We start from the raw sequence: 57,671 nt of genomic DNA on the forward strand, positions 1-57,671 counted from the left end.
TAGCTAATCTCACCTGGGCTAATCTTGACGCGAGAGGTCCGAAGATCCCCCTCTTTGGTCCGAAGACATTATGCGGTATTAGCTATCGTTTCCAATAGTTATCCCCCACATCAAGGCATATTCCCAGGCATTACTCACCCGTCCGCCGCTCGTCAGCGAATTAGCAAGCTAATTCCTGTTACCGCTCGACTTGCATGTGTTAGGCCTGCCGCCAGCGTTCAATCTGAGCCATGATCAAACTCTTCAATTAAAGTTTTTGACTCAATGATTAATACTGATTTCTTACATAAATATATTTGTGTAGTCACTCAGTTCATTGATAGTTGCTCACTTATAAATAAGTTAAGCTATTTTGACTATCAATCCATAAGTGCCCACACAAATTGCTAAGGTCTAATTATTAAAGAGCTCAAAACTAGGCTTTCGCTTTGCTTTGCTTTGCTTGAAGTGTCATTTAAATTACTAAAAGTAAGTTGCAAGCAACTTTTGAAAACTCGGTTCGCGTCAATGTTTCACTTCTTGCTATTACTGCTAGCCCTTACTAATAAAGGTTTGCTGTGACAACGGAAGCGAAGTATAGAGATTTAATTATGAGTTGCAAGCCATTTTTAAACATAAAAAACCAAGCGCTTAAAAAACAAACAAAACGTGAGTAAAACGCTCAAACTTGAACTAATTTTAAGCCTCCCACTCCTTTTTCATCCTTTTTATTACATTTTCAGGGACATTATGAGTACTTTTAAATCTTCCCTTGCACACATCTACCTCTAATACAGCATCATACTTTTGAGCGATTTTCCTGTATGCATCCATTTCCCACTGTTTTACAAAAGTATTAGCGACGACAACACTTCTACCATGATATAAGTGAAATTCACATTGTAACTGACACCATTGATGAGCAGAGCTTAAAAGAGTACCGTCAAAACAGTAAGTTCCCTCTTCATTCACAAAAAACTGATCCGCTTCAAGATGTATCAAGTCCAAGCTTTGTGCCAAGGTCGATTTACCACTTCCCGGCAAGCCTCTCAATAATCGTAACTCTAACTTCTTAATCATTTACTCTGCTCTTTCATTAAATTCTCTTTTACAAATTCAGTAAAAACTTTTAAACGAGAAGGCATATATTTATTCTGAGCGTATTGCATAGCGATAACACCATGATAATTCCCTTTTATCTGCCAATCAGAAAGAACAGGAACAACCTCGTTATTATCTAAAGCCTCTTTTATGACAAAATCAGGGAAAATCCCAATACCAAAACCATCCTTAACCCCATTTAATCTCATTTGCGAATGATTGACAGCGTAACGACCAGTCACGGCTATAACATGGCTTTCTTCAACTTTTACAAATTCCCAAATATGATCTGTTGTCGTTTCTCCTAAATAAAGACAGTCATGATGAGTAAGATCATGTGGGTTGATTGGCAACCCTCTGTCTTCTATATAAGAGGGACTAGCGCATAAGCTGAGATTAACCTTTCCTATTTCTTTCATGATCAAACCTTCTGTTGGTTTATCGGTTAAACGAAAAACCACATCAATCCCTTGAGCTATCATATCGATATCACCATCCGATGCTCTTAGCTTTAATTGGATTTTAGGATACTTAATCAAAAACGGTGTAATCAGCGGTTGAAGTACTATTGTTAAGAATGCTTTTGGAGCTGCAACCGTCAAGCTTCCAGACGGCACAATATGCTCAGAGCTCGAAATATCAATAGCCTGCTGAGCCGCCTCAACCATAATAACGGATTGCTGATATATCTTCTTACCCGATTCAGTAATCAATAAACTGCGTGTTGTTCGCTCAAAGAGCTTAACAGAAAGTGCTTTTTCTAACCGAGTAATCAATTTACTCAATGCAGAAGGTGTAACACCCAATTTCTTAGCTGCTGCTGTAAAACTACCTTCATTAACAACAACGATATATGTTGCTAAGTCTGGTAATAAAGTAATAAGTTTATTTGTGACCATGATTCACTAATGCTTTTCCATTTTTAGGGATAATAGTCGTAATTGATTTGAATTAGAATCTATTTATCGGATTTTGATTATACTTTTTACGAGCAACAATTATAACTAAAAAAAGGGAACACAATGTCTTCTGCATTCTACACTCAGATCCAAAATCAAATTGAAGAAGTAAAGAGCGAAGGTTTATACAAATCTGAACGCATCATTACTTCAGCTCAAAAAGCGTCTGTTTCTATTTCTACAGGCCAAGAAGTTCTAAACTTCTGTGCTAACAACTACTTAGGTTTAGCTAACCACCCTGCACTTATCCAAGCCGCTAAAAATGGTATGGATGAGCACGGCTTTGGCATGGCTTCTGTACGTTTTATTTGTGGTACTCAAGACTCCCATAAAGTACTAGAAGAAAAACTATCTACTTTCTTAGGTAAAGAAGACACTATTCTTTACACATCATGTTTTGATGCAAACGCTGGTTTATTTGAAACAATTTTAGGTAAAGAAGATGCGATCATCTCTGACGCCCTAAACCACGCATCAATCATTGATGGTGTTCGTCTTTGTAAAGCAATGCGTTTCCGTTATGCAAACAACAACATGACTGAATTAGAAGAACAACTAATTGCAGCGAAAGAAGCTGGCGCTCGTCATACTCTTATCGTTACTGACGGTGTGTTCTCAATGGACGGCGTAGTTGCTAATCTTCCTGCTATCTGTGATTTAGCTGATAAATACAATGCACTAGTTATGGTTGATGACTCTCATGCTGTTGGCTTTATGGGCGACAACGGTGCAGGTACTCATGAACATCACAATGTTATCGACCGTATTGATATCATCACAGGTACGCTAGGCAAAGCAATGGGTGGCGCATCAGGCGGCTACACTTCTGGTAAAAAAGAAGTAATCGATTGGTTACGTCAACGCTCTCGTCCGTACCTATTCTCAAACTCTGTTGCTCCTGCAATCGTTTCTGCGTCTATTCGTGTTCTTGATTTGCTGGCTGAGTCTGGTGATTTACGCACAAGCTTATGGGAAAACTCTGCTCATTTCCGTACTCGTATGGAAGCCGCTGGTTTCACTATGGGTGGTGCTGATCACGCTATCATCCCAATTATGTTAGGCGATGCTAAATTAGCCGCTGAATTCGCAGAGCGTGCGTTAGAAAAAGGCATCTATGTTGTTGCTTTCTCTTTCCCAGTAGTGCCTAAAGGCCAAGCTCGTATTCGTACACAAATGTCTGCTGCTCATTCTCGTGAGCAACTAGATCGCGCAATTGATGCCTTTATCGCTGTTGGTAAAGACATGGAGATCATCAAATAATGAAAATTAAAGCACTTTCAAAACTAAAACCTGAAGAAGGCATTTGGATGACCGAGGTTGAAAAACCTGAAATGGGTCATAACGATCTTCTTATCCGTATTAAGAAGACCGCAATTTGTGGTACTGATGTACATATCTATAACTGGGATGAGTGGTCACAAAAAACGATTCCTGTTCCTATGGTTGTAGGTCACGAATACGTGGGCGAAGTTGTTGGTATTGGCCAAGAAGTTCGTGGCTTTGAGATTGGCGATCGTGTTTCTGGCGAAGGTCACATTACTTGTGGTCACTGTCGTAACTGTCGTGGCGGCCGTACTCACCTTTGTCGTAATACAACAGGTGTTGGTGTTAACCGCACTGGTGCATTCTCTGAATTCTTAGTTATTCCTGCATTTAATGCGTTTAAGATCCCTGCTGAGATTTCTGATGATCTTGCATCAATCTTTGACCCATTTGGTAATGCGGTTCACACTGCCCTATCATTTGACTTAGTAGGTGAAGATGTTCTTATCACTGGTGCTGGTCCAATTGGCATCATGGCAGCTGCTGTTGCAAAGCACGTTGGTGCTCGTCACGTTGTAATTACTGATGTAAACGAATACCGCTTAGATCTTGCTAAAAAAATGGGCGTAACACGTGCTGTAAATGTAATGAGCGAAAAGCTTGAAGACGTAATGTCTGATTTGGGTATGACTGAAGGCTTTGACGTTGGTCTTGAAATGTCTGGTAACCCATCCGCATTCAATAGCATGCTAACTAACATGAACCATGGCGGTAAGATCTCTCTTCTAGGTATTCCACCATCAGATATGGCGGTAGATTGGAACCAAGTAATTTTTAAAGGCTTAGTTATTAAAGGTATCTACGGCCGTGAAATGTTTGAAACTTGGTATAAGATGGCAAGCTTGATCCAATCTGGTTTAGATCTAACACCTATCATTACTCACCACTACAAAATCGACGACTTCCAAGCGGGCTTCGATATGATGCGTTCTGGTATGTCAGGTAAAGTAATTCTAGATTGGGAATAAGTATTCTCATTTCACAATGAATTAAATACAGGCTAAACTTCGGTTTAGCCTTTTTTGTACCATTTTTAGAGCATCATATGTCCCAGTTAGAAATTCATGGTTATCACGTTCATATTTATTTCGATGAAAACAGTATTGATTTAGCTGTTGATTTAACAGAAGAATTATATGAAAGGTTTGGATATGAGTTAGGAAATATAAATAAAAAACCAGTAGGTCCACATCCAATCTGGAGCCGTCAAGTTTCTTTTAAACATAATGATTATGATACGGTTATATCATGGCTTAAAGTGAATAGAGAAGATCTTTCAATACTTATACATCCACTCACTGATGATGAATATATTGATCATACAACATCAGCTATATGGTTAGGGCAACCAATAAAATTAGATCTCAGTATTTTTATAGCAAACAATTAAATGGAATTTATCTATACTCCTTATGACTTCATTAAGGCATAAGGAGTAAGAAAAAATATTAAATGAATACTATTTAGATTGGTAGACGGAGAACTCTTTACTCAACTTATAATCGGACCATTTATTCTCTTCCATCGCCTCTAAAAACGCTTTTTTAGCTTCAATAAAAGCCATTTTTTCACTCATTTTTTTAGTTGAGAAGATTTTGAACTTATAACTACTACGAGGAGTTTGACCAGTAATCCCTTTAAAGATAACCTCATCTTCCATCACTTTGGCGACGACGCCCACTACATTGGATGATGGATGGGCAGTCATAAAGTACTTCCCTTTAGCAGATTCAGCTTTACGTTCTGTTTTATAATTCGCCCAGTTATAATTTGCCTTCATTAAAGCGACTTTTCGTAACACATGTGTTGGGTGTGTACAGGCTGTAAACTTCTTAAGATGAATTGTAGAACCGGTTTTAACGAATTCTTTTCTAACAATGAAATGAGATTTATCATCAGCTTCAATCATTAATATTTGTTTTGGTTTACGTTTAAACTCAAACCATGTTTTCTCAAATTCAGCTTGGCAACCATCCATCGCCTTTTGAACCAGTTGATCACAAATTTCACGCATCTCGAATTTAGATAATGGGGTTGTCGTTAACGTTTTACTTGGCTTAAATTCTTTTATATCCGCATCTTTGGTTTTTAAATAAGTATCCAACACCCCACCGATTGCATTTAATTCTGCTAAAAAATTCCCAAGATCATTAAAATCAATATTGTATAAACTACGAGAGAAATTATGAGATCGGTAACAGGATTTACTTTCATGTCGTTCAAAATGGCTATTAACATAAGGCGTGCCATTTATCATTGATAGTTTTAATTGAATATTAGGGTGCAAACCTTTATAAGCCGACTTCGCTGTAAATGTCTTGGTTTTTCTTGCAGCATCTGCGGTTTCATACTCGTCTTGTTCAACAAGTTCAGCAATCGACCATGCCGCTTCAATAATTGCCTCTGAACGCGCATCTATGTCGTTTTCTTCATTATCAAAATCAGCATAATATGCTTTACTATAATAAGGCTGCCCTTTACGAGCAAAGCGCACTTGCGCAAATTCCATTCTACGACGCTTAGTCGATTGGCCATCATTCCAATTAATACCAATCGGGATCCAATATTCAGTTCCTGATATATCAACCTGCTTTACGCGTAACAATAGATTTTCTTCAATATACGTTTTCTTTCCACGCACAATTTGAAATGTACTGAAATCGAGTCGTGGCGATAAAGGGTGGTACATATAAAACCTCTGAACACATAGAGTGAAACAAACTACAAAGAAAGAAACTCTTGGAGAAAGAGCCTTTTATTTTATTGTTATCTGTTGGTGATTATATCACCGTTTACCATATTAATTCAATTCTCTTCATAACAATATAAAAAAAGGCATAGAATTGATCCTATACCTTTTATAAAAGAAGAATTAACTAATTAATTTTGAACGTATTATATTATATATGCCATTACCACTTTCAAGTTCAACAGAAAGTCCGGTAAATAATTCAATAGCCTCACTCACATGCTTTACTGGCCAAATAGTAAATGAGCCCTTTTCTATCGCTTGAGTGATTTCAGTGTTTAACATCAAATTTTGAACGTTAGATTGAGGGATAATAACACCTTGTGTTGGCTGTAATCCCTTAATCTTACATACTTGATAAAAACCTTCTATTTTCTCATTGACTCCACCGATAGGTTGAGCTTCACCGAATTGATTCATTGAACCTGTAATTGCAATATCTTGGCGAATAGGCATACCTGAAAAAGCTGAAATAATAGAACAAAACTCAGCCATGGACGCACTATCTCCATCAACACCACCATAAGATTGTTCAAATGCTAAACATGTTTTTAGTGGTATTGTTTTCTCACTACCAAATAGAGATGCTAAGTAGGCACTAAGAATGAACACTCCTTTTGAATGAATACTTCCACCTAACTCAACTTTTCTTTCAATATCAAAAACTTCACCTTTACCAAAAGATGTAGTAGCCGTAATTCTATTTGGCATACCGAATTGATGATTTGATGTTGATAGCACCGATAACGCATTGACTTGCCCAACGACTCCCCCCTCTGTTTCTAATAAGGTTGTACCGTTAAAAAAGCTTTGCATTACGCCATCTTGTACTCGATTGACTCGGTGTTCTTTATTAGCCAATCCCTGCTCTACGTGCTTTAAACGTATCATATTGGAATTCGCCGCTCTGGCAATGTAATTCGTTTCTTTCAACAAATTAGAAATATCAGCCGAATGCAGAGACAATCGATTTTGATCACCGGCCTGACGAGAACTGTATTCTATAATTCGTTCAATCGCTCTTTTATCACACTGTAACATATTACCGTCTTGAACAATGCTTGAGATAAACTGCGCATAATGAAACTCTGACGCGTCTGTTCGTGGCATGTCATCTTCAAAATCAGCCGTTACTTTAAACAACTCACCAAACTCTGCATCATAATGTTGTAATAATTGGTACGTTTGGTAGTCACCAAACAAGATAATTTTGACATTCAATGGAATAGGTTCTGGCTCTAAAGAAACGGTACCAGAAAGCGTCACTTCTTTTTCTAATGAACTTAAATTTAAGTTTTGGGAGCGTAATGCTCGCTTTAAGCCATCCCAAACATATGGGCGTTCTAATACTTTCACCGCGTCCATCAATAAAACACCACCATTTGCTTTATGTAAGCTTCCTGGTCGAATTAAAGAAAAATCAGTAAATACAGTGCCTTTGAACGTTGCATTTTCTATATAACCAAATAGATTATGGTAACTTGGGCTTTCTTCTACGATAAGTGGAAAATGCTCATCTTTCTGACTAACAATCAAATTAATTTGATAACGACGTGGGAGTTTCTTATCTAATGATGCATAAGCAAGCTCTGCATCTTCATTCCCTTCTTGAATGAAAACATCAAAATTTTCTAAGATGTCCTTTTCCATTTCTTTTAAATGTTGGGTTACTACTTTTGATTCTTGATACTTAGTTTTGATCGCTTCAAAGTTAACAGTTAAAACTTGAGACACCACTTCTTCATTTAACTTTTCGATTTTATCAGAATATTTATCTTCCCATTCAGTTAATTGTCTAACCAAGCTACGTAACTTTATTTCTAATTCATCAATAATAGATTCAAGTTGGCGCTGTTCTTGTCTATCCAGAGCCTCAAAGCTATCTTCTGTATGCAGTTCTTCACCGTTCATTGCGATAAATTGATAATCACCTTGAGTGGTTACAGCTAAGCTAATACCTTTAGTTTTTGCCTCTTTGGTTAATGAGCCAAGTAAAGACTCTTGCTTATCTACTAATTGATTCTTTAATGTGCCTGTTCGTGTGTAATAAAGTTCATTATCAAACGCAAGAGGAATAGCCTTTGCGAGTTTTAGAGTTATCTTTTCAATTTCTTTTTTGAAGCTTAGGCCGCTACCGACAGGCAACATTAATACTTTTGGTGTTCGTGTATCGTCAAAGTTAGTAACGTAGCACCAATCACATAACCCATTACCTATGGGTTTGTGCCGCTTTAAATAACGCAACACCATGGTTCTCTTACCGAGACCATTCTGGCCTACGGCATATATGTTATAACCACGATCAGGAATAGACATCGCAAACTCAACAGCTTGTTGTGCTCTATCTTGTCCAACGATTTCATCAATGGGAGTAATATACTTAGTTGATTTACAGGTGTTCTCATCTAGGCTAGCGGAACGGTAAACTTGCTTATGCGTGAGAGGTAAAGTAGACATAAGGCGACCTCTTTAATTATATGATTTTTATCAGTATAGATTGAAAAAATACAAAATTAAGTGACCTACGTTTAACTATTTGAAAAATTTAAGTTTTCCAAATTAACTGTTACATACAGAAAATATTACCCTATTAGCGTACTATCAACAGTTATGTTTCGTTAAAAAATATTTAATTATATAAGTATATCCAGTCTTTTATAAATCCATGACAATCCAATATAGAAAACACCAATAAGTTTACATTCCGCAAGAAAATAACCTATTAAATAAAAAGCAACCCAAGCCCCATCTAACTAAATTCAATGTTGCCGTTCATTTTTGGAAAATAAAATTACACTAAAACCTAAGGTAGAGGTAAACAACAGGTTGACTTAAAGTAAATCCAAGAGTGTTTTTATAAAAATTAGCGCCAAAAACTTGACTCCATAACATACCCAACAAAAAAAACCAACAATAAAAATAGAAGTAATATCACACTTTTGATATTTTAAGATATCCTTAAAATTTCTTCTGGTTAAAATGCACGAAAATTCAGCCTCGCTATCAATTTAATAGTGATATGTGAATTTTGTATGGATCGATTGAAGGTTTTCATCTACTTACTGTGATTCAGAAACTAACCTTTATTTAACACAAATAATAAAACAATCTATCCATCGTACACTTTTAATAATTAATAAATTTATCTAGATTAAGATAAATAAAAAGAAGAAAAAGCAGTGATAAAAATAAATAAAATAACAGCCGCTATTACTAGCGTTATGTTCAGTGGGTATCTATACGCCGCTGATGTAAATTTAACGTCTAACATTGTTACTTTTGTTCCAGGTGAGACAAAAGTTCAAAACGGCGATATGGTTTCTTTCAACGGTGACTGCTTTGTTGCTAAAAATAACCCAGGCGTGTGGGAGTCTCCAACTTCAGACTCATGGTTTTGGGATACAGCAGTTTGTTCTGGTGAACCAAATCCTGACCCAGGTCCAAATCCGGGACCGAATCCAGATCCAGACTTGGGTAACATTATTCCTTTTATTCCAGGTAAAACTCAGGTTAAAAATGGCGACGTTGTTTCATACGAAAATCAATGTTTTATTGCTCAAAACAATCCAGGTGTTTGGGAAGCTCCGAGTGCAAGCTCATGGTTCTGGTCACTAACAGAATGTTCTGACGAGCCTGTTAATCCTGAGCCTGAACCAGAAGAAACTGAACTGTCTATTCTTGCACCAACAGCTGGTCAAGTTATTCAGGCAAATGAAACGATTGCTATCAGTGCACATGTTGATGGTAACCAAGCTGCTAAAGTTGAGTTTTGGGTAAACAACACAAAACTAGCTGAAAAAGCAGTTAACGAGAACAACACTCAGTACTCTCACGCTTGGACTCCGGTTGAAGCTGGTAATGCGGTAGTTAACGTATTTGTATTCGATAAAAATAACCAAAAAATCGAACAAAAATCAGTATCTGTTGTTGTAGAAGCAGAAGTAACTGAAGATTTCGTTGCACCTGTTGTTAAATTTGTTACGCCAACTAATGGCTCTGCAATCAACGTAACTGAAAGCGTTGCTATCTCTGTTAATGCAACAGATGCAGATAACGATTTAACGACACTGGTTGTTACCGCAAACAACAAAGAAATCTGTTCATTTGACGCGGCTAATACCAACACGTTTGCGTGTGATTTTCAGCCGACTCAAGCAGGTAACGTAACACTGAAAGCTATCGCTACTGACGCTCAAGATCTGTCATCTACAACAAGTGTGAAAATTACTGTTGAAGAAGATGTGGTTGAGCCGCCAGTTGAGCCGCCAGTTGAGCCACCAGTAACAGGTGACTTATGTAAAGACTTTAATGTTTACCCAGACTGGACACGTGGTGATCACGCAACTGGTGGCGACATTATGGTTAACAAGAACATCGCATACTCTGCGATCTACTGGACTAAATCTGTTCCTGGTAGCGATGATTCATGGGCACTTCACCTGAATTGTGATGGTACAGAACCAGGTACAGCACCGCTTCTTTCTCTACCAAACCCAATGGACCCAGTTCGTCTAGAAGTTGCTGGTTGGCCAAACACGTTAGTTGTTGCTAGCCCATCGTCTGCGGCACCAGCAATGCTAACTATTGACGCTAGCAACAGCGCTGATTTAGCTGATTTTGATAAGCTAACAAGTACGTTTGTATCTATCATTAATAAAGCGGCACAAGCTGGCTCTGCATCAATTATCATCAACACTGATGTTCTTGATCAAGCAACGCAAGATAAAGCATTATCTTCAAACAGCATTGCGGTTAAAGAAGCGCTAACTAAAGCGATGGACATCACTGGCAACAAGATTGACATTGATGACATCAACGCGCTTAGCAATGACTTGAAAGGCTGGGCTAATGCGCACCACCTAATCATCTCTACGCTAGCACCAGAAGCAAACTACGGTTGGTCTCTAAGCATTGGTGATTTCGCGTTTGATACTCACTCTGGCAGACAATCTGTTTGGGATGAAGCTTCTAACTACAGCGCTGATCTACTAGACAAACTAGAGTTGTTCAAAGCAGATGTTGCAACTAAAGCGGATTTCATTGCGTTCACTAAGTCAAGCTCAACGGCCGCTCTAACTAGCGACCAATGGCACAATGCACTAGAGTACGTTAAGCAAGTTTCTGATTTTGTTAAAACGCCTGTAATGCTAAACAATATCCCTACAGATCAAGCTTCTGCTTATTTTATGGGTGATAATGCAAGCAAACCACAAGTGCGTAAAGCAGCGTTCAGCAACGTATTTGCTATCGTATTTGATAAAGATACAGCAAACTTAACGACTGAAATCGAAGAATACAAAAAAGCTAAAATGCCATTGTACTACGTTGGTGAATCAACAGAAAATGGCCAATTAACTATTATTGACGCGTTAAACCGTGAATTGGCTGACGCTGAAGATACAATGAACAACACAGCATTTTTGTACGAAACACCTCAATCACAATGGGTTCCGTCTACTGTTTATAAGTGGACTGACTTCATGACAGGTCTGAATGCAATGCATAATGTTGGTGTTGCGGGTAACAAGTTCTGGCTGCTAGATGAAAACGTTGATGATGCAACAAACATCAAATACGCTAAAGTAGCGATTGCTGCATTCTTAGCACAAAGTATGCAAGAAACGATTCGTTACAACGCATGTGATGAGAACAACTGGGCTGAAATTAGATACGGTGCTGCAACAGATTACCCAATGTCAGCGAGCTGTGGTCAACTTGGTCAAAAATATGCAGATTACGGTGTAAACCCTGTTTCTGGTTTGGATCACGCTTATTCTTGTCCTCGTGATAACAAAATGGAAGTAAGCGCACTAACTCACGCTAAATGGTACGGCGCACCAGCTCCAGTATTTGCTGCTCCAAATGCGGTACTTGAAGAGCGCGGTCTGCTTGTTAACGGTAGCGTTGGTCGTTGGACTAACAGTGGTCACTGTAACGACGTACCTACTTCTGTAGATACATCTAAGCAAGTATGGGAACGTGATACATGTAAAACATACGTAGACCAAAAAGCAGGTAGCTTTATTTGGGATGGTAGCAGCCAAGCTGACGTTGAAGGTTGTGGTTGGTGGGGCCGTGGTGTAATCCAAACTACTGGTCGTCAAAACTTCGGTACACTTAACCACTACTTAGGTCGTTCACATGTAGACCCTGAGGCAATTGGTAAAACAATTGATGGTGTTGTTGTTGAAGCGCCACCAGAAAACCCGCTATACGCTCAACTAGATTTCTGTTCAAATCCTGGTTTAATTTGTAGCTCTGAAGAGAACAAGGAAATCAAGTGGATTGCAGGTCTATTCTACTGGGTTACTTCAGTACAAGCATATCCTGACGAGTCTGGTCAGTACGGCAACTGGAACTACCACAACGAACTTAAGAAGTATGTTGATAGCGGTATGAAAGGCACTGACTTTATCGATGATGTATCAGGTATCGTAAACCGTGGTTGTCCTGATTTAGTGTGTTCTACTGGTGAAGTTCATAACGTGAAAGAGCGTCGTGCTAACTTTAAACTGGTTCTAGAGCAATTAGGTCTTAACCCTCAATAATTTAGTTAAGTACCTAGATAAAATCAGTTAATAACTTTAACTAAAACAATAAGCCCTTTGCTTTTCGAAGCTAGGGCTTTTTTATAAGCTATGTTAAAACGAACAATAAGATGCCTTATTTATTAAGTCTATCAAGGCAAGTAGCTGATCTGATAATTACGTAGGGATTGATTAGAACAAACAAGAATAAAGAAATATAAATTTGGATTTTGACAAACGCCAGATACAACGAAATACGCCACTAAGCGCTTAATTTTCAATAAATTGGAATTTTAAAACAGGAACAATCTCTTGAGGAGGGTGAAAAGAGATTGGAGCGTACAGCGGGAATCGAACCCGCATCATCAGCTTGGAAGGCTGAGGTAATAGCCATTATACGATGTACGCACATCGTCGAACGAGATAGATAATGCCACACTTAGCGCAGAGGTAAAGATCTTTTTTCATTTCAACAAGTTAAACGGTGGATATTTGTTCAATTAGCAATAAAAACTGAACTTAGATCACAAAAAAGCCTATTCAAAAACTTACGCGGCTTTTGAATAGGGTTCTTTAAACCCTTTGTGTTTTTCTTTTCTTAAAAAACTCCCCTTTCCTTTTTTCGCCTTCATTACTCTGGTAGAAAATAATGAACTCGTTACAACTGCTTTTAATGCGTTGTCTTTAATCACGCCTCGGCCATGATCAAACTCAGAAGTTGCTTTAACTTCTTTTTTGCTCTTCTTCATAAATACTTACTCTGTCTGTATAAAAACTGAACGCATTGTCTTTTCTTTTACCTTTTAAGTCAAATTTGTTACTAATTTTGACTTAATCCTATTCGTTCTATTCATTTTGCTTTAGAATCCTTTCGCCTAAGCAAACGATTAACTCGATAACGCTTAGGCTCTTATTTCTTTTTCTGGTGGGAGCAGCAAATGACAACTTTAACAATTATTCGTCCTGATGATTGGCATTTACATCTACGTGATGGTGACGTATTAACTGACACTGTACGTGATTCTGGCCGTTATAATGGCCGCGCATTAATTATGCCAAACCTAGTTCCTCCAGTAATAACCACAGAACAAGCGCTTAGCTACCGTGAACGCATCCAAGCCGTAAATTCATCTGATACCTTTGCTCCAATCATGTCTCTATACTTAACAGAAAAGACAACATCAGATGAGATCCGTAAAGCGAAAGCAACAGGTCATATTGTTGCTGCTAAACTTTATCCTGCTGGTGCAACAACCAATTCAGATTCTGGCGTAAGTGACGTTAGCAAAGTTTACCCAGTATTAAAAACGATGCAGGAAGAAGACATGCTATTGCTTATTCATGGCGAAGTAACAACCCACGATGTGGATATCTTCGACCGTGAAAAAACCTTCCTTGATACTGTTCTTGCTCCTATCGTTAATGATTTCCCAGAACTAAAAATCGTTCTAGAACATATCACTACCAAAGACGCGGCTGATTTTGTTAAAAATGCAGGTCCAAACGTTGCTGCAACGATTACGGCACACCATTTATTGTTCAACCGTAATCACATGTTAGTTGGTGGCATTAAGCCCCACTTCTACTGCCTACCAATCTTAAAACGTAACACGCATCAGCAAGCTTTAGTTGAAGCAGCAACAAGCGGTAACCCTAAGTTCTTTATTGGTACTGATTCAGCACCACACGCGAAAGACAAAAAAGAAGCAGCTTGTGGTTGTGCAGGTTCTTATACTGCTCATGCATCAATCGAACTGTATGCCGAAGTATTTGAGAACGAAGGTAAATTAGAAAACCTTGAAGCATTTGCAAGTTTCAACGGCCCTGACTTTTACAACCTTCCTCGTAACACAGATACAATTACATTAGTAAAAGAAGCATGGATAGCACCTGAAACAATGACATTTGGTAATGATTTTGTTGTTCCAATTCGTGCTGGTGAAGCAATCGAATGGTTAGTTAAATAATCACGATACTATTTTAATAGAGCTAAATAAAAATGGGATGCCACTTGGTATCCCATTTTTGTATCTTAGCTATTCTGATTTTGTGTTTCTATGGCACACCGTGACCTTTTGACTCAACCCACACTCGATACCATTGCTCACGAGTCAGTTTGATATCCATTGCATCAACAGCCGCTTGCACGCGCTCAATTTTACCTGACCCTATAATTGGTAATGGATTTGATGGTAACTTACGCACCCAAGCATAAATCACTTGCTCAATACTCTTAGCACCAACCTCTTCTTTTAGCTCTTCAAGCACTTTACGAACACGAATCGCTTGCTCTGATTGACCAGAGAATATCTCCCCCCCCGCTAAACACGACCATGCCATTGGTTTAATACGCTTCATTTGCAGTTGGTCAAGAGTGCCATCGTGTGCAACATCAAAATTCAATGGATTAATTTCAACTTGATTCGTTACTAACAGCTTATCAAGTCGAGACTGCAGTAAATCAAAATGACTTGGCGTAAAGTTAGATACACCAAAATGCTTCACTTTACCCTCTTTTTGTAACTGATTAAACGTATCGGCAACTTCATCAGCATTCATTAATGCATCTAAACGGTGGAGCAATAACACATCAATTTCAGAAATATTAAGACGAGTAAGTGAGTTATTTACAGAGCTAATAATGTGCTCTTTTGATGTATCGTAATGATTAATTTTTCGGTTCGGAAATTCTGGTGTGCATAGGTTTATATCGCACTTAGTAATAATTTCTATTTGGTCACGGACTGAAGGTTCTAACGCTAGAGCCTCTCCAAATAAACGCTCACATTGATAACCGCCATAAATATCAGCGTGATCAACGGTTGTAATACCTAATTCAATGTGCTGCTTTAAGAAGTTTAATCGTTGTGCTGGTGTCATTTCCCATTCAGAGAGTCTCCAATACCCTTGAATTAACTCTGACAATTCAGGACCTTGCGCTGCAATCGTTGTTTTCTTAATCATTATATTCTCCGTTGTGTGATCTTATAGTAGATTTCTACCCTAAGAGTTACAGTGATACAGATCGGAAAATCAACATAATGAGTAAGTAATTGTATTTAATAATCTCCATATCTTTACGCATCAAGCTCATAAATAAAGTAATTACTCAAAGACAAAATACATTTATTTTCTTATAATCTCCAAGCTCAATATATTGTAAAAGTAAAAACAAAAAGACAATTAAACATAAGGTCCATAACATTATGATAAAAAAGCACTTTTATGCCTTATCATTCGCATTTCTTTCATTTAATTCTCTGGCTGATATTATCGCCACACCTGAAAATGAAGATATTTGCAAACAGAAGTATGTAAAGGAAGTGTTTGATCAACAAGTTCAATACAGCAATTCTCAGAATACAGCTCAAGTACGAAGAACCGCTGAGCGCCATATTGATCGATCGCGTGAAGTTTATAATGAAACAAATAGCTTTTGTTCTGCGCTAAGTTATTTGCGCAATGAGGCATCAGAAGATGAACTCCTTGATGATTTCAAGCGAGCTAAAGTTGGTGAGTCTCAATTCAAATAAATAGATATAGAGCACGAATGACAAACATTTATGCTCTATGGTTAATTTATCGTTTATATTTTAAAGGTCGAATGACTTCATCTAAACCTTCAATTTTCATTGCTAAGCATAATGCCATTAACTCCCCTAGCTCCCCTTTTGGAAAACCATCTTTTCGTTCAAACCATAAAAGATATTCTTCAGGAAGATCGATAAGCACACGACCTGCGTACTTACCAAACGGCATTTTCATTTGAGTCAGCTTAAGTATTTGTTCTTTACTGAACATGCAGCCGCTCTTTTACAATAAGGTGAAGCAAAAAGGTTTCACGCTCTATACTCATGCCTTTTTTCTCACTATGAGTAATAATGTTTTCATTATGAGCTATCGCTTCATGGATATTAATCCAAACAGGTTTCATACCATTACGAATTTCATAGCTTTCATAATTAGTATCGCCTAATTCCTTGTCTGCATCGCAAGTATAACAATATGAAATCATGTGCAATACATTACATTCATGTTTATACCAAGGACGAAACTCTTCATAGATACCAAATGGTTCTATATTTGAAATATTCTTAGCACCGGTTTCTTCTTCTATTTCTCGAACTAGTCCTGCAATGACGTCTTCACCATCATCTATTCCACCACCAGGTAAAGAATAATCATGGTAACGCTCTGTATATAAAAGAAGAATGTCTTCACCTTTCAATATAATAGCGCGAGTTGCATTACGTTGGAGAATTTTTTGATTATCTAAACGATCTAGATCTGGATGCGTTGTAATATTTAAAATGCGCATAAAAACGAACAAGCCTACTTATAAAAATAACCATCTTATTATACGCACTTTGTTTTTTGATGCAGCCATCAAATTATCCATCTTTTTTGTGCGGCTTTGCACAAAGTGTAAAGAATGTGTAAATGTTGTGATACTTAACTACTTCTTTTAACGATCATTTCATATAATAAAGGCTTAAAATAATTACAATTCAAGGAAGTCTCAATATGAAAAAAATTCAAGCAATGGTCATCGCTTCTACTCTTTTTGCTACAACATCTGTTTTAGCACACACTTTTGATGAACCAAACAAAGCCATTAAATACCGCCAAGCTGCTTTTACTATGATTGCAGGTAATGTCAGTGAAATGGGTGATATGGTCAAAGGTAAAACAGAATGGAGCGACGTGATTTTTGCTAAGCGAGCGAATCAATTATCTCAGCTAACACTAATGCCACTAGATGCATTTTATGTTGAAGGCTCAGATAAAGGTAAAACAAACGCATTACCAGAAGTATGGAAAAACTTCCCTGATTTTGAAGCTCGTTTAGCTCAATTTCAAGAAGATGCCGCAGCACTAGCCAGTATTTCAGGTAAAGGAGATAAAGCTGCAATCCGTAAAGCATTTGGCAAAACAGTGAAAAACTGTAAAGCCTGCCATACTGATTACAAAGCAAAGTAACGACAAAGGAAATTCATGAAAATCTGGGATAGTTTTATCCGAGTTTATCATTGGAGCCAAGTAGCATTACTTGGCTCACTTTGGTATACCGCGGAAGAAGGTTTGATGGAATGGCATTTTACGCTTGCTTACCTTCTAATGGCTTTATTAGGAACAAGAATTGTTTGGGGAGTTATTGGCAGCGATACCGCTAAGTTCTCACATTTTGTCACTTCACCTAAAAAAGCAATTAATTACTTATCAATAGAGAAAAAAGGAAAGTTATCTCATTCTATTGGACATAATCCTGCCGGTGGCTACATGGTACTAGGGCTATTCTTCCTACTATCGTTGCAATTAGTCACAGGGTTATTCAGTAATGATGATATTCTTTCTGAAGGTCCCCTTGCCTCATTAGTTAGCTATGATATGAGCGGCTTTTTAACTCAAATACACCATCAAAATTTTGATGTTCTTCTTGGGTTTATTGGTTTGCACATTGCTGCTGTGTTCTTTTATAGACTCAAAGGCATCAATTTAATCAAGCCAATGCTAACGGGAAACGCAGAACTTTCTGGAAATAGTCCAAAAATGAAGCATTCTATTTTTGCATGGCTTATTTTTGCGATGATATTTCTGATTATCTACTTTTTTTGGGCAACCGAAGTGATAAGCTATCTTTTTTAAATAAAAGAGAACTATCAATGACTCGCTTCCTTGATTGGTGGAATACCCTATTAGAATTTAAAGATCACGATTGGGCACAAAACATAATCGTGATCTCTTTATTCAGTGCTTTTCTTTGGCTATCTTGGCGCATTATTGTTCAGCGCCTGCATCGTATAGCAATAAAAACTCAACTCCCTTGGGATGATGCTGTCATTACAGCCATCTCTTCACCTATTACACTCATTATTTGGTTGTGGCCTGCTACCGCTTCATTAAAGATTCTACTTACTGTCCATACCCGCTTCAGCACGACTTGGTTGCCTGAATTACAAGTGTTCATTCTGGTTTGGAGTTTCATTTGGTCTGCATTAAGATTAACTTCGTTAATAGAGAAGCAAGTTTTATTAAATCCTAAACACGATGAAACAACCGTACTTGCTTTAGGGAAAGTCAGTCGCCTTATATTTATCTCATTAGGCCTTCTATCGTTAATGCAAGGCATGGGATTAAGCTTATCCGGTTTGCTAACCTTTGGTGGTGTGGGTGGCTTAGTTGTCGGTCTAGCTGCAAAAGACTTATTATCTAACTTCTTTGGTGGCATGATGATCTATTTCGATCGTCCATTTAAAGTTGGGGATTGGATCCGTTCTCCTGACCGTTCTTTAGAAGGAACTGTTGAGCGTATTGGTTGGCGTATGACAGTGATCAGAACATTTGATAAACGCCCCCTCTATGTACCTAATTCAGTATTTAGTAATATCGTAGTAGAAAACCCATCAAGAATGCTGAATCGCCGTATAAAAGAAGACATTGGTATTCGCTATAACGACCTTAAAAATATAGAGCTCATTGTAAATGATGTAAAAACGATGCTGATTGAACATAGTGATATTGATTCAAATCAAACACTCATCGTCAATTTTAATGGATTTGGCCCATCGTCATTGGATTTACTGGTATATACCTTTACCAAAACAGTTAATTGGATTGAGTACCATAATGTAAAACAAGATGTCTTAATTAAAATTGGGGATATTATCGCACGACACGATGCTGAAATCGCCTTCCCTACTCAAACGCTTAAAATAGAGCAGCTACCCGTAGAGTAGAATCATCCAATATAAAAAGGGCATCACATTATGTGGATGCCCTTTTCTATTAGCATTATGCTTTAGAATTAACCCGTTAATACATTCTCTTCAGGGTATTTCACGCGCGATGTCTCTGGTCTTGCAAGCATATAGGCTAAGGTTAACGGCCCTATACGGCCAATAACCATCACAATAACCATGATAAACTTACCAGGCTCTGAAAGTTCAGCGGTTAAACCTGCCGTTAAACCCACGGTCGCAAAGGCTGAAATAACTTCAAACATCACCTTATCAAATCCCGTATTCTCAGTAAGCATTAATGAAAACATAGCAATTGAAAGCAGCGACCCACTCACCACAATAATAGCCAACGATTTAGTCACAATCGGCCAACTCACGGTTCTTTTAAACATCACCACATGCTTTTTCTGACGTAAAAAAGTCCATGTTGCAACTGCAGCTACGGTAATGGTCGACACTTTTAGTCCGCCACCGGTAGAGGTTGACCCTGCACCAATGAGCATCAATATAATCATAATAAACAGCGCAGGTTGCGTGAAGTGGGTTAAATCTACACTGTTAAAACCCGCAGTACGCGCACTTGCTGATTGGAAAAATGCCGCTAACCATTTATCACCTGTTGATAATGACGCTAATGTGCTTGGATTATTATATTCAAGTACATAGAAAAATAAGGTGCCGACAACTAACAGCGTTGGCGTTGCAATAATCATTATTTTGGTATGCAATTGAAGACGGCTAAAGCCTTTTGAGCTGTTCTTAACTAAATCGACGATAACCGTAAAGCCTAAACCACCACCAATAAACAAACACGATAAAGTAAAAATCACCAACGGATCATCCACATAGCCCATTAAGCTATCTGAGAATAAGGAGAAACCTGCATTATTAAATGCCGAAATTGAGTGAAACGCGGCATAGAATAAGCCTTTGGCTAAACCGAGATCAGGGACCCAACGAAAAGAAAGAATGATCATCCCTATCAGCTCTGCAATTAGAGCAAAACAAATAATACTTTTTATCAACTTACGTAGATTCACTTTCTTTTCTTGACCTAATGCCTCTTTTGCCAATGCTTGTTGACGAAGACTTAAACGTAGGCCAAATACATAAAGTAAAACCGCAGATAAAGTCATTTGACCAAGGCCACCAATTTGCATCAAAAACATTAAAACGATTTTACCACTTATCGTAAAATGAGACCCGGTATCAACGACACCAAGACCTGTCACACTGATTGCAGAAGTCGCTGTAAATAATGCATCCATGAAACTTAAACCTGTGACTGAAAACACAGGTAATGTCAGTAATACCGCAGACGGCAATAAAATAGCTAAAAACGAAAAAAGAATGATCCTCGGTTCAGACCATTCCTTTGCTTTTCGGCTATTCTTTATTGGAAATAAACCACGTTTAGGTAAATAACTCATAAGCTTCTAATTTTTTTAGCTAGTTTATCTTCAGGGCCAACAATAATAAGAATATCTCCTATCTCTAGTACCTTGCTATACTCTGGTGCAGTCTCTATTTCAGGACCACGTTTAAGAGCTAAAATTTTCACATCAGACATTTGACAAAAATCTAACTGACCGAGTGATTTGCCCATATTCTTACCACCAACCACAATTTCAGTCATTGCAAGACCACTACCCAGTTGATGAAACTCAAATACTCTCCTATCTAGCATTTTTCTTGCAACACGTATTCCCATGTCTCTTTCTGGCAAGATAATATGATCAGCTCCAATTTTAGTTAAAATCTTCGCGTGAAACTTATCGTTCGCTTTTACCCATACTGTTTTAACACCAGCTTCTTTCAATACTAACGTCGTTAATATGCTCGCGTTAATATCAGAACCAATGGCAACCATTACCATGTCATATTCATCAAGCTTTAGCTCTGAAATAGTTTCTTCATTCGCGCAATTAGCCACAATCGCGGTAGACACAAAGTCAGTCGCCTTTTTCACTCGCTCTTCATTAATATCAATCGCGAGCACTTGTGAACCGTATTGATGCAACTCTTCACACACGGTTAAACCAAAACGACCTAAGCCGATTACTGCGTATTGTTTATTCTTTGCTTCCATCGAATTCACTCACTTATTTCACTATGATAAAAATAACCTCAGACATCATCCTCCGAGAAGGTAATAAGTTCAATCTAATTGAGAATTAAGAATAATAAAACTCAAACTCAAACTCAAACTATGTATTAAAGCTAAGACCCGCGCAAAAGGTTACGATTGCTCAAACACTTTCAACATTTTTAGTTATCAATATTGAAAATAATGTAGAATCAACAAGAAAATGTGACTTCAATCTCATGACACCTTAAAATATAGGCCTAAAATAGTCACATATCGAGCAAGAACGTTCAACATTTTTAGTTACACTGAATTTAATTTCAATATTTAGACTGGAGACCTTATTATGGCTACCCCACACATTAATGCACAAGTTGGTGATTTCGCAGAAACAGTTTTAATGCCAGGAGATCCATTGCGCGCAAAATTCATTGCTGAAAACTTCTTAGAAGACGTAACGCAAGTATGTGATGTACGTAATATGTTTGGTTACACGGGTACTTACAAAGGTAAAAAAGTATCGGTCATGGGTCACGGTATGGGTATCCCATCATGCTGTATCTATGTTCATGAATTAATTGCTGAATTCGGTGTTAAAAACGTGATTCGCGTTGGTAGCTGTGGCGCTGTACATGATGACGTTAAATTAATGGACGTTGTCATTGGTATGGGCGCATCTACGGATTCAAAAGTAAACCGCATTCGCTTCAATAATCATGACTTCGCAGCAATTGCTGATTTCGGCTTACTAGAAACAGCGGTTGGTCAAGCTCGCGAATTAAATGTTCCAGTAAAAGTTGGTAATGTATTCTCAGCAGACCTTTTCTACTCTCCAGAAGCTGATCTGTTCGACAAAATGGAAAAATTAGGCATCCTTGGTGTTGATATGGAAGCTGCAGGCATTTATGGTGTAGCCGCTGATTTAGGAGCAAAAGCCCTAACAATTCTAACGGTTTCAGACCATATCAAACGTGGTGAAAAACTAAGTTCTGAAGATCGTCAAAAGTCATTCAATGACATGATGACTGTAGCACTAGAAACAGCGATTAAATTATAATCATGTTTGCGCCAGTATTGAAAACTGGCGCTTAAAATCTATAAGGGGTGTCTAGTGCCGACTGAAAAACTGCCGTTGGCTGCTAAAGGGTTACAACTCAATTTTTGTAAAACATTGGCGTGTGACAATTTTGGTGATAGCGATGAACAACACTATTTAGTTCAACGCACGAACCCTAAGCGACCTGCATTAGTTTGCCGGAAATGTGGCGCTTTTCCTCCCTTAATCAATAACAATGAAGTATTGAATGAACTTGCACGCCAACGTACTGTACAATCCCATTCATTACCTTCTTGTAATAACCCTACCTGCGACCATCTTGGTCTTGATGTATTGACTCATCGTGAACTTTACCACGCATTTGGTTACAGTGGTGATCGTCAACGGTATCGTTGTAAATCTTGTGCATCAACTTTTGTCGATAAATGGTCAGGAGAAAATCAAAAAAACCTTATTCAACAAAAGATTTTAGGTTTTTTATTTACTGGTTACTCGGTTCGTGAAATTTGCCGACGATTACATATAAATCCTAAGACCTTTTACGATCATATAAATCAAATAGCTAATCGTTGTCGCCGTCATATGTCTCTGTTTGATACGAGGTTGCAACACGACAGAACAGAAATACAGCTGGCATCAAATGCTACCCCACTACAACCATTAAGTAACAATGGAGTTTTTTGGTATACGACAGCCGAAATGAATTCAGGCTACGTTATCGCTCAACATATTAATTATTCAGAATGCGATACCCCAGGAACTCAACTTGATCACGAGCCTTTTAATGATGAAGCACAGTTTTTACCTAATACGTTTATCGGTGAAGCAAACTCGCAGCCAACGTTAACTTCGAATTCAATTTTTAAACGTGTTGATAATAAATACCAAGAAATTTTAGCCAGAGCTAATGTGGAAGACCCACTAGGTAATTATGTTTCACTTAATTACCCATCAAAAGGAGCGCTAATTCGTCCTCCTTATACTTCGTACGCACATTTTTTAGAAATACAGCAAGGGTTTTCACATTGTAATTCTATTGAAATTTATATGCCTCAAGAACCTATGCTGCGCTCAGCAGCCATGTCTGTTTTTTTAAAACGCATTAAAGAAAATAGAATCGATTTATTATACGTAACTCAAGATCCTGCCTTTCCTCTTGAAGAAAGTGGGGAAAAAATTGATATCCATTTAGTTGGTTGGTGGCGTGATCGTTGGGCATTTACTGAAATTAATGGCCAACATAAAGGGATTTGTCACCTTAATGGGGCAGAGAACAATGAGATCTATTGGTTAAAGCGAGCTTCTGCGACAACCGCAAAAGACTATCAAGACCGCTTCTATACTCAATTTACAAGCTTAGTTGATGAACCAAGACGGAAATTACGCCCTGCGAGTTTACTTCCACTACTCGATATATTCAGAGCGTGGCATAATCTCTGCCATCAAGATAAACTTGGCATCACGCCAGCACAAAAGCTAGGGCTGATTTCTAAACCAATCACTCTTGCAGAATTATTAAGTTAGGACAAGCTATGACCCTATTGCCTTCTCAAGATCAAACCGAAAATACCGATATGCTCACTGAAATCGCAATCCTTTACTATCAAGAAGGAGCAACTCAGGAAGAGATATCAAAGAAATTTGGGTTATCTCGAGCCAAGGTTGGTCGTATGCTAAGAAAAGCTCGAGAAGAAGGTATTGTTGAAATAACTGTAAAATTCCACCCAGTTTACAGTGCTCAACTAGAACAAAAATTGGTCGAGAAATTTAACTTAAAACGAGCATTAATTACCTTAGATCAACCAAATACAAATGAACAACGCAAACAAGTTGCCGCATTAGTCAGCTCGTATTTAAACAACAACTTACAAGATGATATGGCCGTCGCTGTTGGCCAGGGCCAAAATGTTGCCGCAGTTGCAGACCATGCTGGAATTGTTTCACATCGTAACGCTCGTTTTGTTTCTGCGATTGGTGGCACTCACCGCAGTGGAGACATTATTAATGCCGATCATATTTGCCGTCGCTTAGCTAAAAAATACGGTGGCAGCAGTGAAACTTTATATGCGCCTGCTTATGTCAATGATCCAAAATTACGCTCGGCATTTATGGAACATGCCACAATAAAAGAAACCTTAAACCAAGCTCGAAAAGCAGAATTTGCTCTTGTAGGCATTGGTGATATGGATGAAAACAGCCATATGGTTAAATTAGGCTTTTTTACCCCAAAAGAGTTTGTTGAAGCCCGTTTAAATGATGGCATTGTAGGAGACATTGGCGGTTTTGACTTCTTTAAGTTAGATGGTACAAACGCAGATACACTGATGCGCGGACGAGTTATCGGACTTGAGATGGAAGATCTACGTCAAATATCTAATGTTATTGCAATGGCAAGTGAAAGTCGTAAAGCACTCTCTATCATGGGCGCATTACGAACTGGTGTGATTGATGTGCTTGCTACTAGCGTAAGCTGTGCAATGGCATTACTTAATCTTGCTGAAAACGAATAATGACCCTTTACATAATAATTAACTCTTCTCTTATTAACTAGATCTCACATCTAGAAAATAGTTCGTGACATCAATAGATTAGCCATATTATATTGACATCACTAACAAGGAAGAGTCGTAGTGAAACAATCGAAAGATAAAGTCATCTCCCAACTCAAAGCATTAGAGTTAATCATTGAAGATGATACAGAAAAAGTCAAACAAGATGCCGAGCAGCTACTGTTGCTTTCAGAAACAATTCATTTCAAATATGGTATTGCATACTCAAAATTAATCATTTCAACTGCCCAGTGGCACTTAATGCAATATAATGCTGGTTTTAAAGTCGCTAAAGAATTATTGCAGCTTCATCAAGAGCTTGAAAATGACGATTTACTCCCAACAATTTTACACACGTTAGCCCTTCATTCGTGGGGACAAGCAAAACTATTTTCTGCCCAACAATTTTGGATAAGAGCATTAGAGCAAGCATCCTTACTCGGCGATAACGAGATTGAAATTGAGTCTCTTATTGGCCTTGGTAATATTTGGAGAATGACAAATCGTTTAAAAGATGCCGATTCAACTCATAGCATTGCAGCACAAAGAGCGAATTATTATCGGATCCCTCATTTAGAAGCTAAAGCCTATATTTTGCAGTCATGGGATAATTATCTATTGCATGACTTTCAAAAGATGTTGCCTATTTTATTAAAAGCAGAACAACTGCTCACCCACAATACGAATCTTACTTGGAAAGCAGAAATTTATGATTTTAGAGGACTCGCCTTCCTTGGTTTAAATGATCTTAACTCAGCTCAACAATGCTGTAGCTTTGCTCATCAGCTTTCATTACAACATAATCTTATATGGATGAAAGCGCATTCAGCGATTAGTTTAGCTAGAATTGCTTCCGCACAATCACATTTTGATCATGCTTATGATTTATTAACCGAAGCAGAAGTTATTGCGCAACAATTTGACAAGGGAGAGCTTCGCTCTCAAATATGCCTTGAGCAATCGCGAATTGCTGAGTTAACAAAAGATTACGAGCATGCTTTGTATTCCTACAAGCGCTATCGTCAATACGAAATCACCCTATTACAAGAACAATCAAATTGTCTTGGTAAAGATAAAACAAGCAGCTCTAAAGAACAGTTAGATATGCGTTCAAAAAAATTAATCAATCGCATTAAAGTTCAATTAGAGTTTAATAGTATCTCTTCTCTTACCTATTTATTGCCTCTAGATAAATGGCAACGCAATATTAAATCTATCTTATCCAACACTTTAAATGATGATTACCATCTTATAACTATCGTAGATCCATCCGAAGATAAGATAAATAATCTTATACTATTGGGACATCATTACTGTAAACATGGCGACAGTATCACTCGCTTGAGCAATACTGAAATTGTCCTATTAATTAATGAAAATAAAAAAAGGGCAAAAGACATTGCACACTCTTTGTCTTCGTTATTTGCTTCTTATCCATGGTATCGATATTCATTAAACTCATCCGTACCTACAATTCATGACTTTAGTTTACATGAAATCTCAACTCACCCTATTTTATCTCACATGCATATAGAAGACCTTTATGGATAGCCTTTTAACTCGCATTGCAGAGCAAAACATAAATTTAGTCTCATTAAATTCCCAGCAGTCCTTAGCGCTTTGGGGATTCATTGCTGAGAATTTTACAGAATCAGACAATGAAAAAGCCTATGCCCTATTAATGTGCTCAGAATTTGAAGTGCAATCTAATCAAACCCAAAATAGTATTGAGCATCTACAACGCGCATTATTGCTTCTATCTCTACCTCAAGATATTGATTTGGTGTTACAAATCTATTCTTCACTTAGTTATCGATATACTGTAGTGGCGAATACCAAAATGCCTTAGATCATTTATATACGCTATCAAAGCTGGCTGTAGAACATGGTGACAATGAATTTTATATTCAATCAATACTGGGCATTGGTAATTTATGTTCTATTTATGGTGATCACCTTAAGGCCTTACGTTATTACCAAAAATTAGAGACACTTAGCTCCAGTATTAAAAGTAATAACCTCTCTTTACGTTATAGACTCTATACCATCGCCTGCTTATTGGATTTAAACCGCTTATCAAAAGCGAAGAAGCTCCTAGAAGAATGTCAGATTATTCAATATGTTTCAGATGATGCTCAACTTGTTGCTCAAGTTCAATTATATTCAGCGAAGCTATTGAGGCTAAAACACTCCCCCCAAGCGGCACTTGAACAATTAATTACATTTAAAAGAAAGTATCCAAGCGTTTACTCCTTTCCATGGCTGAATAAACTGTTTTCGATTGAAACCGCGTATTGCTTAATCCAACTACAGCGTGGGGAGTTGGCTGATGTCATTATTTCTCACCAATTAAAGCAGACTAAAAAATATTCGCAAGGTTACTATATTCGCCAATTACTCGATGTAAAAAGCGATGCTCTCGCTAGTTATCAAAGCTTTTCAGAAGCATTACTTTGTGAAAAAGAAGCACATAGTCTAACGGTAGATATAGTCAGAAACTTCCCAATTAACGAACTTGGTAGTCATTCATTAAGACGCTTAACTCGATTAGAACTTCAGTTACGCTTAAATATTTCTGAATCTGAAAATATTAAACTCAAGAAAGTCTCCGATCAGCAAAAAGACACAGTAGCTAGACTTCAGCAAGATGTATTTCATGACAGTTTAACTAAATTATTTAATCGACGTTGGTTCGAAAGTACTTTTGTAAATGAAATTAAGCCGTCACTGGAAGGCTATCAGCTATTGGTTATTGATATTGATAACTTCAAATCAATAAATGATGAGTACTCACACCTTACTGGCGATGTTATTTTGAAAATAGTAGGGAGAATATTGCAAGATAGTATTGGTTCATCACACTATGCAGCTCGCTATGGTGGTGAAGAGTTTATTCTTATTATCACATCAAATAATACTAAAGATGGCGAAAATATTGCTGAAACTTGTAGAATCGCGATTGCAAATTTCGATTGGCGAGAAACACTAAATGAACGAACCATCACAGTCAGTATTGGCCTAACTAAAAACGTTAAAGGCGAAGATTATAAAGCCACATTTTTACGCGCAGATAAGGCATTATACCAAGCCAAACGTTCAGGAAAGAATAAAGTTTGTATATATTAATTTCCATACAAGTCTTTGATATTAAGCTTACTATAAGATATCCAGCAATAAAAAAGCCAGCACGAATGCTGGCTTTTTTTATTTTAAGAACACCTAACGATACAGACCTAAATCTCTTTGTAAATGTTCAGATAATTCTGAAGTGTAATATGTAGATGTTACTTGGCCTTTACCAAATAAAACATCAACAAAATGAGCAATCAGTCCTTTGATAGTTACTGAGTAGGCCTTCTTTTCCAAAGAAGAAGTAGCGATGTTATTAATATTCATTGCTGCCTGTGCCATGATTGCCTCACTTAAAAAGTCATATAATGTTTGATGCACAGATAATAAAACTAAATTTATTGCTCAAAAAATGACTTTTTCTGTAAACTAATATTAGTTTTTCTAATGTAAAAGTTACATTACACTTAAATCAAATAAAATGACTAAATAGTCAAAAATAAGCGACAAAAAAGAATAAAAAACCACTTAACATATATTTAACACCAAGCCTATGCAGCAATTTTTTAAATTTAGTGTACTGATAATAAAAGTGAGATAAGTTTTACTATTGTTTAAATCCGCTAAATACAAAAAAGCTCCCTAAATTATATTTAGAGAGCCCTTTATTATCCAGAAAACTGAACAAAGTATGCGATAACAGCCCAAGCAAAAAACCAACCTACGACCAAAAGCTTATCTGACCAGTCACTACCCATAATCTACCTATTTAACTCTATTAATAACTCATCTCAGAGATAACAAAGCAAAGGTCGTGCCATTTATAAAATTACTGACTCATTTCTATAATATTGATTAAGACACTCTATGGGTTTAGCTAAATTAGGGTAATGCGCTAAATAATCAATAAAACAATCAGCCATAGAAAAAGGCGTTGTTATCAGCATATCTTCACGATTAATTAAAGGTAAATATCCCTCCTTTCCTTTAATAGTATAAGCAGTTGATGTGCCAAAGTATATTTGCTCATCAATAACAGGTAGCCATCCCATAATTGAGCTATAAATACTAAATTCAATAATACGTTGACCGCTTGGTTTCGCTGCATCATAACAATAACGCAACTGAGATACATATGGAAAGCTGCCAGAACCGCTGCCAATAACCCCATTATCTGTTGCGTTATCAATCGCTCCTTCTATAGCCGCTTTTAAATACTTTCCTTTAAGGCTATAAATGACAATTGGGATAGCAAATGGCAATACCTTTCCGGCAATATCCGCATAAGTAATCTCGCCTTGATTAAGTCCAGCCCTTACTCCCCCTGCATTATGCATAGCAAATTGTACTCGGTTATCAATTTGATGAGCTTTAGAATAAAACGCTTCTACAACCCAAGGGGCAATGTCACTTTGACCTTTCTCATTAGGGATACGGCGATGTGATAAATCCTCAACACACTGTCCAATAACTTGCTGTGATAAGCGTTCAACTTCTTTTCTATATTTAGCAATAAGTAATGCTTCTACATTAGGATCTTTCTGACAAAAAACAGCATACTCAAAAGAACTTAACTCTTGAATAATACGTAAGAGATCCTTTTGCTCAACTTGCTGACTACACGCTTTATCTTTATATGCAATATTATCTAAAAGTAAGGTATTTTTTCCATTAAAATTCAGTAACTCACCATCATTGCTATATTCTAAATCACAATAGCCTAACGCAAGTGCATGGCATCCAGCTTGGACAATGTACGTATCATTTATTTTCTCACCATAAGCTGCCCGTGCTTCTAATCCAATGTCAGTAAAGTCCCCTTGAAGAACGTGGCTATGCCCTCCAACTATAAGATCAATACCAGAAACAGATTTTGCTAATTGTTTATCTGCTTCATAACCTAAATGACTAATAACAATAGCGTTATTTATTCCTTGATTAGACAGGTGCTGCATTGTATTTTTTGCAGTTTCTATTGCATTAATAAATGGCGTATCAGGATCTGGATTGGCAAGTATTTCCATTTGGTCAATCGTCAACCCCAAAATAGCCACCTCGATTGAACCGACTTGCTTGATCATATACTTAGCGATGTGTAAATCAGCATCAAAATCTAAAATACGATCTTGATGTTTTAATCTATGCCCTTTAGATTGATCTTCTTGGCTTAAATCCCAGTTTCCCATTAGAATTGGAAACTGTGTATTAGCAATGAATTCACTGACTAATTCATTACCTAAATCAAATTCATGATTGCCTAAAACCATACCATCAAAAGGAAGTTGATTTAATAAATCAGCATTGGCCTTACCTTTATATAAAGAAAAGTATAAAGTACCTTGAAAACAGTCCCCAGCATGAAATAACGCGACCTCACCCTCTTGCTGTTTTTGTTCTTTAGAGAGAATCGAAATTTGATGAGATAAACGAGAAAAGCCACCACATTTAATATAAAACTTATCCAACCCGTCGCAATTTAGCGCGATAACAGACTCATCAAAATAAGAATGCGTGTCATTGATGTGCATCACTCTCAATATATTGCTCTTTTGGTCTTTCATTGTCTCTTTCCTTTCCAGAGCAAACAAATGTAACATGAAAAAGATATCAGCAAACCGCCTCTAAAACCACACCAAACCACTAATGAAAAGATACTTCTGATTTATTTACCTTCCGTTATCTTATTAAGACCGTTGGATTTAACGACGTAGTTACATTTATAACAACTTGTTTTTATATCAAAATCATTGATAAATGTGACTCCTATAATGCTCTACTCTATTTAATTGCTATATAGTTATTCATATAAGTGTCTCTAATGAGGAAGTATTATGCTCTTAGAACGAATAGAAGTATCAGGCTTTAGAGGTATTAAGCGCTTATCCCTTTCATTTGAACAATTAACAACGTTGATTGGTGAAAATACTTGGGGTAAATCATCCCTGCTTGATGCTTTATCAATTGCTCTCCCTGTTTCTGGAGAACTTCATCAGTTTACGTTAAAAGATTTCCATCAAGACCACTCTATTTCTTATACCCAAGATCAGCATATTCAGATAATTATTAGCTGGAAAACTACAGAGAAAAATGAACATAGAGCAGGTCGCTATAGAAAACTCTCTAGCCTATGGCAAAGTAGCACTAGTGATCATTACCAACGAATTTATTACCGTATTAGTGCGACAAATAATGAAGGCAAAATCACCTCATCAAGCTCATTCTTAAATAGTGACGGAGAAATCCTTCGTTATCATAAGATTGAATATCTCATCACTGAATTAATGCGCCTTCATCCCGTTATCCGTATACGCGATTCACGACGACTCAACCTTGAAGAAGTGGCTGAATCAATTCCTAACGATAGAATAGAACGTCGAATAAATAATACTTGTCGCCGTTTAATGACAGCACCAGGGCAAGTAAATAGCGGCGAAATAAAAAGTGCTCTTCACTCTATGCAGTCATTGGTAGAGCATTACTTCGCTTTTAAAAATCATAAAAGAAATACCCCACATAGAATTCATGATGACCTATTTTTTGGCCAAAAAACAGAAGGCGTTTCTTTATCTCAATTCATTAACCAAAACAAAAATAAACAAACAAAACTACTTTTACTTGGGCTCTTAAACACCTATTTAAGAGCAAAAGGCCCTAACACATTAAAAAAATCAGCAAGACCATTAATGATTATTGAGGATCCGGAAGGCCGCTTACACCCAACACAATTGATACAAGCGTGGTCTTTGCTTAACCATATTCCGATGCAAAAAATACTCACGACAAACAGCAGTGAATTACTTAGTGCTGTTCCTTTATGTTCTATTCGTCGTCTAGTTAGAGAATCTGATTCTACGTCCAGTTATTCCGTATCACCAACCAACTTATCGCGTGATGATTTACGTCGAATTACTTTTCATATTCGCTTTCAAAGGACCAATGCATTATTTGCGCGTTGTTGGTTATTAGTTGAAGGAGAAACAGAAGTTTGGTTATTTAATGAAATGGCTCGAATTTTGGGTTATAACCTTGCGGCAGAAGGTGTCCAAATCATTGAGTTTGCTCAATCTGGCTTAAAATCACTGATAAAAATAGCAAAAGCACTTCATATTGAATGGCACGTGGTGACAGATGGCGATCCTGCAGGAAAGAAATACGCCTTTGCAGTGAAGAGTCAATTAGATAACGAGCATGAGCGTCATAGATTGACGGAATTACCCCACAAAGATATCGAACACTATTTGTATCATAATGGATTTGAAGATCTATTTAGAACACTGGCCAATATAACCAAAGATCAACCAGTACCTCCGAAAAAAATCATAATTAAAACGTTAAAAAAATTCGCAAAACCCGATCTTGCATTGGCAATAGTACAACACAGTGAAGAGTTAGGACCTGACAGCATCCCACTACTATTACGTTGGACACTCAAACGAACGGTTACAATGGCAAAAGGGCAAGGATAAACAATCTAGAAAAAACAAAAACGCCAGTCACTTTATGTCACTGGCGTTTTTATATTTAAAAAATACTACTTATTGCGACGAGCGCTCACTGCATCTGCTAATTGACGAAGTACTGTTTCAGTATCATCCCAACCAATACATGCATCAGTAATTGATTGGCCGTAATTTTCAGCTTTACCATCAACAAGGTCTTGACGACCTTCAACTAGATGGCTCTCAATCATCACACCAAATACGGCATCTTCACCACCCGAAATTTGACCACATACGTCATTAGAAACAATCATCTGACGTTTAAAGTCTTTTGAACTATTTGCGTGGCTAAAATCAATCATCACTTTTTCAGGTAAACCAGAAGCGGAAAGTTGCTCTTTCACTGGTTTAACGTGCTCAGCACTGTAGTTTGGCTCTTTACCACCACGAAGGATGATATGACAATCAGGATTGCCTGCCGTTTCAATAATTGCAGAGTGACCATACTTAGTAACAGACAAGAAATGGTGAGAAGAACCCGCCGAACGGATTGCATCAGTAGCGATCTTAATATTACCATCTGTTCCATTCTTAAATCCTACAGGACAAGATAAACCTGAAGATAATTCACGGTGTACTTGTGATTCTGTAGTACGAGCACCAATAGCGCCCCAACTGATTAGATCGCCCATGTATTGCGGTGTGATCATATCTAGGAATTCACCAGCAGTAGGTAAGCCCATATCAGTAAGATCAAGCAGTAACTTACGCCCCATACGAAGGCCATCATTTAATTTATATGAATCATCCATGTACGGGTCATTAATCAGACCTTTCCAACCCACTGTTGTACGTGGTTTTTCAAAATACACACGCATAACCACTTCAAGACGATCACCTAACTCATTACGTAATGTATTAAGTTTAGCGCCGTACTCTAACGCGGCTTTAGTATCATGAATTGAACATGGTCCAATAATAACAAGAAGACGATCATCGTCACCTTGTAAAATATTATGGATAGCTTGGCGAGATTGAAATACCGTTTTTGCGGCGACTTCAGTCGCAGGGAATTTCTCTAACACAGCAACAGGCGGTAATAATTCTTTTACTTTATTAATTCGTACATCATCAGTTTGATACATCTTTATGCTTCCATCTATTTATGCAGTATATACTCTGTATGCTGCATGTTTATTCTCCATACTGGTAACGTAACGTGTCTTGTGATGTTGTGCAATGGTTAATTTAATATAAATTCTACCTCAGCCTATATTTGACCTTAACCACACATAAGCATTAATTTCGGTTAAAAATAAATCAACTAATGAATTATCACTTTTCTAGCTTTATGAATATGTTACAGTAAGTTTAGTAACTAAGTGCTAGGATGAATTGTGACTAATAATAATACAAAGAGACCCAATATCATTAGCTTTGAAACGGTTGATAAATACTACGGCCAATTTCACGCATTAAAAAACATCAACCTCACGATTAGCGAAGGGGAGAAAGTGGTTATTTGTGGTCCATCAGGCTCAGGTAAATCTACCTTAATCCGCTGTATCAATGCGTTGGAATCAATTCAAGGTGGTACTCTTACCCTCTTTAATCACCCTCTTTCTTCTAAACAATTAATGAAGGGGGAAGTTGGCATGGTTTTTCAGCATTTCAATTTATTTCCACACCTTACGGTATTAGAAAATCTTACCCTTGCACCGATGAAGACCTTAAAACTGTCAAAACAAGAAGCACACCAGCGTGCATTGACCTATTTACAGCGAGTCAACATCGCAGAACAAGCAGATAAGTACCCATCTCAACTCTCTGGTGGACAACAACAACGCGTAGCTATTGCTCGTTCACTTTGTATGAAACCTCAGGTTTTGCTTTTTGATGAACCAACATCCGCACTTGACCCTGAAATGATCAGTGAAGTGTTAGATGTTATGTCGGATTTAGCAAAAGATGGAATGACAATGGTCTGCGTTACTCATGAAATGGGCTTTGCTAAAAAAGTGGCTGATCGAGTCGTATTTATGGATGAAGGAGAAATCGTTGAAATCGCAAAACCTCAACAATTCTTTGAAAACCCACAGCATCAACGAACTCAACATTTTTTAAATCAAATTTTAAGCTATTAATATTATGCGCCGTTTGATGACTATTTTATCCCCTATTTTTTCAGCACTGTTGCAAATCACTTTATTGGGCATTGCTCTTTATTGGATATTAGACAGTGGTGCACAAGCCATAAACTATCAATGGCAATGGGACCGCGTTCCTGATTATCTGTTTTTCTATGAAGATGGCGAATGGTTTCCTGCCGAACTTATCGAAGGCTTATTAGTCACTCTTAATATCTCAGCGATTAGTGCCATTGCGACTCTTTTAATTGCGCTAGTTACTGCCCTATTACGCTTATCTGATTCGATTGTAGGACGAAGCCTCGCGACCTTCTATATTGAAATAATAAGAAATACCCCTCTATTAGTACAAATCTACTTATTGTATTTTGTCTTTGGCCCTTTTTTAGGTCTAGAGAGAACAACAACCGCCGTTCTCGCATTAGCACTATTTCAAGGGGCCTATACCGCTGAGATCTTACGTTCCGGCTTGGTTAATTTACCTAAAGGACAATTAGAAGCATGTAAAACCTTAGGTTTATCCTCATTTAATAGCTATCGCTACGTAGTATTACCTCAAGTGATCAGAAATACACTTCCTTCTTTAACTAACGAATTAGTTTCTTTAGTGAAAAACTCTTCTATAGTCAGTGTGATGGCTATTTTTGATTTAACCACTGAGGGGCGTAATATTGTCTCAGATACCGCAATGCCATTTGAAATTTGGTTCAGTGTCGCTGCCATTTATTTACTTATCACGTTAACACTTTCTGGGCTATCCGCTTGGTTAGAACATCGAATGCATAATGCACATTAAGGGAGAAACATACGCATGAAGCAATTATTACTGTCATTTCTTAGCTTGAGTCTACTGTTTAGTAGTTCAGTATTTTCAGCTACCTCATCAGATAGCACTCCAAATGTTGATAAAATCAAAGACAGAGGCACACTTAAAGTAGGCTTAAGTACTTTTGTACCTTGGGCAATGAGAAACAAGCAAGGCGAACTTATTGGTTTTGAAGTTGATGTAGCCAAGCGTTTAGCAAAAGATTCTGGTTTAAAAATTGAATTTATTCCAACGGCTTGGGATGGCATTATTCCATCTCTTATCTCAGGTAAATTTGATGTTATCATCGGTGGATTAACCATTACTGATGAACGTTCTAAAAGTGTTTTATTTACTATTCCTTATTCTCATTCTGGTGTTCAAGTTGCCGCAAATAAAAAAATGACCGAAGGCTTTACTCGTGAACAATTCAACTCTCGTCGTGTAAAATTTGCTGCACGTCGTGGTTCTATTACCGTAGCAGCAATTAAAGAACACTTCCCAAAAGCGAAAGTTCTTCAATTTGATGATGATGCACAAGCATTCCAAGAAGTATTAAATGGCAATGCCCATGCCGTTGCCGCTTCCACACCAAAACCTGAATTCGATACAATTAAATACTCTGATATCTTATATTTACCATTTAAAGAGCGTTTGTCTCAAGGTAATGAGGCCTTTGCTGTTCGTCTTGGCGAAGAAGATAAAAAAGCCTATTTTGATACATGGATTAAAGCTCGTACTGAAGATGGTTGGCTAAAAGAGCGTTATGATTATTGGTTTACTAGCCTAGATTGGCAATCACAAACAGCGAACTAAGTACTATGCAACAAAGAGTATCTTTAAAATTAAATCGTTTAGATTGGGTATTACTGGTTATTATTGCCAGTTTTATCTTTTTGTTATGCGTGAAAGAGAGCGGAAGTCTTACTTATCATTGGCAATGGTCTCGCGCTCTCAATCTGCTGTTCACTCATAAAGCAGACGGCTCATTACCTTATTTCTTCGATGGTATATTTTCAACATTACGCCTCACATTTTGGGGGATGCTCTTTGCTCTCGTCTTTGGAATTCTACTTGGCTTAGGTCGTCGTTCTCCTCTAGCTATTATTAGGGCTATCTCAAACAGTTACATTCAACTTATTCGAAATATTCCACCATTAGTCTTTATTTTTATCTTCTACTTCTTCATTGCTAATCAGCTTGTTCCTCTCTTTGGTCTTGAGTCATTACTTCGAGAGCACAATGGTGACATTAATATCGTACAGTCTTTTCTATTTGGCTCTGCTAATTTATGGGAAAACTTAATTGCGGGAGTGCTCTGTATCGGTATGATTTCAGCAGCTTATATTGGTGAAGTAGTTCGTTCTGGTTTAGATGCGATTCCACAAGGGCAGCATGAGGCAGCAAGAAGCCTAGGATTATCAACTTGGGATCGCTACCGTTATATTATTGCACCTCAGGTATTTAAAGTAATTATCCCTCCTTTAGCTGGACAATGTATATCGTTAGTTAAAGACTCTTCAATTATTTCATTGATATCAATACAGGAACTCACCTTTGTGGGTACTGAAATTGCCAACTCAAGTGGAATGATATTTGAAATTTGGATAATTGTGGCACTCTGCTATTTTGTTCTTTGTTTTAGCTTATCTCGTCTTTTTTCTTATTGGGAGAAAGACAAAACTGCATTGTAAACGCTAAAAATAAGAAAGCTCAGAACAACTCCTGAGCTTTCTTTATTAACTATCAATTTTATTGATACTGAATAAGTTAACTTACACTGTAAATTTATTCATGATTTTTTCTTGATTCCCTACCAACTCAACTTGCTCATTAATAGCGATACCCGCATTCTGCGCAGCTTCATGTACCAATATCGACAAGTCTTTAATATTCACAGTCTTACCATTAATTTCTTCGGCAACTTGGCTTTGCTCTTCTGCTGCTGAAGCAATATGAATGTTCATATCATTAATTTGTTGGATAGTTTCTCTGATTTGCATTAATGCTTCTGCTGTTTGTTGTGCTTTATCTACTGTTGATTCAGCACGCTGCTGACTACTTGACATTGATGCTGATACTCGTGATGCACCCGATTGCAATTGATCAATCATACTTGCAATTTCAGTCGTTGATTGCTGCGTTCGTTTAGCTAATGTCCTAACTTCATCTGCTACAACCGCAAAGCCTCGCCCCGCCTCACCAGCTCGTGCCGATTCAATGGCAGCATTCAAGGCTAATAAATTGGTTTGTTCTGCAATATCATTAATCACTCGTAAAATAGTGCCGATGCTGTCTGTCGCTTTCTCTAGTGACTCCACCTCTACAACTGCTTGGTTAATATTGTTAGATAATTCAGTGATTTCATTCGAGGTTTGCTCAACAACGGTCATCCCATGCTCAGTGGCATCATCGGCTTTTTTAGCGTATTCCGCAGCATGTTGCACATTACCTGCTACATCAACAGACGTAGCCGCCATTTCATTCATTGCTGTTGCCAACTGCTCTAATTCCATCATTTGCGTATTCATCGCACTTGCGGATTCTTGAGCACCAGATGAAATCAATTGAGTTCCCCCCATTAATTTATGACTGAGCTCTTTTGTTTCAGTAACTTGACTCTGTAGGTTTTCAACGAATTGATTAAAACCACGGGCTAATGGTTCAAACTCTGGGTCAATCTTAGTATCTAAGCGTTGAGTTAAATCAGCTTCACCAGAAGCAACATTATTAATCGCTTCATTTAATACTTGAACAGGACGAATTAAGCGAGAAAGTAAAGCCAACATAATACTAATAGCAATAACAACCGCGATTAAAGAATACAAAATAGATGTCGTGCGTAATTCATTTATGTGCTCAAAGATCTTCGCTTGATCAACAACAACGCCGACTGACCACGTTTGGCCTTCTATTGGTGTAAAATCAACATTATATGTACTCCCTTCTAGCTCTAAAGACTGCATGCCTGAACGCAACTCTAGATTAGGTAAAAAGTCATTAAATGACTTACCATTATATTTGCTATTAGGGTGAGCAATTACGGTTCCATCTTGATCTACAATAAATAAGTAACCAGCACCAAATAATTCAACTTGATTGACTAAATCAGCTAAGCGAGAAAGGCTTAAATCAAAAAATAAAGAGCCTTTAAACTGACCGTTTTCTTCAATAGTTGTAGCTATGGATATAAGAATATCTTTTGTTGCCGCATCTTCATAAGGAGCAGTAATGAGCGTTTTTCTTAACTGCTTTGAATCTATATACCAACTCCTCGCCCTTGGATCATAATCAGAAGGGTTCCAAGAAGGCTCATTACCTAAAAAGGTTCCATCTTCAAAACCCACCCCAGCAAGAAGAAAAGCGTTTTTTATTTGTGGTTGCTTTAATACTGTCGACATTGAATCTGGCGTTGGGTTCGCTTTAATCATCGCTGTAGCATATTCGGCAAGCATCTTCTTACCTGATAACTCTGAAGTCACGGTATTACGAACACCATCGACGATTTCTAAAATGCTCGACTCTACTTGACGTTCAACTTCTTTTTTCATATTTAAATATTGAACGACGCTTAAAACTGATAGCGTACAAACCATTATTACAGAAAATGCTGCAATAATTTTATGGCGAAACTTCATAGATATTCCCTATATTCAGTAATGAATTCTTACATTACTCCACACAATCTATGATTATTGATCACTAATAAAGCACAAATTAACACTTTTGCAACAGCTGTCTCATTTATAATAAGCATAAAAAAACAGCTAACCCTCTCGGGTCAGCTGCTTCTATTGATATTTCAAACAGTTATGATATTAAGTAACTAGATTAGTCAATTTGTTGAATTTCTTCTAATCTCTTAGTGTTCACAGTAAAGACTCTGAACATAAAGATTGTATTCATCATTGATAAAACAACCTCACATACAGAGAAAAAGAAAGACAATGCAGCAGATTTAAGGCCAATTAAGCTAAATGCATACTCAATTAACCACATTAACCCTGTTGTAAATCCAAAGATAATTACCAGCCCCTTAAAAAGAATCCAATAATTGTCTTTCGTTTCATGCCAACCTAACTTTATTGCATCTAACGTTTTCTCTTTATAAAGAACACAGTAAATCTCAGTAAAAGAAAAACGAGCCATTAAATATAAGCCTGGCAGTACTAACGCAATAAAACCAGTTAATACCGCTGCACCTAAAATAATATTCATTAATACAAATGAAAACCAAGTACTTGCTGGAATTTGATACAGCTGGCTAAATGGAACACGGCGTCCATCAAACGAATAAGCAATGTAATAAAGAATAGCACCCTTATAAAATGGGTAGATAGTTAAGATAAACAGCATGTAAATTAAGAATTTACCTGAACCATCCTCTTCATTAAAGCTCAATGCAATTCCATTTGTAATTAAAGCAAATGGCAAAACAAGAATACAGAAAGCGATGAAATGCTTTTTGAAGTAATTAAAGCTATCCATCAATAAAACTGATAAGGCTGGCATCTCTTTTTATCCCTAAATATATTTGTTTAAATTGTGAGTCTCTATTTTTATGAGAATAACAAATATCAAACCAACTAAGAAGCCGATTTTTATAAAGAAATACTAACGTATAACATTATGGCTTTTAATCATTCGGATCCCTTCACGACGAATACAGCTACTGATCGGGTTTTGATCCATACTTGCACGCCAAATGAAGGATAATGTTCGCTCCATATTGAGTTCAGGAACATTTAAAGCAACTAATTCACCGCGCTCTATGTATTTCACTACATCTAGGTAAGGTAAACAGCTTAAATACTGTCCATTTGCAACAAGAGTTCTTAATACTGGTACGTATTCATATTCACGCCATACATCTAAATCAGGAATTTTATCGTGAATAGCACTATCAAAAATAGTTCGAGTTCCTGCGCCATGCTCTCGTAATACCCATTTAGCCTGTTCAAGCTGCGCCAAACTTACTTTTTCATGCTTAGCAAAAGGGTGATGAGCTGCTGCGACAATGATTAGATGATCTTTACAAAAAACTTCTTGATGAATACGGCTATCATCACAACGTCCTTCAATAATCCCCAACTCATATTTGTAATCAAGCACACCATTGATGATACCAGAGGTATTTTTCACCCCTAAAGATATTCTAATTTCTGGAAAGTCATTATCAATATTACTGATAAGGTTTGGAACTAGGTGTTCTGCTGCTGTCTGACTCGCGCCTAAAGATATCTCACCACTAATTAAATGCTGATCATAAAAGCCTAATTCAATCTGCTGTGCATCATGAATTAGCTTCTTTGCTTTAGGTCGAAGCCATACGCCCCAATGCGTTAGTGCCATTCTCTTTCCGTGGCGTTCAAATAAAGAACGGCCCAGCATTTTTTCTAACTGTGACAATGACATACTCGTTGCCGACTGAGTCAAGGACAATAGCTCTGCCGCCTGACTCACACTCCCTGTTGTTGCAACTGCATCAAAAACTGCCAACTGTTTTAATGAATAACGCATAACCATCTCTTTTATAAGAACTTATTTTGAAAGAATAATACCACTTTAGAGCCATCAGTAAAACTGATATAGAACTTAAAAACAATCAATTTTACCTCGACGTCATTTACTCATAATCTAAATGGGCTCAAGCAAGACAGGTAATTATCTTTTGCTTGGGCTTATTAATAACCAATGACTTAAGGAGGACAAATGAGCGCTAATCTCAGTCCAAATACTAGTGGACAATTTAATCCCAGTGAAATGATGGACCAAGCGGCTTACTACGCTCTTGCTAAATCAAAGAAGCCGACCAGCATGGTCATAGGCTTAGCCATAATGGCAGGTGTATTTATCGGGATCGCCTTCATTTTCTATATAACAGTAACGACTGGGAATGCACAAACTGGCTGGGGGATTAGCCGTTTTGCTGGAGGTTTAGCGTTTAGCTTAGGATTAATTCTTGTTGTTATCGGCGGTGGTGAGTTATTTACCAGCTCCGTACTGTCAGCGATTGCCGTTGCAAATAAACAAATCAGCTTTGGAAAGATGTTAGGTATATGGGGCAAGGTTTACATTGGTAACTTTATTGGTGCCACCCTACTACTTGCACTTGTTGTTTCTGCTGGGATGTACCAAAACGATGGTGGTCAATGGGGATTAAACGCACTAAATATCGCTCAACATAAATTACATCATCAACCATTAGAAGCATTTGCTTTAGGTATTTTATGTAACTTGTTGGTGTGTTTAGCGGTTTGGCTAACTTTCTGTTCAACGAATATGTTAACAAAAGCAATCATGGTTATTCTTCCTGTTGCTATGTTTGTTAGCAGTGGCTTTGAGCACTGTGTTGCAAATATGTTCATGGTTCCACTAGGTATTGCAATTCAACAATTAGCTCCGCCAGAGTTTTGGCTTGCTGTTGGCGCATCACCTGAACAATACGCAGATTTAAACATTATTAACTTTATTACTGCCAACCTGATTCCTGTGACATTAGGAAACATCGTCGGCGGAGCTGGATTAGTTGGTTTAGGTTACTGGGCTATTTTTTCTCGCCCACAATTAAACGCAGTACCAGCATCACAAATCACACCACTTTTCACTGATTCAGACACTAAGGAAATAACTGAAATGAACGCGAATAAAATAGTAAATCAATTTATGGATATTAACGCTTACGTACTTCACCCTGAAATGCCTGTTGAAATTGCATTAGATAACTTATTAGACCGTCACCTTTCTGGTGCAATTGTTATCAATAGTCACAATGAAGTGGTTGGTTTTTTCTCTGAACACGATGTATTAGTTGAATTATGGTGTGAAGATTACCTACCAGAGAAAGGTCGTACTGTTGCTGATTTAATGAAAACGGATATCACAAGTATTTCATCAAAAGATACTCTACTTCAACTAGCTGAATTCTACGCTATTGATAAACCAAAACTATACCCTACAACAGACATGGGAATTGCAACAAGCTACAGCACATTATCAATAAATGATCGTGCTCGTGATATGCGTATTGCTAAGCCTCGTATCTTGCCTGTTATTGATGATAACAAGTTTGTTGGTGTCGTTACTCGTGAAGACGTTGTTACTCAACTACGTGCGATTTACGGTGAGCGTATGCAAGCGGTAAAAACTGAAGAAACTGATGCTATCGTTGCATAACCTTAAAATAAAAATATAACAACACAGTTGGTAAACAAGGGGCTTCTAAAATAGAAGCCCCTTTATGTATCTAAAATTTACATCGTTATTATTTTCGGTTTTCTAAATACTGATCTTGAAGAATATACATACGTTTAATATCGCAATATTCTCCATTAACAAAAATCTCTTGAATTAAATGTCCTTCTTCCGAAAATCCACATTTTTCATAAAGATGAATCGCTTTATCATTATTCACTGCAACATGCAGGTAAACCTTATGTAAATTCAATATCGTAAATGCATAATTTAATGCACGATGAATTAAACCTCGAGCATAGCCATTGCCTTGAAAATCAGGAGCAATAATGATTTGAAATTCTGCACTGCGGTGAATGCTATTAATTTCAACCAGTTCAACCAAACCAATAGATTGTTGATCATTATTTTCTGCAATAAAACGGCGCTCTGTACTGTCGTGAATGTGCTTACGAAATAAGTCTTCAAGCTCATAGTAAGACTCGTAAGGTTCTTCAAACCAATATGACATGATCGATCGGTTGTTATTCAACTGATGGATAAAACGTAAGTCGGTTTGTTCAAGTGCGCGTAGTCGAATTTCATTGTTCATCATAGTTATCCATTAACTAATAAAATAATAGTCATCACAAACGATATTATCCATATTGTGATTTGCAGAAAATACCACTATTCGATAAAAACAGAAATAAATAAATGCACATAAGGCACAAATAACAAACATAAAAAAACCGAGCTACTTGAGCTCGGTTTATTTTAATCTTTAATGATTAGTCTTCGTTACGAGGTGTGCGTGGAGCACGGCTTGCGCCTGGAGCACGTTCGCCACGGTGACTGCCACGGTGATCGCCACCTTTGTTGCGGTCAAAACGACGTTCGCCACCACGGTTACCTTCACGATTTCCGCCTTCACGATTACCACGGTAACCACCACGGCTGTTACCGCCACGGTTCTCATCACGACCAGCACCACCGCCAGAACGAGGACGACGATCAATTGTTAGGTCAACGCCTTCAACAACAACCGCTTTCACTTCGTTTTGACGAATACGTAGTTGCTTAAGTTTGCTTGCAACGTCTGCAGACATTTTCTTAGGTAACTGTACGTATGTGTGACCCGGTGCAAGTTTGATTGCGCCGATAGCACCTTTAGTGAAACCAAGTTCGTTAGCTAAAGCACCTACGATGTCTTTAACTTGAACGCCTTGCTCACGACCTACTTCTAGTTGGTACGTATCGAAATCGTCATTGTTGTATTGACGACGTTCGCCACGCTCTGGACGGTCTCCACGATCACGACGGTCACCACGCTCTGGACGGTCACCACGCTCTGGACGACGTTTAGCACGTTCCATTGCAGCAATCATTGGATCTGGACCTTTGTAGAATAAAGGACGCTTACCTTGTTGACGCTTAAGAAGCATTGCTGCGATTGTCGCGGCATCAACTTCTAGAGTCTCTTGAAGCTTAGTAATTAAGTCAGAGAATGCTTCTAGTGCAACAAATTCTTTGTCTGCTGCTAATTCAGCACCAAGAACCGCTAGACGAGCTTCTGCAACTTGATCGCGATGTGGAAGTTCAATCTCTTCCATTGTAGATTTAGTTACACGCTCAATCGTACGTAGCATACGGATTTGGTTTGTGCGAACTAAAAGAATCGCTTTACCTTTACGTCCAGCACGACCTGTACGACCGATACGGTGGATGTAAGACTCAACATCGAATGGGATGTCGTAGTTAAATACGTGTGTAATACGAGGCACATCAAGACCACGAGCAACAACGTCAGTTGCAACTAGGATATCGATAACGCCACGTTTGATATGATCAACAGTACGCTCACGTAGAGACTGAGGAATATCACCGTGAAGTGCAGCAGCTTTAAAGCCACGAGCAGATAACCAATCAGCTAGACGCTCTGTATCTTGACGAGTACGTACGAATACGATTGACGCATCTGTTTCTTCAGTTTCAAGAAGACGAGACATTGCTTCGTCTTTCTCTACGCCTTTAACGATCCAGAAGTTCTGTGCTACTTTGTCAACGGTGTGGTTAGAGCCAGCAACATCAACACGAGCAGGATCACGTAGGTAACGGTCAACAATAGTCTTAACCATTGGAGGCATAGTTGCAGAGAACAGGATACGTTGAGCTGTTTCTGGTGCCTTTTCTAGGATCCAAGTAACATCATCAACAAAACCCATTTTTAGCATTTCATCGGCTTCATCTAGGATGAACGTATGAACCTCGCCTAGGTTTAGACGGTCACGGTTAAGTAAATCTTTAACACGGCCAGGAGTACCAACGATGATATGAGCACCACGGCTTAGAGCACGCATTTGATCAACGATAGATGCGCCACCGTAGATCTCTAAAACTTTAAGACCCTTGATGTTACGACCAAGGTTTTTAACTTCAGCAGCAACCTGGATAGCAAGTTCACGCGTTGGAGCCATGATAATTGCTTGTGGGTTATGTTGCTTAAGGTTGATTTTATTTAACAGTGGTAAAGAGAAAGCAGCTGTTTTACCAGTACCTGTTTGAGCTTTACCAAGTGCATCACGACCAGCTAACAAAAGAGGGATAGACTCAGCTTGAATTGGCGTAGGTGCGATAAAGCCCATTTCATCAAGTGCAGATAAGATAGTTTCGTCTAAAGCCAGTTGGCGGAATTCAGTAATAGTTTCTGACATTGGGATCCCAATAATTAAACATATAAAAAAGGTCCCATTTGCTCAGCAAGTTCCATACACACACACAAGCACTCGGGACAGGACGGTTCATCATTTCAATAACTAACTATAGAAGATGATTAACTCAGGGCGCGGATAATGCCCTAATACGGCAAGAATTACCAGAAAAAATTGAGCAACTTCACAAATTTAGCTCTATTTTCTTAGTTTCGATAGTTTTTTGTACATTACGCATGCTTTTTTACATATTTCATCGGTCTTTTCTAGCAATCAATTAAGGGCGATAGTAAAGTTAGCTCGTTATTTCCTATTTATAGTATGAAGGCTCATGTTTCAAGATAACCCACTACTAGCGCAATTAAAGCAACAAATTCAAGATAAGCTTCCTAAAAAAGAAGGCACAGTAAAAGCAACCGACCGCGGTTTTGGTTTTTTAGAATCAGACGATAAAAAGAAAAGTATCTTTATACCGCCAGCACAAATGAAAAAAGTGATGCATGGTGACAAGATTGTCGCCCTAGTCCGTACTGAAAATGACAAAGAACAAGCCGAACCAGATCAGTTGATTGAACAATCAATTACTCGATTCATCGGCCGCATTCAAATGTTCAAAAAACGCTTGCAAGTAATGCCTGATCATCCAAGCTTGAAAAATGCCATCAAAGCAAAAGCACGCAAAGGCGTTAATCCTGAAACTTTAAAAGAAGGCGACTGGGTTGTTGCAGAGCTTACGCAACACCCCTTAAAAGGCGATCAAAATTTCTTATGCGAAGTAACCCATAAAATCACTGACAGCGATGACAAGATTGCTCCATGGTGGGTAACCCTAGCACAAAACGATTTACCAAACTCGGAGCCTGAAGGCATCGACAACTGGGAAATCAAAGATGATGCAGATTTAACTCGTATCGACATAACAGAAACACCATTTGTGACTATCGATGGTGAATCGACCAAAGACATGGATGATGCGTTATACATTAAAAAGCAAGCCGATGGTTCTTTTGAGCTAACGATTGCCATCGCAGATCCAACCGCCTACATCACACCAGATGACAGCATGGACCAAGTTGCACGTAAGCGAGGGTATACTATTTACTTACCTGGTCGCAATATTCCAATGTTACCTCGTGATTTAAGTGACCAATTATGTTCACTAATCGAAAACGAAGAACGCCCTGCAATTTGTTGTACAGTAAAAGTTGCTGTTAATGGCACGATTGATGAAGAATCTATCAATTTCTTTGCGGCAACAATGAAATCTCACGCACGTTTAGCTTACGACAATGTATCTGATTTCCTAGAAACAGGTTCATGTGATAAATGGCAGCCAACAGAGACGATTTCGCAAGTAGTTACTGAGTTGTACGAATTCGCACAAGCACGTACAACATGGCGTCAAACTCACGCAGTGATCTTCCCAGATCGTCCTGATTACCGCTTTGAATTAGACGAAGAAAATGACGTCGTTGCTATTCACGCCGATATGCGCCGCACAGCAAACAAACTTGTTGAAGAAGCAATGGTAACGGCAAACATCTGCGCAGGTAAAACATTACGAAATACTTTCAATATGGGCGTATTTAACTCTCATGCCGGTATTAAATCAGATAAACTAAAAGACGTAACTGAAATTGTAAATCAATTAGATGATACTGAATTCACGGAAGAGTATATAGCAACGCTAGAAGGCTTTAGTGAATTACGTCGCCTTCTTGGTTCTCAACCTACGTCATATCTTGATGCTCGTATTCGTAAATTCCAAACATACAGCGAAACAGGTAACGTTCCATTACCACATTACGCAATGGGTTTAGATATTTACGCGACATGGACTTCTCCTATCCGTAAATACAGCGACATGATTAACCACCGTATGCTTAAAGCTCATATATTAGGCAAAGAGCCAGTACAACGCCCTGATGATATTGTTGGTGAAGAGCTAGCATTAAGCCGTCGTTACCATCGTATGGCTGAGCGCAATGTAAGCGATTGGCTATATTGCAGAACACTAGCGTGTGAAGTTGAAAAAGAAACTCAATATACTGCTGAGATTTTTGATATAAATCGTGCAGGGATGCGAGTTCGTTTAATCGAAAATGGTGCAGCTGCTTTTATCCCCGGCTCATTAATTGTTGATAACAAAGAACGCATCGAATGTAATGCTGACCAAGGTACAATCTCGATTGATAAATATGAAACATTCAAACTTGGCGATCAGCTAACCGTTATTCTTGCTGAAGTCAAAGAAGATACTCGCAATATGGTTGCAAAACCACTGCAAGCTTTCCCTGCTCCAGAAGTAGAATCAACTGAAGTAACAACTGACGCTACAGAAACCGATACAAAAGCCTAGTCTTCACTCTAAATCAGACAATCCCACATAGCTTAATAAAGCTGTGTGGGATTTTTTAATCCAGTTTAATTTCACCAGCAAATGGCAGTTCTTCATCTTCTAGTACAAAACGATCTTTCGCTGCATAAACGATAATATCTTCAAAGTTATCATTACGCTGTCTTCTGTCATTTACAACCATCTTTTCTGCATTTTCAACTGCTGCTGCAACCATTTCATCATATTGCATTAATTTTTTCTGAGATGTGGCCGCTAACATATCTAAGCTATAACGAATATAAAGTGTAGGGAGTTGATTTAAACTAATGCACTTAATATCTGTGATTTGATCATTTGTATAGTTCTGGTGGAAATCACGTTCAATAAACCGCTTTCCAACCAGAACTTCCATATAGTTATGAATGTTTGATTCCATAAAGATGCCTTATTTTTATTAAATGCATTAAGTGTCATAACAAACGTATGAATAGAGCTATGTTATTGATAGAATAACGTCTTGTCCTAGTAATTCAGTGACAAACTCTTTCTTTTTTTAGATTAATTAGGATTCGTTAAAAAACAATGTCTTTTAGCCTTCTGAGTCATCCATTATTTAAGCTGTTATTGCCTATCATTATCGTTGTTTCTGTAATCACGGGTATGGATGGCATTATCCAATTATCTTCTGAAAACAAGGGATTTTCATACATACTTCCATACATCGTACTATCAATTGTATTGCTGTTAAGCCAGCCTTTCAATCAAGGTCGAATTGGGATGATAGCAATCACTATGGCTATTGCCTACTGGATCATCCAAGAGCGTTTGCAAGTTCCACTTTCCTATGGCAATGCTCGTATTGAATTTACCTTAACCGCTTTCTTATTACCTATTTCAATGATGGCAACATTTATTTTTCCTGAACGTCGTATTTTCTCAAAATATGGTGCCGGCTACTTAGGTATTCTTCTATTTATGCTTATCTGGTGTTGGATCATTGTCTCTCATTTTGCTGATAATGATATGACTGAAATTTGGGAAACCTATTTACTCAATATCCCAGAAGTATCTCCACTTCCTATTATTATCGTTCTTTACAGTTTAGTTATGTGTGGGCTGTCTGCCATTTTTGTTCTAACACGTAATAACAACACTGATTTAGCGTCTTATACTTGCTTGCTTTATTCATCGCTAACCTTTGCTTTATTCAGCGTTGATTTTATTTCAAGCACTATGTTTTCTATCGCAGGATTACTACTGCTTCTTTATATTATTTCTGCAAGTCATGAATTAGCATTCATCGATCAATTAACGGGGATCCCTGGCCGTCGAGCGCTTGAATCTGAAATGAAACATCTTGGCCGTCGTTATACAATTGCAATGCTGGATGTCGATCACTTCAAAAAATTCAATGACAGTTATGGGCACGATACTGGTGATGACGTCTTAAAATTGGTTGCTAGTATCATGGCTCAAACTGGTGGTAATGCAAAAGTTTACCGCTATGGTGGTGAAGAGTTCACAGTATTATTTAAAGGTAAAACTGCAGAACAAAGCTTAGAATACTTAGAAGAGCTGCGTGAAGACATAGCAGATTATGATTTAATCATTCGAGATACAAATACTCGACCTAAGGATAAAAAGGAAGGGGAAGCAAAACGAGGAAAAACAAACAAGACAAAAGTCGTGAATGTAACCATAAGTATTGGCGTTGCTGATAATACAGAATATAAGAAACCGCAAGAAGTGATCAAAGCCTCCGATAAAGCACTGTACCGAGCTAAAGACGGCGGGCGGAATTGTGTTAGCCAATAAATAATTTTTTCTAAAAATCAGCCGATATAACTTTTTAGCTAATATTATATCGGCTTTTTTTGGTTTCAATTTTAGATTATATCTTGCGTATTAACCCAACCGATGTCACACTCAAGTTATTAAAAAATAGGTAGTTTGTTAAATCCCTTAGTTATACACAAGGATGCGTTTATGTTTTTAGATTATTTTTCTCTTGGCTTGTTAGTGTTTGTTGCATTGGTTATTTTTTACGGAATTATTGTCATTCACGATATCCCCTATGAGATAGCTCATAAGCGTGACCATCCACATTCAGATGCAATTCATATTGCAGGCTGGGTTAGCTTGTTCACATTACATGTTTTATGGCCTTTCCTTTGGATTTGGGCAACATTATGGCGTGAAGATCGCGGTTGGGGCTTTCATAAAATTGAAAACAATCAATTAGAGCTTCAAACTCGAGTTAATCACCTTAATGACCAAGTTGAATTACTGACAGAAAAAATCTCTCAAATGGAAGTAAAACAATCACCCCAGAAACCAACGAAAGAGGAGCAAGTATAATGGATTTATTGCTTATCCTTACTTACACCGCATTATGTATCGCTGTATTCAAAATCTTTAATATCCCTCTCAATAAATGGACGGTCCCTACCGCCGGATTAGGTGGTGTTGTTCTTGTTGGCACGCTTGTTTTATTAATGAATTATAACCACCCTTTTACTCAATTTGGCGGACAGTTTTATGTCACTACGCCAATTGTCCCAAGTGTTAAAGGAAAAGTAATCGAAGTTAACATCGAAGCCAATCAACCTCTTGAAAAAGGCGAAATACTTTTTAAGATTGATCCAATTCCTTTTAAAGCAGAAGTCATTCGTAAACAAGCTGCATTAAATGAAGCAGAACAAGCTGCCCTTCAATTAGAGTCTATTTATAAAGCAGCTCAAGCAAACACCATTAAAGCTATAGCCGATAAAGACAAGGCCTACCGTGAATTTAAACGTTATGAAAAAGGCTTTAAGAAAGGCGCTTTTACTGCCCAACAATTAGATACTCGTAAACAAACTTATAAAGCAACTCAAGCAACCGTCGAGTCCGTTCAAGCCCAAGAACAACAAGCTAAGCTGGCGTTAGAGTCTGAAATTAATGGAGAGAACACGACAGTTGCTCGCATGCGTGCAGAATTAGAGCAAGCACAATTCAACCTTGATGAAACCATTGTACGAGCACCAACTGATGGATATGTAACTCAAATGGCACTTCGTCCAGGCATGATGGCAGTTCCCCTCCCTCTCCGCCCTGTAATGACATTTGTACATACAGAAGATCAATACTATGTCGGTGCATTTCGTCAAAATTCTCTACAACGCTTACAAGCAGGATTTAAAGCTGAATTTTTATTTCGAGCTATTCCTGGTCGAGTATTTGAAGGTGAAGTTGTTGAAGTTATTCCCGCCATTGGTGAGGGACAAATTCAAGCTTCAGGTGCTTTATTAGGTACAAATGCTATTCAAACTAATGGTAGAGCCTTAGTTAAATTAAAATTAACTGATGACGTATCTGAATTTCACCTTCCTGCAGGTTCTAATGCAGAAATTTCAGTGTATTCAGACAGCTTTGAGCACGTATCAATTATGCGTAAGGTATTAATCCGTATGAAGTCTTGGCAGAATTTCTTATACCTTGACCATTAAATATCCAACCACACAAATCCAAAACACAACGCCTTAAGACACTGTTTTAAGGCGTTTTTTTAGATGTCAAACCCAATCAAAAAATATATTCTTTTTTTCTTAACTCTGATATTATCTTCGCGAAAAAAGCTGTTACAGGAATGTGACAGTATCTAGGTAGACTCCGAATGGAGCTATCATATATATTATGTGAGGACACACATGAGTACTACGGATAAGTACAGCATTGACAGTACTGATTATGAAGTAGGCCAAGATAATATCCAAAAATGGGGTTTTGATATACACAACCAAGTTTTTGGTATTAGTGCTGGCGCTATTATTTTATTTTTAACTGTGCTTCTTATTATGGACCCAGCAGAAGCAAAATCCCTTCTTGACGGCATAAAATTACAAATCATTGATAACTTTGATGGTTTATTTATGTGGTCTAGTAATATCTTCTTAGTTTTCTGCTTGGCGTTAATTGTTTCACCGTTTGGTAAAATCCGAATTGGTGGTGACAGTGCAAAACCAGAACACTCAACAATTTCATGGATGGCAATGCTTTTTGCTGCTGGCATGGGTATTGGTTTGATGTTTTACGGTGTTGCTGAGCCTCTTGCTTACTACACAGACTGGTATGGTACTCCTTTAGATGTGGAGCCTTTTACCGAAGAAGCTAAAAAACTGGCTCTAGGCGGAACCATGTATCACTGGGGGATTCACCCATGGGCAATATATGGTTTAGTCGCTTTATCTTTAGCATTCTTCACTTTTAACAAAGGTTTACCTTTATCCATGCGTTCTGTTTTCTATCCTATTTTAGGGGATAGAACATGGGGCTGGTTTGGTCACATCATTGACATCATGACTGTTCTAGCAACACTATTTGGTCTTGCAACCTCTCTTGGTTTAGGGGCTCAACAAGCAGCAGGTGGCATCAATCATGTGTTTGGTACTAACGGCGGCATAAACATGCAAATTGGCGTGATTATTTTCGTTACTATGCTTGCGATGATCTCTGTTATTCGTGGTATCGATGGTGGTGTAAAGCTACTAAGTAACGTAAACATGCTGGTTGCTGTTGCATTACTTCTATTCATTATCGCAATCGGTTTCTCTGATGTAATGAGTACCTTACCTTTAACTGTGACAGGCTATATTGAGAATATTATTCCTCTAAGTAACCCTCACGGTCGTGAAGATGAAACTTGGATGCACGGTTGGACTGTATTTTATTGGGCTTGGTGGATCTCTTGGTCACCATTCGTAGGTATGTTCATTGCTCGTGTTTCTAAAGGTCGTACTGTTCGTCAGTTCTTGATCTCTGTAATGATCATCCCAACATTAGCCACAGCTCTATGGATGTCTGCTTTTGGTGGTATTGCAATTGAACAAGTAAAAAACAAAGTTGGTGAGCTTGGTGAAAATGGCTTAAATGATATCACTATGGCACTATTTAACATGTATGACGCATTACCAATGAGTACTGCCTTATCTGTTATCTCAATCGTTCTTATTATGGTGTTCTTTGTAACGTCATCCGACTCTGGCTCATTAGTTATCGATAGTATCACTGCAGGCGGTAAGGTTGATGCTCCTGTTCCTCAACGTATTTTCTGGGCGACGGTTCAAGGTTCTATCGCTGCAGTATTACTATGGGTTGGTGGTACAGAGGCAATGCAAGCGTTACAAGCAGGTACAGTATCTACTGCCCTACCGTTTACCTTCATTCTTTTAATGATGTGTGTAAGCTTAGTGAAAGGGTTTAGTACTGAAAAATTCGGTACTATTCCAAAATCAAACAAAGCAAAAGCATAATCAATAAAAGATAAAAAAGCCCCAAATAAGACTTTACCTTAAAGTGCTTTTTCGGGGCTTTTTATTACTGATGATTTTAATTCATAAACGTTATTTTCTCGTTAACTCTTCATCATCATGCGCTTTAGCAAAATCAGCAATTGCTTGGAAATCACTTGGCGTCCAATAAGGTTTGTTCTTCAATGTCTCCGGCAATGCAGAAAAAGCGTCATCATTTTCATTTGGCATAAGTTTAAATGTAGCCAAAGCTTCATGTTCTGTTGAAACACTCTCTTCAACTTCACCTTTAAACCCGTTTGGTTTTAAGTCAGTGCCTAAATGATATTCTCTATGAATGACGACCCACTTATTTGGTAAGCGCTTAGAACTGTCCCACCACACGCCATCCATTTTTTGGATTTGGGCTTTAGACTCTTCTTTTGTGCCTACACCCAACTCAATAAATTTTGTTTTTATTGCTTTAGTCATTGCGGTAGAAAATGCATCTTTATCTAAATTTGGATTGGCACTAATCACATCACTAGCTAAGAGAGCCCCCAACATATTTGAATACAGATCTTCAGGTGAGAACGCAGAAGCATACTCTTTAAAGCCACCTACCGATTCCATGCCAAACCATTGAGCAATTTCATGCCATTGAGCTAAACGATAAGACGTTAACGCAGCAAGTTCAATACTGATCTTTTCTCGTTCAGTTTGAGTGTATTCTTGAGAGGTTGAATGCAGTTGTATAATACGAGTTTTCAACTCATATGACAGTGTCACTTTAAAGTCTATTCCTAAATGCTTATAGAACTCACCATAAAGATAATAAGTAAAATCAGCCGTATCTCTAATATGAGCAGAATCTAAAAAACCGCCTTTTTCAGAATAAAAGATTCCATTACTTTCATCGCCAAAGCCCATTAAGCTACTTGCAACTCCTTGACTGCCATCATTATAGATATGGTCTCCGAGATCATCTATATTGAGTACGTTTTCTACTGAAACAAAAGGAACGGGGATCCCCCCGACTTCCGTCTGTAAGTTTGTCCCAAAAGCACAACATGGCCTCACACCAACAGGGGCATCAGCAAAAACAGATAAAGATACACCACATAAAAGACTACTGATGACGATGAAAGCTATTTTACTCTTCATATAAATATCCTCTAAAACGCTTCATTAATTTGAAAATATACCGCTTGGCTATCTTTTCCTAATCCATAATCCAGTCTTACATTAACTCTTGGTTTAAACGCAAAACGGTAGCCAATCCCATATGTCGGTAACCATTTACTATCAAATAATTCTTGGTAGGAGTCTGCAACATTGCCACCGCCAACCCATACGACCATTCCATGCCGTTGATTAAATTGTTGACGAATTTCTATTTGTCCTGACAACTGACTATTATCTCGATATTGACCAGAATAATACCCTCTCATACGCTTATCACTGCCTAAAGAGGAGAATGCGAACCAAGGGATATCACCTTGTACATTTTCAGCAAAGACTTCCCACGCCAAAACAGTATTAGGTAATATTTTATGGTATTGACGATAATTGATGGTGACTTTATCAAAGTCATGATCAGAGCCAAACTCAGTTCGATAAGCATTCCAATTAACACTGACCAACATGCCTTTATATGCATTCAATTCAAAATCACGGCTGTCATACTCAAGGCTTACTGTGGAGGCACTTAAAAATGTATCGCTAAGTTCATCTTGTGTAAGCAGCGATGTGTCAGATGAAAGCTTCCGATAGCTTTCCATATCAACACCAAGAAGAAAGTAAGTATTTGGTAAAAATTGATAAGCAATTCTTGGTGTAAAACCGAGAATTTGCGCTTCGACAAGAGTTTTATTACGGTCAGTCTCTGCTGCATTCTTACCAACTCCCCAATAATACTCAGGAGTGTGACTTGCTTTGGCTTGAACTAATAATCGTAGATCATCATTTTCAAAATAAGTTCGGTTATTAACACCTACACCATAAGAACCTGAAGTAGATCCATAACCGGTAATATTGATAGTAGATAACGGAGCGCTGTCTTTATTTTCAAGAGGTGAATATAAGCCTACAGCCGCAATACCAATACCAAAACCTTGCTCAGGGTTAGCAAAGGGACCAGGCAGCACAGCCCAATCTATCCCCTTACTGACATCAATATCTTCAGAAGAACCTAATTCTTCTAGAAAAGTATCCACCCAACTTTGGGGGTTTTCTTTAGCTGAGATCGAGAATGCATAACTACTTAATAGTACAATTACCAATAAGTTTACTAACTTCATGATTTAAAATCGCATATCAACAGTGAAGAAAAGGCTTTTACGCTTACCGAGACCTGCTTCACCTAACAAATATAAGCCATCATCAAGTTTATATTGCATACCCAGTAAGGTATTCCAAGGAGTTACAAGATGCTGCTCCACATTAAAGCGACCATCATCAACTTTTCCGACCAGACTTCCTAAGTTGCCACTTAAACCGATATCCGTTAAATTCCCAGATAGTGATTGTTCAACATCTTGATACATTGCTCCAACCCACACACGAAGTGGTGTTCCCATACGGGTAAAGTCATAACCTACGCGTGGTGAGATCACAATCGAACTAATTGTACCATCAATAACATTTAACTCAGTTTCAGTATAACTAGCATCCGCTAGCGCAAATACATCTTTATAACCACCAGCCAAGACAAAACCTGCTCCATAAAGCGTACCATTGAGATCTAATCTAAAAGGCATATTTATCCCTTTACCTAAACCCAGAGGTTTAACGTTGATAGTCGTTTCTGAATACCCTTTTAGCTGACCGACAATTCCATATAAATTCAAAAAAGGGAAAAGCCAAACATCACCACGTAATGTTAGAACTTCACTCATTTGTTTTCCGCTTCCTACTGATTCAATATCGACTAAATCACTAATTGCATGTGGTGGTTTCCATGGGAGTAATGCGGGAATTGTTCCTTCAAACCCAATACTATCTACTGAGATATCTTGAGTTTGTTTCATGTAGCTAACATTAAGACCAAAAGCTTCAGGTAAAGTATAACCCTTGGCTTCTGCCTCTTCTTTCCAAATGGGTAAGGTAAAAGATTCTGCAAATAAAGAAGTGGAATAAGACAAAAGTAGTAAGCAAAGTACAGTCAGTGCTCTTTGCGGCATAAAGACTCCAAATACTGAAGGAAGATAACCCAAAAGTGGCTTCAGTTTTCACGAATCATACGCCTCACACTGAGACATTCAACTTAACTTTACACTAATTTACATAACAACTTGTCAAGTCAGATTTAGCGTTAAATTAGATTAAATTACAACCGACTTCACAGATTTAACGTTTAAATTAGTATAAAAAGGAATAATAAGTAAGAAGGATTGATAAACAAGATCGATAATGGCCAGATTAAATCATTAAGCTGGCCAGTCAAACTTTTAATCTACAGTTGAATACTAATCAATTTAACGCTTATTTTTTCCACGATTTTCATGAACTTTCATTTTCGCTTTCATTTTTCTTTTATCAGCAGAACGACCACGACTTTGACGTGAATGGTCTTCTTTTATTACTCGTGCATTTGGATCAGGTTCATAGCCTTTCAGCCATTCTTGAGGAAGGCGAACATCAAGTAACGTTTCAATCGCTTTCAACAAATATTCTTCATTTGAACTCATTAACGAGATCGCTTTACCGGTGCAACCTGCTCGACCTGTACGACCAATACGATGGACGTAATCTTCCGCTTTAAATGGAAGTTCATAGTTAATGACACATTCTAGCTGCTCAATATCTAGACCACGCGCAGCGATATCTGTTGCAATTAACGCACGAACTTTACCCGTTTTAAACTCTTCTAATGCACGTAAGCGAGCACCCTGACTTTTATCACCATTAATAGACGCCGCTTTTATACCGTCTTTTTTAAGCTCTTTCACTAATTCATCAGAGCCTTGTTTTGTTTTTGTAAACACAAGGACTTGTTGCCAGTTACGAGAGCCTATCAGGTAAGCTAATAATTCACTTTTACGGTGCTTATCTACTGGATATACCATTTGCTCAACTGTATCAGCAGTACTATTTGTTGGCGTAACTTGTACTTCTTTTGGTTTATGTAGCATGTAATAAGCAATTTCTCTTACTTTTTTGCTGAATGTTGCTGAGAAGAATAAGGTTTGGTGCTCCGCAGGCATCTTACGTAAGATCTTTTTAATATCTGGAATAAAGCCCATGTCTAACATGCGGTCAGCTTCATCTAATACTAGATACCCAGCTTGGTTTAGCGTGATGGTATTGATGTGTAATAGATCTAATAAGCGACCTGGTGTTGCAACTAAAATATCAGCGCCACCAACTAAATTGTCTTTCTGAACATTAATGCTAGTTCCACCATAAGCCACCACAACTTTAATGTCAGTGTCTTTGGTGTAACTCACCAAGCTATCAAATACTTGCTGTGCTAATTCACGCGTTGGCGTCAAAATTAAACTACGAATCACTTTTGAATTTTGAGTGCGGCTCTCTGGATTTTCAACCAAGCGCTGGATAAGCGGTAAACCAAAAGCAGCCGTTTTACCTGTGCCTGTTTGTGCTCCTGCAAGTACATCATGTCCTTGTAATACGAGAGGAATAGCCTGCTG

At 37.8% G+C, this 57,671-nt stretch carries 48 protein-coding genes, 1 tRNA gene and 1 pseudogene (1 of these 50 running past the window's edge); 26 read left to right on the plus strand and 24 right to left on the minus strand.

The window, feature by feature from the left end:
- Positions 1-678: 678 nt before the first annotated feature.
- Positions 679-1,059, minus strand: a complete 381-nt coding sequence (locus tag BTO22_RS14650; protein WP_219843876.1) for an ATP-binding protein — start codon at positions 1,057-1,059, stop codon at positions 679-681.
- Positions 1,056-1,979 (minus strand): LysR family transcriptional regulator, encoded by a 924-nt coding sequence (locus BTO22_RS14655; protein ID WP_105056114.1) that lies wholly within the window; start codon positions 1,977-1,979, stop codon positions 1,056-1,058. The genes BTO22_RS14650 and BTO22_RS14655 overlap by 4 nt, the downstream gene beginning before the upstream one ends.
- A 123-nt stretch (positions 1,980-2,102) precedes the next feature.
- Between BTO22_RS14655 and BTO22_RS14660 the strand changes: the two genes are divergently transcribed.
- The 3 genes from BTO22_RS14660 to BTO22_RS14670 all read left to right on the plus strand — a co-directional run bounded on the left by BTO22_RS14660 (position 2,103) and on the right by BTO22_RS14670 (position 4,752).
- Complete coding sequence (locus BTO22_RS14660; RefSeq protein ID WP_105056115.1) at positions 2,103-3,299, plus strand: glycine C-acetyltransferase; 1,197 nt, start codon at positions 2,103-2,105, stop codon at positions 3,297-3,299.
- Complete coding sequence (gene tdh / locus BTO22_RS14665) at positions 3,299-4,330, plus strand: L-threonine 3-dehydrogenase (protein ID WP_105056116.1); 1,032 nt, start codon at positions 3,299-3,301, stop codon at positions 4,328-4,330. The genes BTO22_RS14660 and tdh overlap by 1 nt, the downstream gene beginning before the upstream one ends.
- Positions 4,331-4,407: 77 nt before the next feature.
- On the plus strand, positions 4,408-4,752 hold the full coding sequence (locus tag BTO22_RS14670; protein WP_105056117.1) for a DOPA 4,5-dioxygenase family protein: 345 nt from the start codon (positions 4,408-4,410) through the stop codon (positions 4,750-4,752).
- Positions 4,753-4,821: 69 nt separating this feature from the next.
- Here BTO22_RS14670 and BTO22_RS14675 read toward each other — a convergent pair whose 3' ends face one another.
- Together BTO22_RS14675 and BTO22_RS14680 are read right to left on the minus strand one after the other, a co-directional pair.
- Complete coding sequence (locus BTO22_RS14675) at positions 4,822-6,051, minus strand: hypothetical protein (RefSeq protein WP_105056118.1); 1,230 nt, start codon at positions 6,049-6,051, stop codon at positions 4,822-4,824.
- A 183-nt stretch (positions 6,052-6,234) separates the two neighbouring features.
- Positions 6,235-8,568, minus strand: coding sequence for a Lon protease family protein (locus BTO22_RS14680; protein ID WP_105056119.1), 2,334 nt, complete (start codon positions 8,566-8,568; stop codon positions 6,235-6,237).
- Between the two features lie 722 nt (positions 8,569-9,290).
- On the opposite strand from BTO22_RS14680, the gene BTO22_RS14685 reads away from it, so the two are divergent.
- A complete protein-coding gene (locus BTO22_RS14685; protein ID WP_181044661.1) occupies positions 9,291-12,659 on the plus strand; it encodes an Ig-like domain-containing protein in 3,369 nt (1,122 codons plus the stop codon).
- A 312-nt stretch (positions 12,660-12,971) separates the two neighbouring features.
- Here the strand turns inward: BTO22_RS14685 and BTO22_RS14690 are convergent.
- Both BTO22_RS14690 and arfA read right to left on the minus strand, forming a co-directional pair.
- Positions 12,972-13,046 (minus strand) — tRNA-Gly (locus BTO22_RS14690).
- 140 nt (positions 13,047-13,186) lie between these two features.
- On the minus strand, positions 13,187-13,387 hold the full coding sequence (gene arfA / locus BTO22_RS14695) for a ribosome alternative rescue factor ArfA (RefSeq protein WP_105056120.1): 201 nt from the start codon (positions 13,385-13,387) through the stop codon (positions 13,187-13,189).
- 189 nt (positions 13,388-13,576) lie between these two features.
- Between arfA and pyrC the strand changes: the two genes are divergently transcribed.
- A complete protein-coding gene (pyrC, locus tag BTO22_RS14700; protein WP_105056121.1) occupies positions 13,577-14,605 on the plus strand; it encodes a dihydroorotase in 1,029 nt (342 codons plus the stop codon).
- Positions 14,606-14,693: 88 nt separating this feature from the next.
- On the opposite strand, the gene BTO22_RS14705 is transcribed toward pyrC, so the two are convergent.
- Complete coding sequence (locus BTO22_RS14705) at positions 14,694-15,602, minus strand: aldo/keto reductase (protein WP_105056122.1); 909 nt, start codon at positions 15,600-15,602, stop codon at positions 14,694-14,696.
- A gap of 242 nt (positions 15,603-15,844) precedes the next feature.
- Here BTO22_RS14705 and BTO22_RS14710 point away from each other — a divergent pair, with 242 nt between their 5' ends.
- Complete coding sequence (locus BTO22_RS14710) at positions 15,845-16,171, plus strand: hypothetical protein (RefSeq protein WP_181044662.1); 327 nt, start codon at positions 15,845-15,847, stop codon at positions 16,169-16,171.
- 46 nt (positions 16,172-16,217) lie between these two features.
- On the opposite strand, the gene BTO22_RS14715 is transcribed toward BTO22_RS14710, so the two are convergent.
- Positions 16,218-16,439, minus strand: a complete 222-nt coding sequence (locus BTO22_RS14715; RefSeq protein ID WP_060992354.1) for a DUF3820 family protein — start codon at positions 16,437-16,439, stop codon at positions 16,218-16,220.
- Positions 16,429-16,956 carry an NUDIX hydrolase gene (locus BTO22_RS14720; protein WP_105056123.1) on the minus strand — a complete coding sequence of 176 codons (528 nt, stop codon included), beginning with the start codon at positions 16,954-16,956 and terminating at the stop codon, positions 16,429-16,431. Before BTO22_RS14720 ends, BTO22_RS14715 begins: the two co-directional genes overlap by 11 nt.
- A gap of 206 nt (positions 16,957-17,162) precedes the next feature.
- Here BTO22_RS14720 and BTO22_RS14725 point away from each other — a divergent pair, with 206 nt between their 5' ends.
- The 3 genes from BTO22_RS14725 to BTO22_RS14735 are packed head-to-tail and all read left to right on the plus strand — an operon-like array spanning position 17,163 to position 19,375.
- Positions 17,163-17,618: a c-type cytochrome gene (locus BTO22_RS14725; protein ID WP_105056124.1), complete on the plus strand. Its 456-nt coding sequence runs from the start codon at positions 17,163-17,165 to the stop codon at positions 17,616-17,618.
- A 15-nt stretch (positions 17,619-17,633) separates the two neighbouring features.
- Complete coding sequence (locus tag BTO22_RS14730; protein ID WP_105056125.1) at positions 17,634-18,284, plus strand: cytochrome b/b6 domain-containing protein; 651 nt, start codon at positions 17,634-17,636, stop codon at positions 18,282-18,284.
- 17 nt (positions 18,285-18,301) lie between these two features.
- Entirely contained in the window at positions 18,302-19,375 is a 1,074-nt protein-coding gene (locus BTO22_RS14735) for a mechanosensitive ion channel family protein (protein ID WP_105056126.1), read from the plus strand.
- 68 nt (positions 19,376-19,443) lie between these two features.
- On the opposite strand, the gene BTO22_RS14740 is transcribed toward BTO22_RS14735, so the two are convergent.
- The gene (locus tag BTO22_RS14740; protein WP_105056127.1) at positions 19,444-20,808 is read right to left on the minus strand and encodes a TrkH family potassium uptake protein; all 1,365 of its coding nucleotides are present in this window, start codon (positions 20,806-20,808) and stop codon (positions 19,444-19,446) included.
- Positions 20,805-21,467 carry a potassium channel family protein gene (locus tag BTO22_RS14745; protein WP_105056128.1) on the minus strand — a complete coding sequence of 221 codons (663 nt, stop codon included), beginning with the start codon at positions 21,465-21,467 and terminating at the stop codon, positions 20,805-20,807. Before BTO22_RS14745 ends, BTO22_RS14740 begins: the two co-directional genes overlap by 4 nt.
- Before the next feature lie 343 nt (positions 21,468-21,810).
- On the opposite strand from BTO22_RS14745, the gene deoD reads away from it, so the two are divergent.
- The 6 genes from deoD to BTO22_RS14770 all read left to right on the plus strand — a co-directional run bounded on the left by deoD (position 21,811) and on the right by BTO22_RS14770 (position 28,196).
- The gene (gene deoD / locus BTO22_RS14750; protein WP_060992347.1) at positions 21,811-22,521 is read left to right on the plus strand and encodes a purine-nucleoside phosphorylase; all 711 of its coding nucleotides are present in this window, start codon (positions 21,811-21,813) and stop codon (positions 22,519-22,521) included.
- A 54-nt stretch (positions 22,522-22,575) separates the two neighbouring features.
- Positions 22,576-24,045 (plus strand): lactate dehydrogenase, encoded by a 1,470-nt coding sequence (locus BTO22_RS14755; protein ID WP_105056129.1) that lies wholly within the window; start codon positions 22,576-22,578, stop codon positions 24,043-24,045.
- An 8-nt stretch (positions 24,046-24,053) separates the two neighbouring features.
- Complete coding sequence (locus BTO22_RS14760) at positions 24,054-25,031, plus strand: sugar-binding transcriptional regulator (RefSeq protein WP_105056130.1); 978 nt, start codon at positions 24,054-24,056, stop codon at positions 25,029-25,031.
- Positions 25,032-25,151: 120 nt separating this feature from the next.
- Positions 25,152-26,621 carry an ATP-dependent transcriptional regulator gene (locus tag BTO22_RS14765; protein ID WP_105056131.1) on the plus strand — a complete coding sequence of 490 codons (1,470 nt, stop codon included), beginning with the start codon at positions 25,152-25,154 and terminating at the stop codon, positions 26,619-26,621.
- The gene (locus tag BTO22_RS20230) at positions 26,614-26,919 is read left to right on the plus strand and encodes a hypothetical protein (protein ID WP_258132609.1); all 306 of its coding nucleotides are present in this window, start codon (positions 26,614-26,616) and stop codon (positions 26,917-26,919) included. The genes BTO22_RS14765 and BTO22_RS20230 overlap by 8 nt, the downstream gene beginning before the upstream one ends.
- 209 nt (positions 26,920-27,128) lie before the next feature.
- Positions 27,129-28,196 (plus strand): GGDEF domain-containing protein, encoded by a 1,068-nt coding sequence (locus BTO22_RS14770; protein WP_258132610.1) that lies wholly within the window; start codon positions 27,129-27,131, stop codon positions 28,194-28,196.
- Positions 28,197-28,289: 93 nt separating this feature from the next.
- Here the strand turns inward: BTO22_RS14770 and BTO22_RS14775 are convergent, their stop codons facing one another.
- The gene (locus BTO22_RS14775; protein WP_105056132.1) at positions 28,290-28,481 is read right to left on the minus strand and encodes a hypothetical protein; all 192 of its coding nucleotides are present in this window, start codon (positions 28,479-28,481) and stop codon (positions 28,290-28,292) included.
- A gap of 479 nt (positions 28,482-28,960) precedes the next feature.
- A complete protein-coding gene (locus BTO22_RS14780) occupies positions 28,961-30,700 on the minus strand; it encodes a bifunctional metallophosphatase/5'-nucleotidase (protein WP_105056133.1) in 1,740 nt (579 codons plus the stop codon).
- A gap of 270 nt (positions 30,701-30,970) precedes the next feature.
- Between BTO22_RS14780 and BTO22_RS14785 the strand changes: the two genes are divergently transcribed.
- Positions 30,971-32,605, plus strand: a complete 1,635-nt coding sequence (locus tag BTO22_RS14785; protein WP_061003839.1) for an ATP-dependent endonuclease — start codon at positions 30,971-30,973, stop codon at positions 32,603-32,605.
- 65 nt (positions 32,606-32,670) lie between these two features.
- Here the strand turns inward: BTO22_RS14785 and aroG are convergent, their stop codons facing one another.
- A complete protein-coding gene (gene aroG, locus BTO22_RS14790; protein ID WP_061011791.1) occupies positions 32,671-33,723 on the minus strand; it encodes a 3-deoxy-7-phosphoheptulonate synthase AroG in 1,053 nt (350 codons plus the stop codon).
- A 252-nt stretch (positions 33,724-33,975) separates the two neighbouring features.
- Here aroG and BTO22_RS14795 point away from each other — a divergent pair, with 252 nt between their 5' ends.
- From BTO22_RS14795 to BTO22_RS14810, 4 genes and pseudogenes are all read left to right on the plus strand, one after another.
- The gene (locus BTO22_RS14795; RefSeq protein WP_061011793.1) at positions 33,976-34,722 is read left to right on the plus strand and encodes an amino acid ABC transporter ATP-binding protein; all 747 of its coding nucleotides are present in this window, start codon (positions 33,976-33,978) and stop codon (positions 34,720-34,722) included.
- Positions 34,723-34,738: 16 nt separating this feature from the next.
- A complete protein-coding gene (locus BTO22_RS14800; protein ID WP_374954019.1) occupies positions 34,739-35,521 on the plus strand; it encodes an amino acid ABC transporter permease in 783 nt (260 codons plus the stop codon).
- Positions 35,522-35,599: 78 nt separating this feature from the next.
- A pseudogene (locus BTO22_RS14805) lies at positions 35,600-36,346 on the plus strand (transporter substrate-binding domain-containing protein); the annotation flags it as partial.
- 5 nt (positions 36,347-36,351) lie between these two features.
- The gene (locus tag BTO22_RS14810) at positions 36,352-37,224 is read left to right on the plus strand and encodes an amino acid ABC transporter permease (RefSeq protein WP_105056575.1); all 873 of its coding nucleotides are present in this window, start codon (positions 36,352-36,354) and stop codon (positions 37,222-37,224) included.
- Between the two features lie 81 nt (positions 37,225-37,305).
- Here BTO22_RS14810 and BTO22_RS14815 read toward each other — a convergent pair whose 3' ends face one another.
- The 3 genes from BTO22_RS14815 to BTO22_RS14825 form a co-directional block, all read right to left on the minus strand.
- Positions 37,306-39,168 carry a methyl-accepting chemotaxis protein gene (locus BTO22_RS14815; RefSeq protein WP_105056136.1) on the minus strand — a complete coding sequence of 621 codons (1,863 nt, stop codon included), beginning with the start codon at positions 39,166-39,168 and terminating at the stop codon, positions 37,306-37,308.
- Between the two features lie 193 nt (positions 39,169-39,361).
- Positions 39,362-40,042, minus strand: coding sequence for a hypothetical protein (locus BTO22_RS14820; RefSeq protein WP_060992333.1), 681 nt, complete (start codon positions 40,040-40,042; stop codon positions 39,362-39,364).
- A gap of 102 nt (positions 40,043-40,144) precedes the next feature.
- Entirely contained in the window at positions 40,145-41,050 is a 906-nt protein-coding gene (locus BTO22_RS14825; protein ID WP_060992332.1) for a LysR substrate-binding domain-containing protein, read from the minus strand.
- A 192-nt stretch (positions 41,051-41,242) separates the two neighbouring features.
- On the opposite strand from BTO22_RS14825, the gene focA reads away from it, so the two are divergent.
- The gene (gene focA / locus BTO22_RS14830) at positions 41,243-42,706 is read left to right on the plus strand and encodes a formate transporter FocA (RefSeq protein ID WP_105056137.1); all 1,464 of its coding nucleotides are present in this window, start codon (positions 41,243-41,245) and stop codon (positions 42,704-42,706) included.
- 88 nt (positions 42,707-42,794) lie between these two features.
- Here the strand turns inward: focA and speG are convergent, their stop codons facing one another.
- On the minus strand, positions 42,795-43,316 hold the full coding sequence (speG, locus tag BTO22_RS14835) for a spermidine N1-acetyltransferase (RefSeq protein WP_105056138.1): 522 nt from the start codon (positions 43,314-43,316) through the stop codon (positions 42,795-42,797).
- Positions 43,317-43,494: 178 nt separating this feature from the next.
- On the minus strand, positions 43,495-45,417 hold the full coding sequence (locus BTO22_RS14840) for a DEAD/DEAH box helicase (protein WP_105056139.1): 1,923 nt from the start codon (positions 45,415-45,417) through the stop codon (positions 43,495-43,497).
- Between the two features lie 328 nt (positions 45,418-45,745).
- Here BTO22_RS14840 and BTO22_RS14845 point away from each other — a divergent pair, with 328 nt between their 5' ends.
- Complete coding sequence (locus BTO22_RS14845; RefSeq protein WP_105056140.1) at positions 45,746-47,773, plus strand: exoribonuclease II; 2,028 nt, start codon at positions 45,746-45,748, stop codon at positions 47,771-47,773.
- A gap of 55 nt (positions 47,774-47,828) precedes the next feature.
- Here the strand turns inward: BTO22_RS14845 and BTO22_RS14850 are convergent, their stop codons facing one another.
- Positions 47,829-48,188 (minus strand): late competence development ComFB family protein, encoded by a 360-nt coding sequence (locus BTO22_RS14850; protein WP_105056141.1) that lies wholly within the window; start codon positions 48,186-48,188, stop codon positions 47,829-47,831.
- Positions 48,189-48,334: 146 nt separating this feature from the next.
- Here BTO22_RS14850 and BTO22_RS14855 point away from each other — a divergent pair, with 146 nt between their 5' ends.
- From BTO22_RS14855 to BTO22_RS14870, 4 genes are all read left to right on the plus strand, one after another.
- Entirely contained in the window at positions 48,335-49,567 is a 1,233-nt protein-coding gene (locus tag BTO22_RS14855) for a GGDEF domain-containing protein (RefSeq protein WP_181044663.1), read from the plus strand.
- A gap of 171 nt (positions 49,568-49,738) precedes the next feature.
- Positions 49,739-50,110 (plus strand): DUF3302 domain-containing protein, encoded by a 372-nt coding sequence (locus BTO22_RS14860; protein WP_105056143.1) that lies wholly within the window; start codon positions 49,739-49,741, stop codon positions 50,108-50,110.
- Positions 50,110-51,240, plus strand: a complete 1,131-nt coding sequence (locus tag BTO22_RS14865) for an HlyD family secretion protein (protein WP_105056144.1) — start codon at positions 50,110-50,112, stop codon at positions 51,238-51,240. The genes BTO22_RS14860 and BTO22_RS14865 overlap by 1 nt, the downstream gene beginning before the upstream one ends.
- Before the next feature lie 201 nt (positions 51,241-51,441).
- Positions 51,442-53,043 carry a BCCT family transporter gene (locus BTO22_RS14870; RefSeq protein ID WP_105056145.1) on the plus strand — a complete coding sequence of 534 codons (1,602 nt, stop codon included), beginning with the start codon at positions 51,442-51,444 and terminating at the stop codon, positions 53,041-53,043.
- A 90-nt stretch (positions 53,044-53,133) separates the two neighbouring features.
- Here the strand turns inward: BTO22_RS14870 and BTO22_RS14875 are convergent, their stop codons facing one another.
- From BTO22_RS14875 to BTO22_RS14890, 4 genes are all read right to left on the minus strand, one after another.
- A complete protein-coding gene (locus BTO22_RS14875; RefSeq protein WP_105056146.1) occupies positions 53,134-54,183 on the minus strand; it encodes a DUF4056 domain-containing protein in 1,050 nt (349 codons plus the stop codon).
- Between the two features lie 11 nt (positions 54,184-54,194).
- The gene (locus BTO22_RS14880; RefSeq protein WP_105056147.1) at positions 54,195-55,319 is read right to left on the minus strand and encodes a BamA/TamA family outer membrane protein; all 1,125 of its coding nucleotides are present in this window, start codon (positions 55,317-55,319) and stop codon (positions 54,195-54,197) included.
- A gap of 3 nt (positions 55,320-55,322) precedes the next feature.
- Positions 55,323-56,201, minus strand: a complete 879-nt coding sequence (locus tag BTO22_RS14885) for a hypothetical protein (RefSeq protein ID WP_105056148.1) — start codon at positions 56,199-56,201, stop codon at positions 55,323-55,325.
- Between the two features lie 294 nt (positions 56,202-56,495).
- Positions 56,496-57,671, minus strand: partial view of a DEAD/DEAH box helicase gene (locus tag BTO22_RS14890; protein WP_105056149.1) — the 3' portion only. 84 nt of this gene lie beyond the right edge of the window; 1,176 of the gene's 1,260 nt are visible here — the last part of the coding sequence; its start codon lies beyond the right edge, outside the window; its stop codon occupies positions 56,496-56,498.

The organism is Aliivibrio sifiae, from assembly GCF_002954705.1.
GTDB classification, from domain to species: Bacteria; Pseudomonadota; Gammaproteobacteria; order Enterobacterales; family Vibrionaceae; genus Aliivibrio; species Aliivibrio sifiae_A.

Bases quoted from the DNA above. Each gene is read 5' to 3' on its own strand.
- BTO22_RS14660 (WP_105056115.1), top strand. From the start codon at position 2,103: ATGTCTTCTGCATTCTACACTCAGATCCAAAATCAAATTGAAGAAGTA.
- BTO22_RS14650 (WP_219843876.1), bottom strand. From the start codon at position 1,059: ATGATTAAGAAGTTAGAGTTACGATTATTGAGAGGCTTGCCGGGAAGT.
- BTO22_RS14675 (WP_105056118.1), bottom strand. From the start codon at position 6,051: ATGTACCACCCTTTATCGCCACGACTCGATTTCAGTACATTTCAAATT.
- BTO22_RS14680 (WP_105056119.1), bottom strand. From the start codon at position 8,568: ATGTCTACTTTACCTCTCACGCATAAGCAAGTTTACCGTTCCGCTAGC.
- BTO22_RS14745 (WP_105056128.1), bottom strand. From the start codon at position 21,467: ATGGAAGCAAAGAATAAACAATACGCAGTAATCGGCTTAGGTCGTTTT.
- BTO22_RS14715 (WP_060992354.1), bottom strand. From the start codon at position 16,439: ATGTTCAGTAAAGAACAAATACTTAAGCTGACTCAAATGAAAATGCCG.
- BTO22_RS20230 (WP_258132609.1), top strand. From the start codon at position 26,614: ATGGATAGCCTTTTAACTCGCATTGCAGAGCAAAACATAAATTTAGTC.
- BTO22_RS14840 (WP_105056139.1), bottom strand. From the start codon at position 45,417: ATGTCAGAAACTATTACTGAATTCCGCCAACTGGCTTTAGACGAAACT.
- pyrC (WP_105056121.1), top strand. From the start codon at position 13,577: ATGACAACTTTAACAATTATTCGTCCTGATGATTGGCATTTACATCTA.
- aroG (WP_061011791.1), bottom strand. From the start codon at position 33,723: ATGTATCAAACTGATGATGTACGAATTAATAAAGTAAAAGAATTATTA.
- BTO22_RS14655 (WP_105056114.1), bottom strand. From the start codon at position 1,979: ATGGTCACAAATAAACTTATTACTTTATTACCAGACTTAGCAACATAT.
- BTO22_RS14855 (WP_181044663.1), top strand. From the start codon at position 48,335: ATGTCTTTTAGCCTTCTGAGTCATCCATTATTTAAGCTGTTATTGCCT.
- BTO22_RS14775 (WP_105056132.1), bottom strand. From the start codon at position 28,481: ATGGCACAGGCAGCAATGAATATTAATAACATCGCTACTTCTTCTTTG.
- BTO22_RS14670 (WP_105056117.1), top strand. From the start codon at position 4,408: ATGTCCCAGTTAGAAATTCATGGTTATCACGTTCATATTTATTTCGAT.
- BTO22_RS14705 (WP_105056122.1), bottom strand. From the start codon at position 15,602: ATGATTAAGAAAACAACGATTGCAGCGCAAGGTCCTGAATTGTCAGAG.
- BTO22_RS14865 (WP_105056144.1), top strand. From the start codon at position 50,110: ATGGATTTATTGCTTATCCTTACTTACACCGCATTATGTATCGCTGTA.
- BTO22_RS14730 (WP_105056125.1), top strand. From the start codon at position 17,634: ATGAAAATCTGGGATAGTTTTATCCGAGTTTATCATTGGAGCCAAGTA.
- BTO22_RS14710 (WP_181044662.1), top strand. From the start codon at position 15,845: ATGATAAAAAAGCACTTTTATGCCTTATCATTCGCATTTCTTTCATTT.
- BTO22_RS14780 (WP_105056133.1), bottom strand. From the start codon at position 30,700: ATGAAAGACCAAAAGAGCAATATATTGAGAGTGATGCACATCAATGAC.
- BTO22_RS14725 (WP_105056124.1), top strand. From the start codon at position 17,163: ATGAAAAAAATTCAAGCAATGGTCATCGCTTCTACTCTTTTTGCTACA.
- BTO22_RS14800 (WP_374954019.1), top strand. From the start codon at position 34,739: ATGACTATTTTATCCCCTATTTTTTCAGCACTGTTGCAAATCACTTTA.
- BTO22_RS14845 (WP_105056140.1), top strand. From the start codon at position 45,746: ATGTTTCAAGATAACCCACTACTAGCGCAATTAAAGCAACAAATTCAA.
- BTO22_RS14825 (WP_060992332.1), bottom strand. From the start codon at position 41,050: ATGCGTTATTCATTAAAACAGTTGGCAGTTTTTGATGCAGTTGCAACA.
- deoD (WP_060992347.1), top strand. From the start codon at position 21,811: ATGGCTACCCCACACATTAATGCACAAGTTGGTGATTTCGCAGAAACA.
- BTO22_RS14820 (WP_060992333.1), bottom strand. From the start codon at position 40,042: ATGCCAGCCTTATCAGTTTTATTGATGGATAGCTTTAATTACTTCAAA.
- BTO22_RS14760 (WP_105056130.1), top strand. From the start codon at position 24,054: ATGACCCTATTGCCTTCTCAAGATCAAACCGAAAATACCGATATGCTC.
- BTO22_RS14785 (WP_061003839.1), top strand. From the start codon at position 30,971: ATGCTCTTAGAACGAATAGAAGTATCAGGCTTTAGAGGTATTAAGCGC.
- BTO22_RS14860 (WP_105056143.1), top strand. From the start codon at position 49,739: ATGTTTTTAGATTATTTTTCTCTTGGCTTGTTAGTGTTTGTTGCATTG.
- BTO22_RS14740 (WP_105056127.1), bottom strand. From the start codon at position 20,808: ATGAGTTATTTACCTAAACGTGGTTTATTTCCAATAAAGAATAGCCGA.
- arfA (WP_105056120.1), bottom strand. From the start codon at position 13,387: ATGAAGAAGAGCAAAAAAGAAGTTAAAGCAACTTCTGAGTTTGATCAT.
- BTO22_RS14880 (WP_105056147.1), bottom strand. From the start codon at position 55,319: ATGAAGTTAGTAAACTTATTGGTAATTGTACTATTAAGTAGTTATGCA.
- BTO22_RS14720 (WP_105056123.1), bottom strand. From the start codon at position 16,956: ATGCGCATTTTAAATATTACAACGCATCCAGATCTAGATCGTTTAGAT.
- BTO22_RS14815 (WP_105056136.1), bottom strand. From the start codon at position 39,168: ATGAAGTTTCGCCATAAAATTATTGCAGCATTTTCTGTAATAATGGTT.
- BTO22_RS14850 (WP_105056141.1), bottom strand. From the start codon at position 48,188: ATGGAATCAAACATTCATAACTATATGGAAGTTCTGGTTGGAAAGCGG.
- speG (WP_105056138.1), bottom strand. From the start codon at position 43,316: ATGAACAATGAAATTCGACTACGCGCACTTGAACAAACCGACTTACGT.
- BTO22_RS14735 (WP_105056126.1), top strand. From the start codon at position 18,302: ATGACTCGCTTCCTTGATTGGTGGAATACCCTATTAGAATTTAAAGAT.
- BTO22_RS14870 (WP_105056145.1), top strand. From the start codon at position 51,442: ATGAGTACTACGGATAAGTACAGCATTGACAGTACTGATTATGAAGTA.
- focA (WP_105056137.1), top strand. From the start codon at position 41,243: ATGAGCGCTAATCTCAGTCCAAATACTAGTGGACAATTTAATCCCAGT.
- BTO22_RS14875 (WP_105056146.1), bottom strand. From the start codon at position 54,183: ATGAAGAGTAAAATAGCTTTCATCGTCATCAGTAGTCTTTTATGTGGT.
- BTO22_RS14885 (WP_105056148.1), bottom strand. From the start codon at position 56,201: ATGCCGCAAAGAGCACTGACTGTACTTTGCTTACTACTTTTGTCTTAT.
- tdh (WP_105056116.1), top strand. From the start codon at position 3,299: ATGAAAATTAAAGCACTTTCAAAACTAAAACCTGAAGAAGGCATTTGG.
- BTO22_RS14810 (WP_105056575.1), top strand. From the start codon at position 36,352: ATGCAACAAAGAGTATCTTTAAAATTAAATCGTTTAGATTGGGTATTA.